Below are 54,121 nucleotides of genomic sequence, written 5' to 3' on the forward strand. Positions count from 1 at the left end.
AGAAAAAGAAGGGTGGTTAACCAGCGAAAAGCGCAGAAAAGGCAATCGTAACGCAAGCAATATTTACCAGCTGAATGTAGAAAAACTATACCAATCAGCAAAGAAAGCGCTTTCTCAACCAACAAAATCTGACGTGTCAAAACCTGATGCATCAGGAGTTGACCCATCAAAATTTGTTGCATCAAATTCTGTTCCCTCAAAATTGAGCAAAAATAGGGATTTTGACCCGCCAGCTCCTGAGGGCGATCCATCAGTAACTTCAAAATATGATCCATCAATAAATTATTCTTCGTCGCAGAATTTTGACGCATTCAGCGACCAGCCCAAAAATGATTTTTTAACTCGTTATCCTGAAGCTGTGATTTACAGCGCCAATTTTCAAAAATGGGGCTCCGCTGACGATTTGAAGTGCGCTAAATGGCTATTCAGTCGTAAATGCGAAGTGTTTCAAGAGATGGGATTAAAAATGCCTAAAGAGCCAAATTTCACTGATTGGGCTAATGATATTCGCTTAATGACAACGATTGATGGGCATACTCACAAAGAAATTTGCCAGTTCTATAAACGAATTACGCAAGATGATTTTTGGAAAAAGAATGTTCAGTGTCCTCGTACACTCAGGGCTCAATGGGATGATTTAACCTTACGTTTGGCGGGTAAGAAAAAAATCACAATCGATTCCGTAGAGCGTGATGAAACATTCCGGCTCATCTGGGGTACGGGTTGGAAACCTAAAAATAAAATCCAAGAATTAGCGGCTATTCAGGCAAAGAAAAATGGTCTAGGTCGAATGAATGAGGTTGCAGGTTTAGCTGCGTGGCGAGGTATTTGGCAACAAGTCGCGGAACAAGTTGCTCAGGAAGTTTTGCTATAAGCGAGAATGGAGAAAAATAACATGAATGGACTAATTGTTATTGATGGTGTTCAAATTCGTCGAGATATCGCGGGGCGCTATTGTTTAAATGACCTTCATCGAGTCTCAGGTGGTGAAAAACGGCATCAACCATCGAATTGGAGTGCTTTGACTCAAACTAAAGAGTTGATTGATGAAATTTCAACCGCTCCTGAGATCACAGGAGCGGTTCCCATTGTGACCATTGTTGGTGGGCTTAACCAAGGAACGTATGTTTGCAAAGAATTAGTGTATGCCTATGCAATGTGGATAAGCCCATCATTTCATTTAAAAGTGATCCGTACTTTTGATGCATTGATAACACAGCAACACGGCGAAAAGTTAGCCGATAAAGTTCAAGCAGGGGTTATATTGCTTGAATCGATGGCAAAGAGCCTAAATTTCTCAAACTCTTCGAAATTAGGGGCGTATCAAAAATTACAAGCCATGGCAGGCTTACCCGAATTAGCCCCTGTGTATGCGATTGATGCACCAAGCGGATCAATGGATGGTTCAAGTCGTCCAACAGTAGCTTTATCAACACTGATTAGAAAACATCAATTACCTATTTCAGCCCAGCAAGCTTATAAACGGTTGGCTGATCTCGGCATTGTTGAACGTTTATCTCGCCCAAGTACGAAAACCGCAAACAAAATGAAAGAGTTTTGGTCTGTGACTGCGCGGGGCTACCAGTTTGGGAAGAACATGACCAGCCCTAATAATCCTCGTGAAACCCAACCCCATTTCTTTGAAAGTAAAACGGATGAATTGATCCGTATGGTGATGCTGAATAAACAGGTGAGTGCATGAAATTATTATTAACACCCTATATTCAGCCCGATCTTGGAGTTGTTTTATTGAAGCCTGAAGCGGAGTTGCTTGAGCAACTTAAACAACATTCTCGCGTGATTATTAGTGATGTACCAAAGAGTTTAGATAAATGGCCTTCTGGTGCATTAACAGGGAATGAACAGCCATTATTGAATAACAAGGACATTATTAGCTTTTTGAATAATGAAAAAGTGATCCAAGCTATGGGCGGGTTGGCATCGATGAATATGTGGATAGGCAGGAATATCCATTGCTGCCAGATTAACGATAAGCATGACAGTTATCATCATCAGGAATTAACAACCACATGGCATAAAGACGGTGTTATACGAACCTGTTGGTATCATGATAATCATATTCGTAATTCATCAGCTGAGTGGGTTGCTGAGTTGGCTCATAAAAATCGTATTGCTTGGATGGTAGACACTATTCGTAGTCATTTGAGATTAGATGATAGCCATTCGCTGACGATACCTGATTTTTTTGCTTTTGCCGTGATGCATAAACTGGTTAATGAATTACCTGATGCCATATTGCGCCGTATCCTAAATTGGCCTGATAAACCTAAAGAGCGCAGGGTGCATGGCGGTTTTCCTGAAGCTGATATTGTTCCCAATGAAGTAACAGCGCTATCAGCAATGAATGCGCGTTTAGATGCTATAAAACCCGTTATTAATATGACTGTCGATCCTGAACCTCCAGCTTCATTTCTTCTTAAACCTAAAATGCGTCGTTGGGAGAATTCCCAATGGCTTCAATGGGTAAAAACACAGCCTTGTTGTGTTTGCGGACAACAAGCTGATGATCCACATCATATTATCGGCCATGGTATGGGAGGCATGGGAACGAAAGCTCATGATTTATTCACTATTCCATTATGTCGGCAACATCATGATGAGTTGCATCGTGATCCGAAATTGTGGGAAGCCAATTATGGTAACCAAATCGAATTGTTATTTTCTTTTTTAAACCGTTCATTAGGAATGGGGGCATTGGTTTAACGTGTATACGGCACGGGGAGTATTAGTATGAGAGATATGCAGGAAGTTTTATCGCGTTGGGGTGCGTGGTCAGCTAATGAGGGAAATAGTATCGATTACTCATCAATTGCCGCCGGTTTTAAAGGATTAATTCCAAGCTCAAGACGAAGCCGAGAGCAATGCTCAGATGATGATGGCTTAAAAATCAATAAAGCGGTATTACATTTAAAGGTAAATAATAGTTACTTGTTTCAGTTGGTTATTATGTACTATGTGAAGAATTATCCTTTGCGTTCAATGGCTTCAAAACTCGGTATTTCTCATAATGAAGTGGCTAAGCGATTGCAGACAGCGGAGGGATTTATTGAAGGGTGTTTATCGGTTGATAACGTAAAATTAGATATGGATAAAATAATTAGAAAACACCGCATTTACAGTCTTGCGTAATTACAAAACACAATATATTGTGTTAATGATGGTTTTGATGTTACACCTCTTATCAATTAAAAACCTCGTGAGTATAGCGGGGTTGTATTTTTTATAGGTCTACTTAAGCTGATTTATAGTTAAAAAATAAAGTTTGCTATCTGAATTTTTCTATGGCTTAATAGCGTCACTGGTTTGGAAGTACAGACCTATTTATGTTAGTAAGTTTAAAGTTGTTCCCGTTTAGCGTTATCCTCGATACCTCTTCATTGTGAATTCCTTCTAATTAATTCCCATAAGTAAAAATACAAAACAAACCGCCTATGCCTTATGGCAAATTAAATAAATTAAAGGAAATTCTATGTCTAATACAATGACTGGTACAGTAAAATGGTTCGATGAAGGTAAAGGTTTTGGTTTTATTACTCCAGCTGATGGCAGCAAAGATGTCTTCGTACATTTCTCTGCAATCCAAAGTGATAGTTTCAAAACATTAGCGGAAGGCCAACAAGTTTCATTCACCATGGAAAATGGTATGAAAGGCCCAGCAGCAGGCAACGTGGTGGCTCTCTAAAGGCGCTATTACTATTCGCCTCTATTTTAAATGCCCTTGTTGTAGCAGTTCACAATATAGAACATCACAATTTGATGTCACAGTGAACAATCCACACGGCGCAAAATGTATCTTTTGCAAAAGTGTGATGACAGCTCAAATGAGTTGAGCATTAAATAGTTGAATATACAAAACCTCGCTTCGGCGGGGTTTTTTGCTATCTACAATCCCATGTTGGTTAAAGATAAAAAATTTAGATTTTAGGGCTTGAAAAATACTTGCTCGTTCATATTTATATTTTGGGTAAATAAGAGACCGCCCATAATTCACTAAATACTGAAGGAGGAGTTATATGCCTAACATTAAACCTTTTTCATTATTCCCAACATTATCTGATAACTTACTTTCAAACCGTTTTGATCAGATAGATCGCCTGTTTAGTCAGTTAACAGGCAGTAAGCCTATTGCATCACCTGTACAGACTTATAACCTGAAACAGATTGATGATAACCATTATGAACTGACGGTGAGTGTGCCAGGATATCAAGAAAATGACTTATCGGTTTCATTAAATGGTAGTCGTTTATTGATTGAAGGGAAAAAAGAAGAAAAATCAGAAGAAGACAATGATAAATGGATCCACCGAGGCATATCTCAAGGGCAATTTACGTTGCAGTTTGACCTCGGTAAGAATGTTAAAATAGAAAAAGCGGATTTATCAAGTGGGCTTCTGACCATTGCTATTGAGTATGAGTTACCGGAAGAAGAAAAACGGCAAACAATAGCGATAGAAAATAAAGATAAAAAATAATTGGGTTAGGTAACGTGAATAAGATTAAGGCTACGCATAATGTGTAGCCTTAATTGTTTTTGTGAGGGGTTTAAATTTCACTAATTCAAAGTTGAGTTCACAAGGTTTGTAAGTCGAACATAATTAGAGTGGACAGTCTGGTTTGAGCGAAAAGCGGAAGTTAAATGGTTAGACGTTAGCATCGACTTACAGAGGTCTAACCCAATGCGGCAGCTTTATATTTGTAAGATGCTCTTCCTCAACGACAAACGCCAGGCTGTAACGAGCCCGGGTAATGGCCACGTACAGCTTGTTTCTAGATTCCTCCGTTTTATCTCTATCGAACACGCCAAGGTCGCCCCCCAGATACTTGAGATGTTTCTCCGGTGAAATAATTAGTATGCGGTCAAAACCGAGACCTTTACAGGAGCCGAAGGTGTGACAGGTGAGACTTGGTGGCAAATAGCCTTTTCCCATGAGCGATGACCATCGCAAAACTTGAGGTTTGAATATATCGAGATAATCGTTCACCTGAGATGGTTTTATGAGAAAACAGCCGTAGTGATGGGCCATTTCTGCAGGAACTTCTCCCACCTCTGATTGCGTTTGTTCATAAATACCGGGATGAATGGTATCCGCGAGATCGCAGATTTCCTGAATACATCTGCGATTCTTCGCCAGCGAGAACAGACTAAAATTGAGGTCTTTGAAGTATTGAATCTTTTGCTCAGGTGTTTCCGGTGCCTTGTGGCCGAACGTGGTCGTGTAAATAGTTTGACGAAAATCGCCTACACAGCAAATAGAGTTATGCATTGCCTTACTGAGTGCTTTGATAACGTCAAAATCCCATCCAACCAAATCCTGAACCTCATCAAAAAAGATCCTCTGATAAATCTCTTTCAATCTGCTAGCGGGGGCATTCTTTGTTGAAGCGGAGATTCTTGTTGCCAGCTTCGCCAGCAGTCCTGTGTAAGCTTTGGTTTTGCACGGCGTCAGATAATGAAGAGGATTCAGCACCCCATTAATTTTTTCCCCTCTTTTGGGATGCCATTTCCTCGTACCAGGTATCAGGTGAGGGTTATGCTCGGTGAACATTGTAGAAGTGATTCGATCTGGAAACATGGCCGTTTGATAAGGTCTCACTAAGTCTTCTAGGTAAAATGAAAACAGGCCTTTCACAACAAAATCATCGCTGTGTTTGCCGTACAATTCCACAAAGCGAGAACGGAGCTCTGCCTGGTTGTTCATGGTGTAGGTGACGACCAATACGCGTCCGCCCGCCTTTATGACTTCAATGGCATCCTCAATGACTTTTTGGGTTTTTCCTGATCCTGCACCGGCAATCCAGAATTCATTAGGCAAAGTCGAACACCTCATCGAGGAAAGGTGGATACCTGAAATTCAGAGTGCAATCGAACAGCTTGATAGCTGAATCGACCTTGCGAGCGCCCTTACCGTTTCCCTGGACGCTTCGAAACCAGTCGATCAGAAAGTCGCGTCGCTTATCTAAGTCGACTACTTTATCGTAGAGGTTAAACGTCTGTGTCGATAACACCACTTTGGCGAAAGCGTCCAGCGTAACCAAGTCGGTTGCATTGGCATATATCATCGCGGGTTCAAGCGAAAACTCCTCATTTTTGGCAGAGGAGATAAGTTTGATATTGGGATAGGCTGCATAATCGGTACGCACTTTCACGACGTTTTCTTCATAGTCGCCATCGTTATCTCTGAGGACGTTTATCCGGGTACCAATTTCCATACCTACGGAGATGAACGTATCAAACCCGACTCCGCGCACGACGATGATATCAATACCATCCTGCTCGGGCAGGCGGTTGTGCTTGCGGTGGTAAATCTTCTTGAGTACTAACTCGTCTGACGGTCCCTCGACAAGGATGACTTTGTGCGACAGTGCCACGCGCAATGTGTCATAGCCCGGTAAGCGCTTTAAGGTTTTGACCACTGCAGGGGCAAGCTTATGCAGACGTTTGTATCCCGACTGAACCAGGCAGATTTTATCAATGCTCAGCTTGTTGAGCACATACGAGCTGTGAGTGGTAAGGAAGAGTTGTTTGTCACCCCGCTGATTTTCAATGTAGTGAATCAGCTTATTGAGGTTAGTGTGAGAAAGGTGATTTTCTGGCTCCTCCATCATCACCAAATCGATATCCTTCGATTTGTTCTGAATCGCGAGCTTAATCTGCACATTACTCTGCTCACCCTTGCCAATGAACTGGAAAGGGACATCATCTACTTCAAGTTGAAGGCTGGTCTGAATAGATCCCGCTGGTAAAGTGCTTGCGGCAATGGACAGCTTTTTTTCTGTGATCAAGTGGTCCGTATCCAAACCGGTGTTGACTGTCCTGACCTCACCTGAGTTGTTAAAAACCTGCTGATTCTCACGATAATTGAGGGTCAGCTTAACCAGCTCCTCTTTCTTTAAAGCGGTATTAAGTATGGTAGAGATATACTGATTCTTACCTAGAGTGGGGTGGATACGAGTTGGGTCGATGTATAACGCCCTGAATTTCTTCGCTACGGCTTTAACAGGATTCCACCCGAAATCCAGCCATTCCAGCTTGTAGAATTCGATCGGGATACTCGTAATGTGCGGGTTTGTCAGTAAGTGTTCGGCGTAAACATCCTTTAGCGTGTCATCAAAACGCACCAGCACAGTGATACCTTGAGCATCGGCTTTAAGGAAATTATTTGTACCCCGGTATTCAGGCACTCCCTCAATGAATGCCTCTATTGCCAAGACAGGCAAGTGCATGGCCGATTTATCAGAAGCCAAAAAAAGCTGCACTGCATCCTTATTAAAAATGTCTGGCGTAAACTCGCTGTTGAAGGGACGGCCCCGATAGCTGTAATTCAGTACGATTTCTAGGGCTTCCAGAATAGTACTTTTACCGGCGTTGTTATCACCTACAAAGATATTTACGTCATCGTTGAATTCAAAATGTTCATCTTTGAATTTCTTGAAATTGGTAAGCTTAATCGATTTAACCCGCACTCTAAGTCCCTCAAGATACTGTCAAATGATACCTCTTAAAGATATTAACTCACCGATATACCTGTGTCCACATGCAGGCTCGTTGTCCCCTTAAATCCTGCAGGCACTGAAGTGGTGGTCGACATAAATAGGCCAAGATATGAGAGCTGTTCTTGGACAACTTAAAGTCTGCTTTTGGCACTGTGCGGACTATCTGATTAGATTTAGCCTCAAATCATAGTAATATTAGATCGAATCTGATCATATACATCTAAATTATAGGTATGAAAGAATTTCTCAACACAAAATAAAAAAATGCCGATACGCTAGGAGTCATATCGGCATATAAAATAAACGCAAGAAGCAATGTAAGTCATGTCGTACTAATTCGTATCAAACCTGTCAATTTGATACATATGTAATGATAATTATTCTCATTATTATATTCAACCCTAAATTAAATAAGGTTACTTTGTAGCCTTTTCGTTTACGCCGACCACAGAATCAATACCCACTTATAGCGTTCACACAAGAGCTGTGAGTCGGCACCTTTTAATAGGGTTTCATTCTTGATAGCACACACAAGTGCTTTTATTGCAAAAATAAAGTTTGCTATCTGAATTTTTCTATGGCTTAATAACGTCACTGGTTTGGAAGTACAGGCCTATTTATGTTAGTCAGTTTAAAGTTGTTCACCGTTTAGCGTTATCCTCGATACCACTTCATTGCGAATTCCTTCTAATTAATTCCCATAAGTAAAAATAAAAAACAAACCCTCATATGCCTTATGGCAAATTAAATAAATTAAAGGAAATTCTATGTCTAATACAATGACTGGTTCAGTAAAATGGTTTAACGATGATAAAGGTTTTGGTTTCATCACTCCTAAAGATGGAAGTAAAGATGTATTTGTACATTACTCTGCAATTCAGAGTGATGACTTCAAATCTCTGATGGAAGGCCAAGAAGTTTCATTTACCATTGAAAATGGTATGAAAGGCCCAGCAGCAGGCAACGTGGTGGCTCTCTAAAGGCGCTATTACTATTCGCCTCTATTTTAAATGCCCTTGTTGTAGCGGTTCACAATATAGAACATCACAATTTGATGTTACAGTGAACAATCCACACGGCGCAAAATGTATTTTTTGTAAGACTGTGATGGCTGCTCAAATGAGTTAAGCGTTAAATAGTTGAATATATAGAACCTCGCTTTGGCGAGGTTTTTTTGTTGCTTAAATTTAAATATGATCCCTTTATATTTTAAAACGTACATATTCATTAGTGTGTGGTAAACTTAGGAAAGTAAACATACCTCATTGCTATCAACAGCAAACCTTGCATTTGCAAGTTTTTATCGAAAATAGATGCGGTATCTAAAGGAATGACTTCCTAAGGAGATGCCTATGAATTGGTCTGCGCTATTACACCGAATCCCCGCTTTTTTACGGAATGTAATTATCATTGCTTTATTGCTCTTAGTTGCATTTGTGATAGTTCGTTGGTTCAGGTAAATTCATTCCGCCATTAGCTTAACTGGGAGAGTATTTAGTTTTATTTAAACTAAAAGTCGAGGTTCGATACCTTGATGGGGCCTAATTAAATATAAAGCTTCTCATCTATTTTTTATTTTAATCTATAGAAAACTTGATATTAGGAGCATAAACTCTTAGGAGTTATTATGACAGGACTAAATCAAACAAAAGTAATTAGTCGAGTTTTACAATGGATTAGTAGTGTTGGCCTGATATTGCTTGCAATTATTTTAATAATTTTTTTAGTTAAAGAAACTATTATCCTTGCTAATTTATTGTTTACAGTTAGTGATCCAGTTTCAATTTATTTATTAGTTGATGGACTTATCATTTACTTTCTTTATTTTGAATTTATTGCATTAATTATTAAATATTTTCAGTCGAATTATCACTTTCCATTGCAATATTTTATTTATATTGCAATAACTGCGGTAATTAGGTTAATTGTTGTTGAACATAAAAATCCTCAGTTACTTATTGTTTACTCAGGAACGATACTGCTACTTGTTATTGCATTATATATTTCTAGTGCTGAAAGATTGAAACCTAATTAAAATTATAAAAGTAGTAAAAAAAGCATAATCTTACTAATATGAATACAGTTATGATTTACTATAATCAGATTATATGAAAGTTTCATATGAGGTAGTAAGAATGTTTAACTCTGTTACAGATATTCACAAAAATAATTTTGTTGGTAAAAAAATTATTGTAGGGATTAGCACTTGTTTATTAGGGAATAATGTTAGGTTTGATGGTGGTCATAAGCGCTTTCATCTTGCCGTAGATGAACTATCTGATTATTTTGAATATCAATCGGCTTGTCCTGAGATGGCTATTGGTTTACCTACACCAAGACCCGCACTAAGATTAGTTAAATCAAATTCAGGAGAAATTGCATTAAAATTTAGTAACGGGAGTGAAGGTGATTTAACTGAAAAGATGAATCGGTATTCTGTTGAGTATTTAGAGAAATTTAATCAGTTTAGTGGGTATATTGTTTGTGCAAAATCACCAAGTTGTGGATTAGAGCGTGTTCGTGTATATGATCCTATTGGTAATGGTAATCGGAAAGCAGGGACGGGTATTTTTACAGAAAATCTGAAAAAAATGATGCCTTGGTTACCAATAGAGGAAGATGGACGATTGAATGATCCTCATATAAGAGAAAATTTTGTTATACGTGTATTTGCACTGGATGAGTTGAATGAATTGAGAATGAACGCATTTACTCGTCAGTCTTTAATCGATTTCCATACAAGATATAAACTGCTCTTATTGGCTCATTCACAACCTCTTTATAGAGAGTTAGGTCGCTTTGTTGCTAATAATAAAGAATGGCATTCATTGGAAGCTTTTTTTGATGAATATCGAAATAGATTTATGACATTATTACAGCACCAAGCAACACGACGTAATCATACCAATGTTCTTATGCATATACAGGGGTATTTTAAGCGCTATTTAACACCAAATCAGCGACAAGCATTAAGTCAATTGATTTTAGAATACCGTCAAGGAATACAGCCTTTATTAGCACCTTTAACATTAATTAATCATTATCTATCCGAGTATCCTGATAATTATTTGAGCAAACAGAGATATTTTCATCCTTATCCTCAATCCTTAAGATTACGTTATGGATTATAATAAACTTATTGATAGGAGAAAAATATGATACGTTCTTTTGTCACTTTTTTAAGTTCATTTATTCTTACTGGATGCAATGTTATTCCTCCGAGTGACATTAAGCCTGTTAATAATTTTGATCTATCACGTTATCTTGGGCAGTGGTATGAGGTAGCTAGAATAGATAATCGTTTTGAAAAAGGCTTAACGAAAGTTACCGCAAATTATTCATTACGAGATGATGGTGGTGTTAAGGTTATTAATCGAGGTTGGAGTCAAAATAAACATCGCTGGAAAGAAAGTATCGGTAAGGCTTATTTTGTTGATTCATCTAATAAAGGTGCATTAAAAGTATCATTTTTTGGTCCATTCTATGGTGGATATAATATCATCAAATTGGATAAGAATTATCAATATTCTTTGGTTGTAGGGCCAGATAAAGATTATTTATGGATATTATCACGTACACCGACCATGCCATCAAATTTGTTGAATGAATATATTAATTTTGCAACATCATATGGATTTGATAGTAACAGGATCATAATATTTTAACAAAAGGTATATAGTTGAATTTAAATACTATCTAATTTGATGGTATTTAATTTAATTATGATTTGAAAATGCCTATTCATATTATCCATTATAATAACACTGGTAATGATTATTTACACCTAAGAGCATGGGGATTTATGAGTTAGTGTTATCCAGGCTAGTCGTTTTGTTTTTATTGGTGAATAAAATGTGCACTTTTCTGATTTTTTATTTATATCGTTCTCGATTTGAGTTTTTTGTTTAACTAACTGATTTTTATCATTATTAGTTATTATAATGAAAGTAATTATAAAAAATAAAGAAATAAGAAATAAAATAATATATCGCACTTGATTACTCCGTTTCATAAATATTATTTATTATTTTATGAATAAATTTATAAATATGTACAGTAATAAATAAGAATTACTATATTTTTATAAATCATCTCGAAAATCTCTTAATAATTTCTCTTTATATTAATCATTAATGGGCACTCCGTAGGGGTGTATATGTGTATGGAAAAATTAATCAATGTTACTTATGGAACAGCGGGCTTAACGGCATTTTTTGCCAGCCTCTCATTATATGAATGGGGATTTGTTATCGGGATGGCGTTTAGCATGCTTCTTGGTTTAGCTACTTATTTTATGACTCGTCGAGAGCAACGAAAACGCACTCAATTATTTGAAGAGCTTGTTCGTCATGTTGACCCACAAAACCCAACCGAAACGTTAAAAAGGCTTGCTGAATTAATGGTGAAAGCGCCAAAGGATATTTAATGTCTCTCAAACAGAAAATAGCGGCGCTAACAACTGCGGGAGCAACAGCAATCGCGTTAGTTGTCATTGCCCATTTTGAAGGTGTGCGTTATGAACCTTATCGTGATGTGGCGGGTGTTCTAACAGTTTGTTATGGGCATACAGGCAAAGACATTATTCAGGGTAAGAGATACACACAACAAGAATGTGATGCGTTATTACAAAACGATTTTATTAAGACACAACAGCAAATCGATGCATTAATCAAAGTACCACTCGATGACTACACCAAAGCCGCTTTATATTCCTTTGCTTTTAATGTGGGAACAACCGCATTTGCTCGCTCAACATTACTCAAGAAATTAAATGCGGGTGATAGAGCGGGTGCCTGTGAAGAAATGAAACGTTGGGTTTATGCAGGAGGAAAGGTTTGGCGAGGGCTTGTCAGTCGTCGAGAGGCGGAGTCAGCACTATGTCATGGAAACCTTTAATCATCATTATCAGCTTTATCCTTGCATTACTCATTACAGTCGCTGGTGGCATTTATCTCTTGATTGATAACTCATGTACTAAAGACCAAGTGAGTTTAGAAAAACGCTGTCAGATTGCACTCTCATATCATCGGTACTAATCATGAAATACGGGAAACTCTATGCCATCATTGCGTTGGTAGGCATTATTGTGGGTAGTTATTGGGTGATTAACTGGCAAGCTAATAGGATTAATTCACTGACAGATATCAACAAAAAACTGGCCGTGGCTCTCGAAGAACAGAAGTCTATTAATACTGACTATCAAGCACGCATAATGCGATTAAATCAGTTGGATATTCAATATACGCAGGAGCTAGCGAATGCTAAGAATGAAATTAGTCGCTTGCGTGATATTAGCGAGCGTCATCCTGAGCGGGTGTACATCAAAGCCGAGTGTCCCAAAGTCAAAACCACTCCCGCCACCAGCTTGGCTTATGCAACCACCGCCCGACCTACTGACACCGCTATCCGAAATTATTGGTTACTCCGAGAACGAATTGCAGAGTCAGAGCTGATGATTAAAGGGTTGCAGGATTACATTAGAGTGGAGTGTGTGAACTAAAAAAAGCCCAGCATGGGTGCATGGGCAAACTAACTAAACACCAATCAGTAAGAGTATAGCGAGGTTGATTTTAGTTAGTATAGCCTAAGTAAGTATATATACCAGATTGATAATTCTGATTAACTTATTTCTTACCTAAATAAAAACGCAAGATAAAAATAACCCTGTGAGTTTGGGCTCCCACAGGGCTTTCACTAGTATGAGTGAAAACAATAGATTACCAATATCGACTAAACCAATCTGTTAATAATCAACGCTATTTTTTAGAAAATAATCCTCTTGTAATGATGTTTTAATGCGTTGCGTTGTCGCTGTTCTCATACATTAACGATGACATGTTCTCCTCACATTGAGTGTGTAAGAGAAATCAAAAACAACGAATACCACCGTTTTGTTATTTTTTGGTCATTATCAGCAACGTCAGCTGTAGGTAGAAGAAAAGGCGTGACGATGGAGAGACATCAATATATTTAATTCTACAAACGTCATTTATTTAGTGGTGTATATGGATAGCCATCAGTTAATCGCTGGTGGCTTTTTTATACGCATTTCATCGCTCATTCACAGAGCAATTCAAAAACGTCGAATCCGATCACTTTGATATGAGCCTTCGAGGAAGTCAGTTATAGCTGGCGAGCTTCGACGGGCTGATTTTCTATGTGAACGAGGGTTCATTTCAAATGAAGGTAATACGTTATGCAATATCCAAGAGTAAGTATTAATGGTGTGTCTGTCCGTGTTGATAGTGAAGGTAGATATAATTTAAATGATCTTCATGCGGCCGCTGTTGCGGATGGTAAAGCAACGGAATCACAAAGGCCTGGTGCATTTTTGAAAAGTCGTCAAATAAGGCGATTTGTTCAAGCTTTAAGCGATGCAACAAAAAGTGCATCGGTTAAAGTGATTAAAGGTGGACTCAATCAGGGAACTTGGGCTTTAGAGTTAGTCGTTATTAGATATGCAGCTTGGTTAAAGCCAGAATTTGAAATCCTTGTCTACAACACGTTTAAAGAGGCTACGAGGAAGGGATTAGATGTTATGTCTAAGTTGAACAAGCTAGATCATGTCATTAATACCGAAACTAAAAATATAAGTAACTGTGCAAGGACGATGGCTAACTGGGGAGTTGGTGGTAGAAAGCAGTTACTACTAACAGCAAGGGAACGAATTCTTAAAGAAGCTCAAATCTATATTCCTGGTATTGAATAGCGATCCTTAAAATTGAGGATGTTGATTTAATTAATATCTAACGATGAATAGGCCCTAATGGCTTTTTATTGGAGTTTATTATGTCAAACAAACAGATTAATTATGAGGCAATAGGTCATTGTGTTTACTTGCAAAAAGAAATATCGCAGCTAATTGAAGAGAGAAGCAATCTATATAAAGAATTCATAGCAATTTGTCATTCAGGGCAATTTCCTTATACAGATCCAAGAAACATAAAAATCATCGATTTAAATAGTATTGATAAGCCAGCTAAATTGCTAAAAAAAATACATGAGATAAATCAAACTATCATCACACTAGCAACCACTCATAATCAATGGGCAGATAAGGCTGATTATGAACATTATGTTATTAGTAGTGATAATTCTTTAGGTTTTAGTACGTCTAGTGACGCTATATTCAAAGGAATTATTACCTGCAATAAGCAATCATCAATAGAAGCTGATGTTGTCAGAAATAAACCATGAAAAAACGCAATGTCTATGGTGGTCGCTGGGCAAAGGTACGATTAGCGTTTCTTAATGAACATCCACTCTGTGTTATGTGCCAAGAGCAAGGACGTATTACTGCTGCCACAGTAGTTGACCACATTACTCCGCATCGTCTTAAAGAAGCACTTAAATCAGGCAATAAAGAACGTATCGCAAAAGCCCAAGCCTTATTCTGGGACATAAAGAACTTCCAAAGCTTATGCGAACTGCATCATAACTCAACCAAACAACGTATCGAAAAGAGTGGCAAAGTCATTGGCTGTAATGCGGATGGCATTCCACTCGATCCCAATTCTCATTGGCATCAATAACACCATGAATACAGGGTGGGGCGGGGTAAAAGTTCAAACACTTTCGCCCTGATTACCTAGCGCCCTCATTTGTGTGCACAACCGCGAAATGAAAAGTTTTTTTCTGGGAGGTTCCGATGGCAGGAAGACGCCCGAAACCGACCCACTTGAAGGTGGTCACCGGTAATCCGGGAAAACGAAAACTCAACGATAAAGAACCCCAGCCTAAACGTGAAATTCCAAGCCCACCCGAACATTTAACGGATTGGGGGAAAATGGCGTGGGCAAAATTAACCTTACTACTCGATGGAATGGGCGTTTTAACCGTGGCTGACACGCTGGCGTTAGAACGACTGTGTGATATCTACGCTGATATTCTTCAATTGCGAGACACCATTGCCATCGAAGGTCGGACATACACCACAAAAACGCAATCAGGGGATTTTTTAATTAAAGCGAATCCTGCCGTTGCTATGTTAGCTGATGCAGATCGCCGTTTTAAAAGTTATTTAGTCGAGTTTGGTTTAACCCCCGCTGCTCGTTCGAAGGTGAAGATGGATGGTGGAGAAGAAGAGGAAGATCCGCTCAACCAATATTTCGGTTGATCCCGCAACACAATATGCGCAATACGTGCATCAAGGCAAAATTTTAGCGGGGCCTGATATTCGCCATGCATGTGCACGTCATCTCAAAGACTTAAACGAAGCCGAGCAACGAGGATTAGTCTGGGATGTCGAGGCCGTCAAAAGGGTGATCGACTTTTTTGCGAAAGTCTTAAAGCTCAATGGCGGGGAACATGAAGGCAAACCGTTTATTTTATTGCCTTGGCAATGCTTTGTGATTGGCTCCATTTTTGGCTGGAAAATGACTGATGGTACACGCCGGTTTCGCATGGTGTATGTTGAATCAGGCAAAGGTTCAGGAAAATCCCCGATGGCAGGTGGCGTTGGGTTGTATTGTTTAGTCGCCGACAGTGAACCGCGTGCCGAAGTGTATGCGGCAGCCACGAAAAAAGACCAAGCCATGATTTTGTTTCGTGATGCGGTGGCGATGGTTGATCAATCTCCCGCATTAAGTCAGCGGATCACCAAATCAGGCGGAACAGGTAAAGAGTGGAACTTGGCTTATTTGAAAACAAGTTCATTCTTTCGCCCGATTAGCTCAGATGATGGGCAATCAGGGCCTCGTCCCCATTGTGCGTTGATTGATGAAATTCATGAGCACAAAAATAATACCGCCGTCGAGATGATGCGAGCGGGCACAAAAGGCCGGCGACAAGCCTTGATATTTATGATCACCAATAGTGGGCATGATAAAACCAGCGTGTGTTATGACTATCATGAATACGGACGAAAAGTCGCCGAAGGTACTATCGAAGACGACAGTTTTTTTTCCTATATTTGCTCGCTGGATGAAGGCGATGATCCCTTTAAGGATGAATCTTGCTGGGGGAAAGCCAATCCGTCACTGGGTTACACCTTTTCTGATCGCTATTTACGCGAGCAAGTGACACAAGCCCGAGGTATGCCCGCAAAAGAAAGCATTGTGCGTCGGCTTAATTTTTGTCAGTGGGTGGATGCCGATAATCCATGGATTAACAGTGAAACATGGATGCAGTGTGAAAATACATTCACATTCGATGATCTTCAAGGTGAAGAGTGTTATGGCGGATTGGATTTATCAGGAACCAAAGATTTAACCGCATTAGCCTTGTATTTTCCTCGTCTCAAACGTCTTTATGTTGAATTTTGGACACCCAAAGACACCTTATTGGATAGAGCGAAAACCGACCGAGTGCCTTACGACTTATGGGTAAGGCAAGGTTTTATGCATACCACTCCAGGGAATGCGGTGAGGTATGAATTTGTGGCGGAACGCATTGCTGAGATGGCGATGCACGTCAACATGAGAGCCATTGCCTTTGATCCTTATCGCATTAAATACCTTGTACCCAAATTGGATGAGGTGGGGGTGACGGTTCCCTTAATCCAACATGGACAAGGATATTACAAAGCTAAAGATTCAGGGCTATGGATGCCACACTCTATCGAATTGTTTGAACAGCTCATTGATGACAAGAAGATTGAGATCCACACCAATCCTTGTTTGAGATGGAATGCCGCATCCGCTGTGCTTGAGGCTGACCAAAAAGATAACCGCGTCTTTGCCAAGAAAAAAAGTACCGGTCGAATTGATGGTGTGGTGGCATCAGCAATGGCGATTGGTGCTGCGGAAGGTGAGGTTGATGATGGCAACCTTGATGATTTTTTCTCTAACCCATTGAGTATGTGATGACAGATAAACAATATTCAATCGATTTGCGCACTAATCATGGTTGGTTTGCGCGTCTGGCTTCCTTCTTTGTTGGGGGAAGACTCGTGACACCTGAACAAGGTTCACAATCAGGCGTTATCTCAGCGCAAGGCTCGCTTGGTGATTCTTCTGTAAATGATGAGCGAATACTCCAAATATCCACGGTTTGGCGTTGTGTTAGCTTAATTTCGACGTTAACGGCTTGTTTGCCACTGGATGTGTTCGAAACGGATAAACAGGGAAATAGAACCAAAGTTGATTTAAGTCACCCATTGGCTCGATTACTGCGGTATTCGCCCAATCAGTACATGACCGCTCAAGAATTCCGAGAGGCAATGACTATGCAACTTTGCTTTTATGGTAATGCTTTCGCGTTGATTGAGCGAAATAAAGTGGGTGATGTGATCAGCTTGCTTCCTCTGTTGTCTGCCAATATGGATGTGCGCATGGAGGGGAAGAATATTATCTATAAATATCAGCGTGATCATGAATTTGCGAAATTTAAACAACACGAAATTTTTCATTTAAAAGGGTTTGGTTTTAATGGATTAGTCGGATTGTCGCCTATTGCTTATGCGTGTAAGACAGCAAGCACGGCCGTTGCGATGGAAGATCAACAACGTGAGTTTTACGCTAATGGGGCTAAGTCTCCTAAAATTCTGACAACGGGCGATAAGGTATTGAATAAAGAGCAACGTAGCCAACTTGAAGAGAATTTCAAAGAAATTGCGGGTGGTCCCGTTAAAAAACGATTGTGGATCTTAGAAGGGGGATTTCAAGCACAAGATATTGGTGTTAGTCCTCAAGATGCAGAAACAATGTCTTCCCGCAAATTTCAAGTCAGTGAATTAGCCCGTTTCTTTGGTGTTCCCCCGCATTTAGTCGGCGATGTTGAAAAATCAACAAGTTGGGGAACAGGTATTGAGCAACAAAACTTAGGTTTTCTTCAATATACCTTACAACCCTATATCTCCCGATGGGAAAACTGCATTGCGCGTTGGCTTCTAAAACCCCCCGAAGTGGGAAAATACCATGCTGAACATAACCTTGATGGATTATTGCGAGGCGATTCTACTTCACGCGCCGCGTTTATGAAAGCGATGGGAGAATCGGGGCTAAGAACTATTAATGAAATGCGACGGCTCGATAATTATCCTCCTCTTGAAGGTGGAGATGTCGCTTACCGGCAAGCACAATATTTACCGATTAACCAACTCAATAAAGAGCCTCACGAAAGTGGGGCTTAATTATTTATGGGGGTTCAATGCCTGATATTAGAAAAACACTGAATTTTGATGAAGCGGAAATCAAATTTACGGGTGATGGCACACAAGGCGTTTTCGAAGGTTATGCCTCTGTATTTAGTCATCAAGATTCCGATGGTGACATTATTTTACCCGGTGCGTTTAAGCATGTTTTAGATAAGCAAAAACAAAAAGTCGCTATGTTTTATAACCATCGAGTCTGGGAGCTTCCTGTGGGGAAATGGGAGTACATGGAGGAAGATCAAAAAGGATTACGTGTAAGAGGACAACTGACACCCGGTCATAGTGCGGCTCAAGATCTAAAAGCGGCAATGAAGCATGGCACGGTTGACGGGCTTTCTATCGGATTCGGTTGTCTGCGTAATGATTTTGAGCGGACACCTTCAGGCCGTATTTTTAAAAATATCTCCCTGTTACGTGAAATCAGTATTTGTACATTTCCCGCTAATGACCAAGCACAGGTTTCATCACTCAAGAGCATCGATGGGTTATTAACGATCCGAGATATTGAGGATTGGCTGAGAGAGTCAGCCGGTTTATCAAAATCAGAAGCAGTCGGTTTTATTTCCCGCTTCAAATCCGCTATTCGGAGTGAGTCCGATGACACTCAACAATCCCTAGTCGCATCCATTGTTAACCAAATTAATGCATTTAATCTGAAAGGATAGAATATGTCTGACTTAGCTATTATCCAAGAAGCCATCGAAGGATCACAAAAAAAGGTGCAAGAGCTCTTCGATGCACAGAAGAAAGAAATTGAAGCTACTGGCGCAGTTTCAAAGCAATTACAAACAGATTTAGCCTTAGTTCAAGAGGAATTAAAAAAAGCCGGTGAGCGTCTGTTTGATTTAGAACAGAAAGGGGCAACGAGTGCTGATGATCCTAATGCGAAAAAAGATTTTTCTGAGCGAGCAGCAGAAGCGCTGACAAAATCATGGAATGGGAGTCAGGCTTCTTATGAAGTGAAAACCTTTAATAAATCATTAGGCAGTGATGCGAGTTCAGCCGGTGTTCTCATTCAGCCTATGCAAGTACCAGGTATTATTATGCCGGGGATGCGTCGTTTAGTTATCCGCGATTTATTAGCACAAGGTCGTATTTCCAGTAACTCACTGGAATATGTACGTGAAAAATTGTTTACCAATAGCGCGGCACCCGTGAAAGAAAAGGCACAAAAACCAGAATCTAATCTGACGTTTGAAAAACAAACGGCAAATGTGATCACTATTGCTCATTGGATCCAAGCGTCTCGCCAAGTGATGGATGATGCTGTGCAGTTACAGTCTTACGTTAATAACCGCTTATTGTATGGCTTAGCGTTAGTGGAAGAGGAGCAATTACTCAATGGTGACGGTACTGCGGATAATTTGACGGGGATTAATCATGTTGCCACGGCCTATGATACCACGTTGAGTGCTACGGGTGACACACATGCTGACCTGATTGCTCATGCCATTTATCAGGTAACAGAATCTGAATTTAGTGCTTCCGGTATTATTTTAAATCCTCGTGATTGGCATGCCATTGCGTTAATGAAAGATAAAGAAGGGCGTTATATTTTTGGTGGCCCACAAGCGTTTACTTCAAATGTAATGTGGGGATTACCTGTTGTTCCCACAAAAGCACAAAAACAAGGTGAGTTTACTGTTGGTGCATTTGATTTGGCGTCTCAAGTATGGGATCGAATGAATGCAGTTATCGAAGTGAGTCGAGAAGATCGTGATAACTTTGTGAAGAATATGCTGACCATTTTGTGTGAAGAACGTTTAGCATTAGCCCATTATCGCCCTCAAGCCTTAATTAAAGGGACTTTCCCAACGTCTGGAAGAAGTGCTTAAGTAATAGGTCGGGGTAGGTAACTATCCCGTATTACATCATGAATATCTTAGATGTCATTCCTCTTTCTTTATTAAAACAGCATCTCGAATACAGCGGTGATGATCGTGATGAGCAGATTATATTTTATGCACAAAGCGCATTAAATTATTGTTTGAGATGGTGTGATGAACCGGCATGGAAATCACCTGATGATATCCCTTATGAAGTGAAATCGGCAATGCTCTTAGTGCTGGGGGACATGTTTGAACATCGAACCAGCCAAAGTGAAATTCCGTTATATGAAAATAAAGCAGTAGAACGATTGTTACTGCTTTGTCGAAATTGGCGAGGTAGTTAATGGATCCGGGACGATTACGCCACACTATTCATATTCAAAAAGCAGTATTAGCGCCTGATGCCATCAGTGGCAGTGATGTGATTTGGACGGATCATGCGACAAAAGTACGTGCAGCGATCATGCCTTATCAAGGGCGGGAATATTTTCAAGCCCAACAAGTACAAAGTGAGGCCACAACACGAATTATTATTCGTTATATCGCTGATATTGATACTTCGATGCGTATTGTATGGGGTAAGCGAATATTTAATATTATTTCGATTATTGACCCTTATGAGCGTCATCGTGAGCTTCAATTGATGTGCAAAGAGGGCGTGAATGATGGGTGAGATTAAAATCAGTGGATTGTCTGAACTCGCTCAACGAATGCAAGACATTGCCCGTAAAACCAGAAATCAAAGTGCGCGTAAGGCGATGAATGCAGGCGCTTCGGCGTTAAAGCAGGAAATCAAACATCGAGTGCCGATCCTTAAGGAAACGGTGCCTCATCGACGCAAAGGCACCATCAAGCGCAATATTCGTTCTAAAACGAAAGTGCAGCGTAATGGACAAGTCAAAACGCGCATTTGGGTGAAATCATTATCGGGTAAAAAGGTGTCTGCCTTTAAACAGGCAACGGGAAAAAGTGCGGCATTGAACCCAAATGATCCGTTTTATTGGTGGTTTGTTGAGTTTGGCACCGCCAAGATGCCCGCACAACCGTTTATGCGCCCCAGCTTTGAAGCGAAAAAGGAAGCGACGGCTAAAGTGATTGTTCAAACACTCAAAGAGGATATTGAAAAAGCAAGGTAGAGACCATGATACAGCAATTAAAAGAGACCCTTTCACCGCTTGTCGATGGAAGGGTTTTTTTTCAGGTATTACCCGAAGGCAAAGGGCATTATCCCGCCATTGTGATCCAGTTTGCCAGCATCACGCCTAACAGTGCGCTAGAGGATACGGATTTAGACAACTATCGTGTGCAACTTGATGTGTATGCGCTCCAGCCACAGCCCCTTATGGTCTTGCGTAAAAAAATTGAGACTCAGATTGTTGAAGCGATCCCATTTGCACAACGGGTGAATGCGGTCTTTGGGTATGAAGCGGATGTCAAATTGCATCGGCTTGTTCTTGAATTAATGATTTCATCAGATAAATAAGGAATGGATATGGCAAAGTCAAAAAACCATAAAGCGACGCCTTTCCTCGGCACGAAGATCTTTGTGCAAACAGGCTTAGGAGAGGCGATGACCGTGACAGAAGCCACGTTATCACCGGCAACTATTACCATCGCCAATAATAAACTGAAAGCGGATGACATGATTATGTTATCGGGACTCGGGGAGTTAGATGGGCGTTTCCCCATTGCACAGGTTGATGGCAACAAAGTGACCCTGTGTGAGGAAGTGGATTGGAGTGATAAAACGTTACCCACAGATTTTGCAAACGCCAAAGCACAACGCATTCAATGGTCTAATAATTTCTGTGCGGTAAAAAGTTTCAGCAAAGACGGTTCGACAACCGAACAAATTGATGTCACCACTATTTGCAGTGATGGCAAAGAATATGAATCCGGTGATACGGAATACGGCTCAATTAAATTGACCTTCTTCTTACGTTATAGCTCCAGTGATGTGCAGCGACTCTTGCGTAAATATGAAAACAGCAAAGAAAAATTTGCGGTGAAAATGGTCTTAACGCGAGATGAAGGCTCCATGTTTTATTACGGCTCTGTCGAGACAGGCATGAACATTGATGGCAGTGTAGGGCAAATGATGGATTCGGGGATCTCGATTAAATTGTCTGGCCGTGATTATTTGAATACGAAGAAATAACCCGTAACTCATCCACCTCATTATTTCTCATCTCCCTTCTCGATAAAAAAACTTAGGAGTGATTATGTCTAACGCTTTATTGCGTGAATTAGTGTTAAACCAAGCACTGAAAGTGACGCCTTTTACCTATTTAGACAACACCTTTTATGTCAAAGAGCTGGATGTTGGCACCATGAATTACATTCAGCGCAAACTTCGCCAAATTAAAATCAAGCTAGCCGAAGCGCAGGATATTTACTTAGACGAAGACGATCCCGAACAATTTAATGAGGCGATAAATCGTGTTTACGATGAATATGATGTCGCCAGAATGTTGGCCTTTAAGTTGTGTGATGAAAAAGGAGAACTGCTTTTTGATGCTGAAAATGAAGAAGATTTAAAAGGTCTTAATCGTCTAGGGCAAGGGTTCTCTAATGCAGTGTTTACAGCCGAAGCGGGGAACAGCGAAAAAAACTCGGAGAACGGCGACAATTTCAATTGATATTGTCGCTGGCATTGGGAAAAACCCTCGCGGAAATCGAGCAAATGCCCGAAAGCCACTTGTGTGAATATGAAGCTTTTTATCGCAAACAACCCTTTGGTTTATGGCGAGAGGATTATCGGATGGCACAAGTGGCGCATCTTATTGCGATGATAAATCGTGATCCGAAAACGTTTCCGCCTGAATTGATGGATTTTATGCCGATGTGGAAGAAGAAAATCACGGAAGAAGAGCTGTGGGATAACGTTACTGAGAGTGTATTAGCTAATCGATAGCCCCACATCAGTGGGGCTTAATCGTTAACCACCGCGAGACATTTTCTCAATTTTTTTATCCGTATTGTATTGAGAAAGCGCATAAACCGACCAGATAGCCGCAGGGATCCAGCCAATTAATGTGATTTGTAGGATAAGGCAGAAGATGCCAGCAAATGGGCGACCAATCGTGAAAAATTGTAACCAAGGTAGTAATAACGCCAGAATAAGTCTCATAAAACCCCCTCTATTATTCGAAATTTCAGTTTATCAATAATTAAATCAATAGCAAATAACAAGGAATATTGCATTTATTCAGGGTGAAAGTTTGCTTTTGTAGTGTTCATACCAAGGATTGAATTTATGGCGGGAGCATTAGGTAGATTAAATATTGATTTGACGCTGAATATGGCAAATTTCACAAATGCGATCAACCGTAGCCAGCGCCAAACAGAACAATTTGGGCAAAGTATTCGCGTCAGTCTTCAAGCTATCACCGTACAACAAGAGCGAATGGTATCACAAACCGCAAAATCCTCGGCGCTTTTTGCCCGTTTTGCGAGTGTCACCGCAAGTGCATTATCCATTCATCAAGTCATTAATTATGCTGATAGTTGGACGGAATTACAGAACCGTTTAAAACTGGTGACAGAAAGTTCTGTCGAGTTAAATAAAGCCACACAAGCAGTCTATGGCATTGCCCAAAAAACCTATCAATCATTGGATGCCACAGCACAAGTTTATCAACGTTTTGCGGATAATGCCGATCGCTTAGGATTAAGTCAGCAAAAAGTCGCTGAACTCACGGAAACTGTCTCAAAAGCCGTGGCGATTTCAGGAGCGAGTGCCACCGCAGCCCAAGCGGCATTAACTCAATTTGGTCAAGCATTAGCCTCGGGGCAGTTACGTGGGGAAGAGCTGAATTCGGTGATGGAGCAAACGCCTGCGTTAGCGAAAGCCATCGCTGACGGCATGGGTGTCAGTGTGGGCGAATTAAGGAAGAAAGCCCAAGACGGTGAAATGACGATTGAGAAAGTCATTCAAGCTTTAGAGCGTGCAGCCGACAGTGTGGATAAAAAATTTGCTACCAGTGTGACAACGGTTAGCCAAGGTTTCACCAATCTTCAATCGGCGATGACAAAATTTATTGGTGAAGCGAATCAAGGTACTGGTGCGACTCAGCTTTTAACCACAGGGATGACCACTCTTGCCGATAATCTATCGTTAGTGGCTAAAGTGGTTGAAGGAATTGCTGTCACGGCATTGGTAGCAAAACTCTCTCAATGGACGAAAGCTACTTATCTGAAAAATCAGGCAACATTGAATGAGGCCAAAGCTACATTACAGAGTGCAGAGGCAAACAGTGTGGCAGCAACCAGTGCCGTGAGGAAGGCATGGGCGGATAAAGAAGCTGCTACATCGGCACTCAATAGAGCCAAAATGGAATATCAAGTTGCTAGAGGCACTAATGCTGAAAAAATCGCACTCGATAACCTTATCGCCACAAAATCACTCGCAAGAACAGCCTCTCTAAATTATACACAAGCATTAACCGCCGAAAACGTCGCTCAACGTGCATTAACGACCGCTCGGCGTCAATCAACAGTGGCAGGGCGAGCGCTCAACAGTGTTATGGGATTAGCGGGTGGCCCTATTGGATTGGTGCTGACCGGTGTGGTGGCATTGGGTATGGGATTGTATGAATACAGCGAAAATGTCAAACAAGCCAAGTTAGAATCGATTGAATTTGCCAATTCCCTTGATACATCAACAGATGCGTTAAACAAAATGAGCAATGCCACGCTAGTGGCGAATTTAAGTAAAGTTTCATCGGGCATTAACGAGCAATTGGAGAAAATCGAGGAACTTAAACAACAGGTTATTTCCTTACAAGGTCTATCAAAATACAGCGTTGAGAGTGAAAAGGCGTTTACTGAACAAGGTGTGGGGGATTTATACCTTAAACGAGTATCTGAAAAGCAAAAAGAGCTTGATGCTGCGATGGGGACATATGCAGAGCAAGTTAATAACTTAGAGCGTCAGCGAGCCAATATGCAAAATATGTTGGCGACACTCAAAGAAAAAGTGGGCGATCAAGCTCCGGAATATAAACGCTATGCCACTGAGTTACAAAATGTTGATGCCGTTATCAATTCACTTAAGGCGAGTTTAAAGAGTTTAGGCATTGAATATGAATCACTCATTGATATCACGCTTCAGGCGACAAATAGCCAAGTGAATGCTGCCACGGCGATTGCTAAACAGATTGATGAATCGATTGAAAAATCGCAACGTTCAGTGGCAAAAGCGCAAGCCACAGGGAAGGCATTAGCGAAATTAAATGCAGAAGATGTATTGGCTTCACGCAAAATTACGCCAGATATGCAAGGCTACGATAAGGCCTTACAAGCTGAAATTGAGGCTCAACTGGTACAGCAAGCCAAACGGACGTATAAGCCCAGCCACAAATCAACCATTGATTATGCCAAGCAATACACCAAAATCTTGACGGAATTGGAGGAAAAACAAGCCTCATTGATTGCGGATGGGCAAAGCATTCAGCTGTATGGCACTACTTCTTCCTTTAATGAATACACATCCGCATTAGCTGATATCAAACAAAATAAAGATAAGTTTGATGCCATCTTAAAAATCGATCCCAAAGCGATTGAGACGATAAAAGAAAAAGCGAAAGCCATTGATGATCTGGCGCGTGCCAACTCGGTTGCGCAATTTGCTTATGATCGCAGTAAAGAAATTGAGCAGATGCAATTTGAAACTACCTTGATAGGAAAATCGCGCGCAGAGCAAGAAAAGCTCAATGCCCTTCGTCAGATTGATGTGCTGTATCAGCAAGCCAGTGTGGATTTAGGCGAAAAAGAGTTGGCGAACTTACAACGCAATGTTGAACTCACTAAACAGCAGATTGAGGAAGAGCTGAGGAAGCGAGAGGCCATGAAAGGCGATCCGATGGCGGGATTAAAACAAGGCTTATCGGATTTCAGTGAGTCGGCTATGGATGTAATGGAAAACGTTAGAAACGTCACCACCAATGCCCTGAATAATATGTCTGATGCATTAGCCGATTTTGCCTTAACGGGTAAAGGAAGCTTTAAAGATTTTGCCAATGCGGTGATCTCCGATATCACTCGAATGGTGATGAAAATGCTGGTTTTCAAAGCCATTGAAGCAGGCGGACAAGCAATGGGCTTTGATATGGGATGGATGAGCAAAGGGCATGCTTACGGTGGCTATACGGGGCATGGAGGTAAATTTGAACCTAAAGGGATTGTGCATGGTGGTGAGTTTGTTTTTACCAAAGAAGCGACGGCTAAATTGGGTGTCGGCAATCTCTATCGCTTAATGCATGCGGCGCAAGGTTATGCTTCGGGGGGCTTTGTGGGAGCGGTCGCAGGGCGAATACCCGTTACACCACAACCAACGTTAGCCCGTGCGGGTGGTGTACAAATGACCGTCGTTAATCATATTACGGTGACAGGAAATGGTGACGCTGTACTTGCGCAGGCAATGAAAGAAGCCGCACAACAAGGGACAGAAGCCGGTGCACAGAAAGCCCACGCGATGATGTTACAAGACTTTCAAAGTAATGGTGCAGCACGCAGAACATTAGGAGTCTAAATGTCTATTCTTGAATGGCCAAAAGAGGTGATCCCCACACAGGAAAACTGGCAATTATTGAGTAACAGCAAAACCTTTACCTCGCCGTTTAATGGAAGTAGTCAGACGGTACGCTTTCCAGGAAGTCGTTGGCGTTGTGAGCTGACATTTAATAATTTAAATGAAGAGAAATCGCGCCAGTTAGAAGCGCTGGTGGCTTCATTGGATGGCATGTCAGGACGGGTCAAAATAGCCAGTTGGATAAGAAAAGGGCGTTATGGGTATGGTTCGCCTCGTATTGCAATACCGAGCCAATTAGGTAATCGGCTAGAAACAAAGGACTGGAAGCGCAATATGCGGGTGTTACAGCAAGGGGATCGTTTAACTGTGGGTAATGAACTCAAAATGGTGGTGGCGGATGTGGTCAGTGATAATCAAGGCCGTGCCATTATTCTTATTTCGCCGATGTTAAGAACATCACCTACCGTCAATGAAATGCTCGAAGTTGAGCGTCCTTTTGGGGTTTTTCGTCTCGTTGATAATGAACAGGGTAAATTTCAGCATCGTCGCTTGGGGTATACCCATATCACGTTATCTTTTGAGGAGGTGTTGTACTAATGCAATATCATCCATTTTCTGATGCCATGGTCAACGCGATTAATGAGGGGGCTTATATTGTTTTAGCCGCCAGACTCGATTTGAAATCAGGCGTCACCTGTGCGCATACCGGCGTTGGGCAACTGATTATTGCGGGGGAAATTTATTTGGGCGTGGGCAGTTTAGGTGAAATCAGTCAGCTAAAAGAAAATAAGACAACCAGTCCCCCACAATTACAGCTTAAATTAGCCGGTTTTGATAAATCGCTGGTGGGAATGGTGATGAATGAGCAAAGTCGAGGACGCGAAGTCCGGTTGATGATGGTCGCCATCGGTGAAGAGGGAAAACCGCTTCTTGCTGAAGTCTTATTTGTCGGACAAATCACATCTATCAATGTGGTGTCTGGCGAAGAAAATGCCGTATGTGTTAATGTTTCTAATCGATTCGAGCGATGGTCAATCGGGTTACCCAATAGATTCACCGATGAGTCGTGGTCATCTCGAAGACAAGGTGATCGTATCTTTCGTTATGTTGCTCAAATGGCTGAACGGGCTATTTATTGGGGCAGCAAGAAAGATGCACCTGCATTTATTTATAAATAATCCTATTGCTTTGTTAAACCCACTTTTGTGGGTTTTTTGCTATTTAAGGTCAGTACATGAAACAACCCAACTGGACACTTAAATTACCCGAAACCATAAGGGCGGCAATGAGTCGCCCTTTTTCATGGGGTGAATTTGATTGTTGTATTTTTGCCTCTGAATGTATTTACGCACAATGCGGTTTCTCTCCGATAAAGCCTTATCTCAATCACTATAAAACCAAAGCCGAAGCCTTCAACCTGCTCAAATCTAAATTTGGCTCCTTAGAGAAAGCCGTATCACGCTATTTCAAATCCATTGAGATTGAGCGCGTTCAGCGTGGCGACCTCGTACTGTTTAAAGGTGAGGACGGTGACAGTTTAGCTGTGGTTTGGGCGGGGCATTATTGGGGCGTAACCCCACAAGGCGTGAAGCCAGTGCAGATTAACCCAATCAAAGCGTGGAGAGTGGAATAATGGGTGGGAGTGGTGGATTAATTTCAAAAGTCGTGGGCGCAGGCTTAATGATTGCAGGGCTATTTACCGGAGGCGTTACCTCGGCGATGGGGATGGCACTGATGGCAGCAGGCGTCGCAGTCCAAGTCGCGGGTTCGCTTATCTTTAAGCCTAAACTGCCTTCCATGAATTATCGAGATACGGGTGAACGCAAACAGATGTTACGTTCATCGTCTGCGCCTGAAACCGTGATCGTCGGAAAAACAGTGATATCGGGTTTGCTTTTCTTTGCCGAAGAAGAGGCGGGTGAACAAGATGAAAACGAAAAAATCACACTGACATTGGCTCTGGCAGGGCACCCCATAGAGAAAATCGGGAAGATTTGGTTGGGTGATGATCTCATTGAGACGTTTGGTGATAAAGCGTCATGGGAATTACATAACGATAGGGAAGATGTCGATCCCTTTATGCTTAAAAATTGCCCGTCATGGAAAGAGGATATGATTGGGCGAGGTCTGGCGTGGTTACGTGTGACACTCACATTTGACCAAGAAAAATTCCCCTATGGATTACCCAATGTGAAATGTGAAGTTTGGGGAAAACATCTGTTTGATCCTCGCACTGGGCAAACTGCATGGAGTAATAATGGGGCTTTAGTGATTTTGGATTATTACCGCCATTATTTAAAAGTGCCTGATACGGATATTGATTTTGACAGCTTTAAACAGGCAGCCGATTTATGTGATGAAAAAGTGGGTCTGCCAGAAGGTGGATTTGAGTCGCGATATACCCTTAATGGTGCTTATGATTTAAATGAGAGTCCATCCAGTGTTTTGGAAGCGATGCACAAATGTATTAACGCTGAACCGACATTTACAGCAGGAAAACACGGTATTCAAATCGGCGCATATTATGGGCCGGCAATAAAAACTATCACCGAATCACAATTGATTGGTACCGTCACTTGTACCCCTGAAACAGGTTTAAAAGACGCGACCAATGCGGTGTATGGCACGTTTATTGATGCCGAACAGTTGTATACAAAAACGGATTTCACGCCTGTAATTGTGGACGAATGGGTGAAAGACGATGGCTTAGAAATTCGGGAGAATATCGACTATCGTTTTGTCACCAGCCCTTATCAAGCCCAACGATTAGCCCGCCAATATCTTCGCAAAAAGAAAGCAGGAAGACGGGTTCAACTCACTATGAACTTAGACGGCTATGCTTATCGTCCGGGGGAAGTTGTGCTTTTAGAATTACCGGCTTTGGGGATTAGTGGACTGGAATTTCGTATTGCCGAATGGTCTTTTCATGCTTTAGAGGGTGTGGCTTTAACGTTGGAAGAGGATGGTGCCTATTTATATGAAGATGTGATTGGTAAACCGTTTGAGCGTCCACCATTTGTGAGTTTACCCACTGGCGGTGTTGCTTCACCTATTAATCTTACCTTTGTTCCACTTGCAGTCAGTGACATCGTGCAAGGTACGCTTTCTTGGCAGAATGTGGCGTCTGATGTGCGCTATAACACCGTCACTATTCTTCAAGAAGGCAACGTTATTCAATCTATTCAGGTACCGGCCGAGCGTGTCGATATTAACGGATTAGCGCGAGGAACTTATCGTGTTGAAGTTAGAGCAACAAATGTGGCCGGTGCGATGTCGGCACCCGCTATCAGTGATTTTGCCATTCAAGCACCACCGCCTCCTGAGCATATTGATGTCACCTCTGGCTTATTTAATTTGACCGTTGCACCGAAACAAGGCGATAGTGCTGTCTTTGGTTATACCTTTGAATTTTGGTTTAGTGAGGAAAAACTCGCTAATCTTTCTGAAAATGAAGTGATCACCAAAACAAATAAAGTTGGCCAAGGGAATTTCTGGACGCAAGAGAATTTACAAGCAGGGCATACGTATTATTTTTATGTTCGAACAATCAACAGCTATGGCAAATCACCTTTTGTGGAAGCTTCGGGTACTTGCTCTTCTCAAACCGATTTAATTCTTGAGGAATTAGCGGGGCAAATTAGTCGAGATCAACTCGCACAAGACCTATTGGGTGAAATTAACGGCAAAGCTAACCAAATCGATATTACTGAATTACATGAGTTAATGAGGCTAAATCATGACAAGCTTTTAGAAGAGTCAATGAGGCAAGGCGTGGCGATTGAAGAAAGTGAAAAAAAACGGGAGGGATCAGAAAAATTACTGGCTGAGCGGATAAATCAAGTTTCAACGGCAACAGAAGCACAGGCCGCCGCAATTAAACAAGAGCAACAAGCACGTATTGAGGGTGATCAAACCGAAGCACAACAACGGCAATCCTTAGCCACTCAACTTCGTGGTGATTATACCGGCAATGATTTATCGAAAGTCACCGCAGGACTTATCTCCGCAGAGAAGCAAGCGCGTGTTACAGGCGACCAAGCGGAAGCTAAAGCCAGACAGTCATTGGAAACACGGATGAATGGGAATGTTTCAGCGATTAATAAATCATTAGAAACCCTCACCTTGAAACAGCAAGCCCAAACGCAAGAGATTTCAACGCTCAATTCAAATCTTAAGGGGAAAGCTGATAGTAGTGCGGTTAATGCATTAAATACGCGAGTGTCGAATATTGATGGCAAAGTGACGTCCGCAACTTCTCAGGTACAAACGTTATCCAGCAAATTAGATAAAGTGAAAGCCGATTTAACGGAGTCTGTGGTGGTGGATTTAGATTTATCGAAACTTAATGAAAACACCTATTATCCAGTGATTTTGCCTTTAGTGACCTCTCGACGTTATGCCTTTAAGGTTTTTAGAACCTTAGGGCAATATTCAGATAATAAACCCAGCTATGCGACGCACAGCACCAAAGGCTTTGCCATGATTGTGGAATGGCAAGTCAGTGGTTCTGGATGGGGAACACAGTCTGAAAATCGCATCATTGATAATTTTGATTGGCGATGGACAAATCAATCTCCTGTGATGGGGCCCGCTCAATTAATAAATGGTTCCGTGGAATATATTTATTTGCGGGGAGGGGCAAAATATCAGTTAACTAAACACAAGAGTGTTAACCATCAAATCATCACCAGCACTTATACCAACAACAAACAATCTGTGGCACCGAAAGGATTTGTGGCGAATGATGTACCTAAGTCCAGCGAACAGAAAGCCAATGCAACGGCGAATGCGGTAAGCCAACTTGAAACTAAAGTGACTGAGATTTCAGGTAAAGTGACCTCGACCGCTCAGCAAGTCACTCGCCTAGAAAGCCAAGTGGGTACAAGTTCAGCCAAAATCGAACAAACTTCGAAAGTGGTCACAGACATAAATGGCAAAATTTCGGCATCATGGACAATGAAAGTCCAGCAAGATAGCAAAGGGAATAAAGTCATTACGGGCATTGGTTTAGGGTTTAATGCACAAGGAAATAGTCAATTTCTGGTCAATGCCCAAAACTTTGCAGTGATATCGTCATTAAACGGTAAAGTGGTGACACCTTTTGTGATCCAAAATGGACAAGCCTTTTTCAATGATGCGTTATTTAGCAAGGCAACCATTGATAAATTATCAGTAGGTAAAAAGATAACCTCCACTAATTATTTAGCGGGTAAGAAAGGATTTAATATTGATGCCACAACAGGGAATGTGGAATTAAATGATGCAGTATTTCGTGGACGGTTAGATATAAACTCAGGAGGAACAAAAGGGCGGTTAGTGATCACGAATAATACTATTTATGTTTACGATGAAAACAATCAGTTAGCGGCAAAAATAGGTTATTTAGGGTAGCGTATGAAGTTTATTGTTTTAATTACAGCATTATTATTGTCAGGGTGTACCTCTGGATATAAGAAAGTCGATTGCCAAGGTGTTTACCAAATAAAAACTTTTCATTATCAACAACCTGTATTGGTAAAGTTTGATAAAAAGAGAGAAACCATTAAAGGGCCTCTTTATCATGCTGTACCTCAATTAGGATTTAAATTCTTGGGTGGATGGGTATCTTCTGATGCCGTAGAGGATTTTTCATGTCGTGGGGAATAGAGATATATGAAAAAGGAAAGCCAATAAAAATCACAGGGCGTTCGTTTATTTTTGACCAAATAGCGGTCACTCAGAATGGCAGTAAAACTTATAATAATATTCCTAAAGGGCGGTCATTGGCCGCCTATATTGTAGCTAGAAACCGAGGATCTTATTTCACTGTTAAAGTCGAGAATAATAAAATTTCGTGGAATTCTCTACGCGGTAGTCAATCGATTAATGGAATTATTATGGTACTAATTAAATGAGTAAATATGGTGCATTATTTTTTAATCAGGGCATTACCGAAGAATTAACACCTTATGAATCAGCCGTATTTTTAAAAAAGATAAAAACTAAGCCGGGGCTAATTAAAATTATCGAAGGTAATAATAACGCAGTGCCACTTATTTTTATTCGAGTTCTTAATTCTTCTAATCCATCATTAGGTGGATTATCTGAAGTAATTTATGAGAATAATGCGTGGTGTGTGAATTTAATCGATACTATTCAAGGCAATTCAGCAGAATATGAGCTCTATGTATTTGTGAAGTCTTCTTATCATATTTCACTTCATCCTCAAAAATGGGGAATTCAAATTTATCATAAAGGTGTTATTACACATGCTTCAAGCCAAAGACCGCTTAATTTATTAGAGGGAAATAACTTTGTGCTCACAGGAAATAATTGGAGTGGCGTGGATGTCGGTTTCCCCTGTGCGGTATTAATCACAACAATTGGACATATTGGGATGATGGATTCTATGGGAGGAAAAACGATTAGAGTAACCCTATGTGGACGAGGTAACCGTATTATTCCTCATTCCATGATTGTAGCCGGACAAATGTCAACAACCTCGCTAGGAAAGCAGTATTTTTATATTGATGTAAGGGAGTATGGTGGGGGCTAGGAAAGAGTTTAGTTAGTTTAATTGATGGGAAAAAGGTCACTAAAGAAATATATTCGTTGGTGGTCTGCTTTGTGCCAATAGCGGACGTCACTACAGTGGCTTGCGATATTAGGGGGCAGGGTTAGTCAAAACATTACTGACATCACCGCGTATTGATCAACCGAGAGCAAAGTCAATGGTGGCTTATTAGGTCTACAGAAGTGGGCTTGATGATGTATTTAGGCTGTCTGAAGGCTGTTCTGGATTGATTACGCAAGACTACCTAATAAGGGTTTATAACACTTATCATGCTAACAACACATTGCTGTACATTCACGGTATGTATGATATACATCCAGCCAGCGTGATAGATGGGCTTTAACACAGTTACTGATTGAGGCATACAAGGAGCCAGATAATGTACTTACCATCAAAAAGTCTTTGTGACATTTTAGCATCAGAACAAGTTGGAGTTTTTTGTGAGTCCAATTCTTCAGGCGATAAAGCGTTAGTAGCAAAATTACCTACATCAGTCATCAAGTCCATTTTACTTGGTGTTAAGATAGAATTTTATCTATTTGTTAAAATAAATCCCCCACATAATATCGCATTGGCCTTAAAAGTATTTGATAATAAATCATCACCTTTCCATGGGATACTTGCTCAACGTTGGAGTAATCGCAATAATATTTTTGATGATTCATTCTTAGACTCAGATATCCACCTATCTTTATTCGACGAGACTGACGCGAGCGTTGCATATGGAACAATAAATATAAAAACTAACTTTAGAAACAAAAGAGCTTATAACATAATTGCAAACTTTGAATTTTCTTCAGCAAATAATCATCTAGATAACATTAAATTCACTGATTCGGTATGTGCCTCATTAGGATCTGATGATGTGAAACATGCGGGATTCAATGTGTTAAAATTTCACTTCCCCATTAAGGTTAAAGAACTTGAGACTATCCTTACGCATCATGTAAATCATCAAGGTTCATCAAGTTATGAAGTGGCTACAGAGATTGATGGCGCGCGGCAGGAACGTCAGATTTATCAGGCGATTTGCCTGATGGATAACTCCTCAACGACCTTGTCTCCATTAGTAACGATTGGGAAAAAGGAAAGAGAACTAACAGATGTATTAACTTGCTCGCTAAACAATAAAGTTATTGCGATTGAGTCTAAATGCCTACAAGTAAACGTATCGACTCTAGATAAATCTCGTGAACGAGCTTCATCGAGCATGATTAAACACTGCAGGAAAGCAATTAATCAACTGGAAGGGGTCTATAAAGCAATAAATAGAGGTGAGAAAATATATAACTCTGCTGGAATAACACTCTTGCATGGTGGCGATTATGATTTCTATGGCATAGTCCTAATAGATGAATATAGAGAGTCAAAAGAGTGGCCTGAAATAATTGGGTTAATTGAAGATATTAGCAGGCGACACAAAATTTGCATAAATGTTATCAGTGTGTCAGAAATTATTTACAATATGAAATTAAGTTCATCAAATACTGACACGTTCATTAGCATGCTTCAAAAGCGGCATGAGCTATGCTTAAAAAAGAATTGTATTAATATTAAGTTCATTAACTCATCATTACCAACTATGCCTGACTGACAGTTATACTACTGATTAGCCCCGACCTGTAAAAAAGCTACTTTAGATCGGGGAATTAATCTAAGGATAGTAGGAGTCATGCACAACTAATAGAAACCTAGACCTACTCCCATTGATTAGTTGAAGGTAATGTATGTAACGCATCGATAGATATAAATAATGAATTTCGGCTTCTTACTCGTAGCTGGCTTTACGTCTCTTTAGCTGGGCGGTACGGTGCCAAAAGCGGAAGTTTGTAGTCCAAAATTCTGCAAACAAAACGGAGATTCTTAAAGTTACATAACTAGTGAATCCAGAGTCACTAAATGGGTAAGGGATATACATTTTTGCTTTGCAACAAAATCTGTTTCCTCCGCCTCTTGTGGAAGCATGTATAAAATATCTAGTGGCAATTCCGCTCCTGCAAGCTTTAGCTCTGCTTTTAGTTGGATTAATGCTTCTCCTGAAGGACCTATAACCAAAATATCATAATCCGTGCCTACTCTAAAAAGCGACGAGCCAAACATAAAGCATTCAAAAAACTTCAATGCTTGGCACGTTTTTAAAAGGTGGCGTGCCACGTCGCTTACCGACATCAATGGCGAAGAATTAATTTCTTGAACTCTGACCATTTCATGACTCCGCAACCAAGTTCACGCCCTGCTGCAAGGGCATTTTTAGTAGGATCTCCGTTAGGATTAATGTTCCACATGACATCAACTGGACCAAACTTATCCCAAAATGATCGCACGGCATCAGCTGTGGGCTCATACTCAAGTAGCATACCCACCCTCAGCTTGCGACCATTGGCTAAATCAATATTGAATACGCGATCAAACTCCCGCTCTATACTTCTTACAACGCTCATTTGAGTTATAAGCCGATACGAGAAAAAATAATCTTTGTGAGAAGCAATATTAACATTATTGTCTAAAAGGGCAGAATATAAGGTGCCTGCATTGCCCCATCCTATTCTTGCATCACTTAAGTAGTTGATAGCTTCACCTGTCCACACACACTCTTTTCTGTAACCACAGATAAAATCTAAATCAGGAAATTTTTCATGATACTGCTTAGCAATCTCAATAGTGATCTCATATGATGCGGAAATAATAGCTAATGTGTCAGGTCTGTCTTGGATAAAAATTCTGATTGCATCTTCAGCGACATGTTCTGCTGAAGCTGTTCTTTTGAGGTCGTTATTTATATTTTCAAGTGCATATTTAACTTGCCAGTTCATGCAAATATTCCATCCATATCTTGAGGGTAACGAATGGCTCTTCCAGAAACACCACAAATATGGCGCTCAGAAAGTCCACGAACATGCTCTTTGTATTGTGCGAAGGTTTCCCGTTCTTCAGCTGTCAGATGACATAAGTTCATACTTATGATTGCCTGAATGCGGAAGTGATTAGGTAAAATGACACTTTTCATCCTTTTCGACCAAATTTGAGCTGTTTCAGACTCAGGATCGAACTCAGATCTAGTCCCGTCAACAGGAGCGAACTCTTTCCATATAGCCTTACTTTCATCCATAGCTGCTATGATGGCCTCTCTTGCTTGTCTTCTATCTTCATAACAAATAATACCTTGCTTATGTGCTAAGGCTGAAAGATGGTTGCTCTTCCAATCTAAAATCATGCTTCTTGGGAATGAGTCAGGCTCTTTATCAATAATAGTGTGGCAAGTTGGACATAGTAGTATGAGATTTTCAAATAAGTCAGCTTCAAACTCCTCAGCAGGCCTCTCTTCGTGGCGAGGCCCAGCCTTACCATGAGGAATCACATGTGCCATTTCAGCTATATGCTTATCACCGCCTATCTCTGCTGGGAATAGTGGCTTAAGGCAATCTGGTTTCTGACAATGACCTGCCGATGCCGAAAATAACCGCAATTTGGTTTCGTTTGGGATACTTTTCCGAATAGCCATTTTAGATTCCAATGGATTGATTGTAAAATAAAAAAAATTCTGTGCTACACCTGAAATAGCATAAAGTTGATCACCTCATATTGCACTACATTTCCATCAAGTTCTATACCATGTTGATAACAATTTCGAATTTCTGCTCCTCGCTCAAAGCTGATAATCAAGTTCGAATGGTTGAATAATAAATTGTTATTTTCATTTTAAATAAGATACTCTAAATTATTACTAGCTTTAATTATTATAACTAAACCTATTATTTAATATAAATAATAGGTTTGAGTGTTTGGCGGCAAGTTTAATAAGCTCTCAATCATTTAAAAAACTTCCCCAAAACCACTCCAACCCAAACTAAAAATCAATCAGTTACATACAAACCAAGATCACATAAAAATAAATAATCACCTCCAATAATTATAATTTATTTAATAAGTTACGAAATTATTATGGGTATAATGCTACGCCACATGGGTTGGACTGAAGCGGCTGACTTAATCATTAAAGGTATGGAAGGCGCGATTGCTGCTAAGACTGTAACTTATGATTTCGAACGTCAGTTAGAAGGCGCTAAACTGCTGAAATGTAGCGAGTTTGGTGACGCGATTATCAAACATATGTAATTGTTGATTTGATAAATAGTTAACGGGAGCTTATTAGTTCCCGTTTTTTATTGTCAATTTTGAAATGGTTATCAAAAAATTATCAAAATGAATTATCAAAACCACCTGAAATTTAGGCAATTAAATCACGATTTTTATCCAATCTTTTCCTCGATCATCATGGTATTTATCTGTTTGAATTTGGTTCTTATGACCGAGTAAATCTTTAGTGTTTATACCTTGTGCTCTATATAACCTTTCAGATAAAGATCGTTGTTCATGAAATGTTGCAGGTGTTCCTTCTCCCCAATCAATATCCGTTTTATTTCTCGCTTTTTTAAAGTTAGTCGTTAGCGTATTTGCAGTAACTTGATCACCACGTTTAGATTGTGAAGTAGTATGAAAGTAATGAATAAGATAAGGGCTAATAACGCGATCACGGCAACGGGCAACAACATCACGTAATGACATATTTAATTGTTCAGAACGTAGTGATAATGGAATAGCTAATTTAGTACCCGTTTTCTCTTGAGTAATATGCAAATGATCATCCCAAATATCACTAAACTTCATTGCGGAAATATCACCTAATCGTTGGCCAGTAATTAACGCAAGCAACATGGCATTTCCCACATAACGATGTTGTTTATCAGCAATCTCAAATATCTTTTTCCATTCATCAAAATTAAGGCGTTGGCGAGTTACTTTTCGTTTTGGCTGTTTAGTAGCGAGGGCAGGGTTATAACCGGGAGGAACTTCACCTGCATGTTGCGCTTCTTTAAATACATCAATTAAAACAGAGCGAATAACTTGTGCCATTCTGTGCTGACCATTAGATTTATATTCATCCAGAATTTCAGCAATATCTCTGGCATCAACAGCGGGTAATGGTTTCATGGATAAGGCTTGCCTCATTAAATCTACCGGCTTCCTTTTTTGTTTATAAGTATTCGGTTTTATATCACCTTCCTTTAAACGCTCTTCTTGAATAACCCAGTATTTATCCAACCAAGTATTAACCGTGATTTCTTTACCTTTTATTTTTGCCACCCGATCACCAATAGCCATAACTTGTCGGCTACGTTGTTCCGCTAACCTTGTGTTAGCTTCAATGGCTATTGCTTTCGCCTCGGCTTCATTGTCACCGAGGGCATGATATTTACCTGTTACAGGATGGCGGTAACGCCAATAAACCTTGTTAGCTTTACGACTAAATAAAGGGTAAAGATTTGGAATATTGACGTTATTTTTACGAGGTCTGGCAGCCATCTTTGAGGATCCTTTGTAAAATAGGGTTATCGTTATTATTGATAACCGGTGATGTCAAATTACCGACAAGGTCGGCATCTTCTCTCACGCGCCAAATGCCACCTTCTTTCCTTGCTGGTGGGTAGAACAGGCCACCACGAGCATATCGTTGTAGCGTTCCTAACTTTGGTGGGCGACTTTTATATCTTTCTTGCGCCCACTCCTCTAAAGTCAACATTTGCATATTTTTCTCTCCACACTGTCCGTACACAGTTTAAATAGATATTAGTTGATGCTAATAATTAGTAGCTATTTGTTGCTTACATATCTTAATAATTTAATTTAAGATGAATAATTCGCTTGATTAACTAAGATATTTAGACAAAATGTAAATTTAACTCTAATTGAAATTTATATATGTTTGGTAATGGAAAAGAAAACAAAGATTTAAATGATGATTTTGAGCTAGATAAAATAGAAAAAATATCTAGTACATTACTTGATTTAGTAGTTGGTATATCACTAGTTTTTATTGTAACCATCGTTGTCTTTGTTATCACTTTTACTTACTGTACTTAAAATGGAATATCATCAAAACCTACGGGTGGTTGTGATAGTGGTGTAGTCTGTGAAGTTGTCGATTTAATTGCACCACTTAGCATCTGCATCGAACCACCAACTTTTACAACAATTTCAGTTGTATAGCGTTTAACACCGTTATCATCCCATTCGCGCGTTTGTAGTTGGCCCTCAATATAAATTTGAGAGCCTTTGCACAAATAGCCACTGGCGATATCAGCGAGTTTTCCAAACAGAACGACACGGTGCCATTCTGTCTTTTCTCGGTTTTCACCCGTTTGTTTATCTCGCCACTTTTCTGATGTGGCCACAGCTAAATTAGCAACAGCACCACCAGAAGGCAGGTAGCGAATTTCAGGATCGCGCCCTAAATTGCCGATAAGAATTACTTTGTTTACTGATCCGTTAGCCATTTTCAGTTCCCTTATAAAGTTCATTAAAACGGCGGAGGAATAAGGCTTTTGCTTGTGGCGGTGTTAGTGGGTTAACAACAAAATCACTTGATGGAATACCTTCAAGCATTAACCAGTTACTACCTACATCAATTTCTAAATCACGCTTTTCTGTGGCTAACATCATTAAGTCAGCAAAATGCACTGCATCAGACATTGTTTCAGGTAGCCCAAACTTTTTGCGGATGGCTAAATCAATATTGTGCTCAATCATTTGATATTCAGTTAAGATAGCTTTTAAAGGACGTGGTAAATCTTTGATATATGCTTCACTAGCATCATGAAGCAGGGCTTCTAAAGCATATTCAGGTGCAACTAAATAGCTGACATATACAGAGTGCTGAGCCACAGAATAGAAATTATCAATCTGTCCATTAAAGCGACATTCATTAGCAAGGCCACTGGCAATATCTTGAATATCTATATCCTCGATCCGTACATCGAGATAATAGAAATGTTTATTTGTTGCTGTTGCAATATAAGACATATTCTCTCCACACAATTTTTAGGTAATAAGAATTCCTCTCGAATTAATCGAGATTAGATTTCCCTAGTGTTGCTAATAAAAAATAAAAATGGATTTACACTTCAAATATTGTGCCTGATTATTTTCCCACCTCAGGCGGTGGTGGTATTCTTGGAAGTTCCTACACAACCAAGAGAAAATAAAATGCTTAAATCAACGTTAATTGCAAAGTGTCTCTATCAGTGCAATATGATTTCAGATATAAAAGGTGGTGAATATTCAGTACAAAGTATTTTTAATGAATATTTTCCTAAGTATTCTTATGATAAATGGAACACCAATCTACCTGATAATGTGGTTGAGTATTTTTTAAAAGCATCTAAAGGCAGTACGACAATTAGAGTTGATTCTTTTATTAAAGACCTTTGGGATCTTTAATTGTCGAGAATGCTGAATGCTCATGATTAAGTGTTTTACCCTTAGTATTTGCTTCTAGTTCTAATGATGTTTTATCATTCATTAAAGTCTCAATTGTTTTATCAATAAATGACAAATAATCAATTGATATGGCGCTTGTCGTATTCAAATAACAGACCGTGGCGCCATTCACTTTAAGTTCAACTACGTTTCCATTACTCACGCCAATTTCCCTCCACACAATTGTTTCTCTTCACACATAAAAATTATTCACTTTGTATCTGAATAGCGCTTTTGATTCTGCACTCGTCTATTTCAGCATCCAGTTTTGCTAGTTTATCCACCAGCTCTTCACGTCTTGCGTTTAACTCACCGAGGACTTTGATAGACGATAGTTTCTCTTCCATCCAATCAACAACATCTTCATCAGTGAAATTAGCTGGAGGTATGATTACCGGTTCAGTTGTCATGGCGGCTCCTACAACGAAATACATTTATTTATCGTCAATTGACATCAGATAAAATCACTATATGTTTTTTGCGCAAATGCGTCAAGCGCATATTTTGTTTTTTACAAAAATATAAAAGGATGAATTTTATCCGTTTGATTTTCTATTTATGTCTTTTAAAAATATCAGATTGAAATACAGATCATTTCTTTGGTGGGAAAAGGATACAAAAAAGCCCTCACAAGGAGGGCCCGGTATTACTTCGAATTATGGACATCTATTAATTTATGAATTGCTAATCCATCATTTAAAAAAACATACATTGAGAATATAAATATAATTACTTGAGTTATACCAAAATATATATTGGGGAAAAATGTGATTATTGCGTATGTAAGCATTGAAACTACAATGAAAAATATTCTTTTAGAAACATAGAGTGAATACTGAGCGCTATCTATACTTCCTTGCATTATTGGTATCACTTTAGCCATTTTATGTGCACATTGCCCAAATATGACTGCAGACATTAATGACCAGTCAGAAGTTGTCAACAAATAATCAATGATTGATCCTAATGATGAATAATTCTTCGCTACTGATACAATAAACATTCCTAAAACAGGAATTAGAAAAAATATAGCCTCACCGTATACATCCGCTCTTCTGGCTCTATTTTTTCTATTCTCGTTTTTGGAATATGTCACCTTGATACCCCTTGGTTCGAACAACACTCATAACTTCAATTATTTTAACATCCTTTATTTTGCTTTTTTTATTTTTACTGCTATTTTCCATATAAACTTCCGTGTACTCTATAACCGCTTCCATAAGGTCATTTGGCCCAATAGGGTCTATGAGTCCACCCTGATATTGTTTTAGCCAGTCATTGTCTATTATTTTAGCAGAAAACGTATTTTTTGTTTCTATCTCTTCTAGTTTCCATGTTGTGTCTCCTTTATTCACAGGCACGTTAACATAAAATTTTGAGTTTCTTTTATGATGTCTTTTTTTTGTTGACAGAACCTCATCCACGTCACCAGTAAACGTGAAATTTTTGTTCATTTTTTTATAGTTAAAAAAATTGTTGCCGTTAATGTTTTCTAAACCAATATATGTACATTCATCATTTTTAAGTTTGGAATTTAATACTGATAAATCAGATAGCGATTTACCTAGTTTTTCTATGTCTATAACGGGTTCAAGCCTCATTTCATTAATATCGTTACCCATAATGGTATCAGACATATTATTAGCGATAATCTCAATATCATCTCTACTAGATATCTCGCTAGACTCGTACAGATCGCTGCATAATTTAGATGAAGATGCATCAAGTAGCTTATTAAATTTTTCTATTATGCAACTTATAATAGCTATAGCAGAACCTGTTTCTAAACCAATTAATTTAAATTGAGCGCTATCTTTTTCATTTATTGACGCTAAAGTTATTATTCCAATACTTTTATAAAATTTAACGTAACCAGTTAAAATATTTAAGATATCCTCTGGATCTTTTCTATCTTTACTGTAATCAAATTTTATAGCTATGTTGGTATTCATTGTTATCTCATTTTTGATTTGATAATTGGTTAATACAATCGCTTCAATCAGATCCCACTATTATATTATTTTTATCAACCACACCCTAAAACGTGTCGTCAGGTCATTAAAACAACGCTCTACCTGTTTTTTCACATACATCTATATATTTAATTGGCTTAACAATAGCTGACACATAGTGCATTGACTCGATCTGATCAGGAGGTAATGTTATTGGCTTGTGTGAGTTATTGATGCTAGTAAATTGATAATCACCATCACGAGTCTTGTTGAATATCTTAATCATGTTGTGACCTTCAACAGTGCGAACAAAAACCTCATCACCAGAACGGACAGCGGTGTTGGGCTCAACGACAACGTACTCACCAGATTGAATACGAGGCCACATACTATCGCCTTTAACCTTCAGTCCGTATGCATCAACGTCGTCGCTGTATATCTTCAGCCATCCATTGTGAGCCTCAATCATATCAACAGCACCATCAACACCTAAGAACGCCTCACCACGTACTTGAACCATTCCTGACGGCACTTTTCCTATAAATTTGATTTCATCTGGCTCTGGTACATTTTCAGTAAATAAATCTGCAACAGATACACCCAGTGCTTCTGCTATCTTTACTAAAGTGTTTTCTGTATAGCCTTGTATATTTCTTTCAAGGCGAGAAATATTGCCCACATCACTATTAATAGCGGTGGCCAACTGAAGGATTGTTAATCCTTTTTTCTTTCTCAACTCTCTAATTCTTGTTCCTATTTTCATACCTCAATTCAACTTTATTTATGCGTACAACACAAAGCGTATTGCGCATATTTATCTGTGTGATAATATGCGTGTAACGCATTTAAGGGGGCTGTATGCAAACACCATTAAGGAAAGTTCGGGTAGAACTAAATCTAACAATTTCAGAAGTGGCTAATGCCATTAATTGTGATGTAGGAAATCTTTCACGATTAGAAAGAGGTATTCAAACAGCTTCTTTGGAACTGGCTGAAAAATTAACAGCTTTTTATCGTGGGAAAATAACTGAGTTAGAGATCTTATACCCACATCGTTATCAACAACAAAATAACAAAACCGTTTAAAGCAGTTAACTACAAGAATTTATCAATGGTGGTAGGAAATGAGTAACCAATCAATAAAACAGGTAGTGAAAGAAATGTGTGATGCAACAGCTGGTGGACGCGAGGCAATGGCTGGAGCACTAGGTCTGTCTTTAACGTCATTCAACAACAAGCTTTATGAGAAAAACGGTTGTCGCTCATTTGATTTAAACGAGTTGTTAGCGATGCAAGATATTTCTAAGACCGTTTTATTTGCTGAATTTGTCGCTCGTGAATCAAATCGTTTACTCGTTGACAGAATTAGTCCTGCGGAACTGGACGAAACTGAGCTGTTTGTACTGCGTAGCGGTGTTGACGAAATGCAGGGGCGTTTAGCGTTATTGATGAAAGATAGCTTGGCTGATGGCGTTATTGATAACGAAGAAGAACAGAAAATAAAAATGATGTTGGATGGATTAATTTCACAGATCCGCACATTTATGAATGCGTTTGTTTCGTTGCATCAAAAGAGAAATTAAAGATGGCTATATCCAGAAAGGGTGAAGCCAAAGGTGTACGGCCTCTGGCTTCGGTTTGCAAATTTCAATTGTGTGAAGAGAAATTAGCATGAGTAGATTAGCGCATTTAATACCTAAAAAGCAATTCCGTTGTTTACCTGTCTCGGGTAGTCAGTCATTTCGCTATGTGGAAATCATAGCGTCTGACGAACAACCAGACAACTACAAGAAACCTGCATATTTGGTAGATAGACAGTCTCTTAAAAAAGCATGGGCTGATTTTTATTTTTCAAGTGGAGAGCGGGGCAATGAGCAATGAGAACCCAAACCAACTTGATCGCTACTACAAAAATCATAGGGGTATCGTTGTCCATGTTGTTCGTTATGACAGAGAAAAACAGCGTGTCATTTTTATGCTGGATGGTTGTGACGATCCGCAATGTGAACCCTTGCAACGATTTAAAGAGAAGTACACACGTATTAAGTAATGAGGTGGCAAGATGAGTTTATTATTACTAAAAAGTCGCCCTTTAGTCGTTATTCCTGAATTAGCGGTACGTCTTGGTTTAAATGAGGCGATGCTGCTACAGCAAATTCAATATTGGCTAACTGAAACTACTTCAGGTGTTGAATATGACGGCTCGCGCTGGATTTATAACACCGTCGAAGAGTGGAAGAATCAATTTCCTTTTTTCTCTGAATCAACGATTAAACGTGCTTTTACTAATTTGAAAAAGCAGGGCGTTTTACGCATCGAGCAAATCAATAAATCAAACCATGACCGTACTAATTATTATGCGATTAACTACGATCACCACTTGCTGACCGATGAGGTCAATATGACCCAATCGAACGGTGATAACTCATCTAATCGAACAGTTCAAAATGACCTTATCGATAAGCGCAAATTGAAACCTTCAAACGGTTCAAAATGCGCTGTTCTGAACGGGTCAAAATGGCCTGTTCTTACAGAGAATACAACAGAGATTACTTCAGAGAGTACAACAGAAACAGATCATTCGTCGCAGAATTCTGGCGAATCCAGCGACCAGCCGAAAAATGATTTTTTAACTCGTTATCCCGAAGCAGTGATTTACAGCGCCAATGGTCAGAAATGGGGTGATGAAGGTGATTTGAAAACGGCAAAATGGATGTTTGGTCGTGTTAAAAAACTGAATCCATCTGCGCTAGAGCCTACTTGGTATGACTGGGCGAACGATATTCGTTTGATGCGTCAAATCGATGGGCGTACTCATGAGCAAATTTGTGCTTTGTTCGATTGGGCTAACAAAGATTCATTCTGGCACCAAAACATTTTAAGCCCTCGTAAATTACGTAAACACTTTGATGAGCTGATCGTTCGTAGCCAAAAGCCAAAGGATGAGCCAAAGGTTCAAGTTGATACCGTTGAGCGTGACAGTGCTTTCTCTCGCTTGATTGGCTCTCGTTCTAAACCTCAAAACCGTATTGAAGAGATCGCACTTGAATTAGCGGGTAAGACAGGTATTCGTCGTATGAGTGAGTTTTCTGGTCGTCAAGCATGGAACAGCATTTGGAAACAAGCGACTGAAATGTCACAGGAGGCTCAGTAATGCTAACTAAATACATTTTGTTTGTTGGGTTCTGGTTTGTAGTGACATTACTGATTGGCTTATGGGGGACTTATGCCTGAACTCATGCTCACATTGCCATTTCCACCTAGTGTGAACACCTATTGGCGAAACACCAAAAGAGGGACCTTAGTCAGTGCAAAAGGGCGAGTCTTTAGAGCAAATGCGATTGCAGCAGTCTATGAACAATTAAAGCGTAGACCTAAGGCTATTGAGAGTGATGTGTTTGTTTCAGTGAAATTATACCCACCAACTAAACAAGCCAGAGATATTGATAATTTCTTAAAAGCACCTTTTGATGCGCTTACTCATGCGGGTGTATGGGGCGATGATAAACAGATTAAAAAAATGGATGTTGAATGGATGGACGTTATTAAAGGCGGGAAGCTTGAAATAACCATTCGTCAGCATAGTAAAAGCGTGATGTACGGTCACGAGTAAAACGTGGAGAGAAATAACATGAATGGATTAATTGTTATTGATGAAATTTCGACCGCTCCTGAGATCACAGGAGCGCCTATTGCTACTGCTAGAGGCTGTCCGTTTGGGAAGAACATGACCCGTCCTAATAATCCTCGTGAAATCCAACCCCATTTCTTTGAGAGTAAAACGGATGAGTTGATCCGTATGGTGATGTTGAATAAACAGGTGAGCGCATGAAGTTACTGTTAACGCCGTATATTCAAAAAGAATTGGGGGTTGTGTTATTTAAACCCGGTGCTGAGTTGCTTGAGCAATTTAGAAACCATCATCGTGTGATTATCAGTGATGTGCCAAAAAGCTTAGATGTGTTGCCCTCAGGTGCATTAACGGGTGATGAACAGCCGATTTTAAACAATAAGCACATCGTTCAATTTCTTAATAGCAAAAAAGTGATCCACACCATCGATAAAGTATCACCGATGGATACGTGGGTTATCCGTCATATTCAATGCTGCCAGATTGATAACGATGAAGATAATTACCATCACCATGAGTTAGTGACGACTTTTCACGAGGCTGGCGTGATCCGCACCTGTTGGCATCATGATAACCATATTAGAAATTCATCTGCTGGGTGGGTTGCTGAATTAGCTCATAAAAACCGTATCAATTGGATGTTGGATACTATTCGTAGTCGCTTGAGATTGGATAATGGACACCAGCTAGCTACTCCTGATTTTTTCTCATTTGCAGTTATGCATAACGTGGTTGATGAATTACCCGAAGCGATATTACGCCAGATTTTAAATTGGTCAGATAAACAAGAAGAACGCAGAGTTCACGGTGGTTTTCCTGAGGCAGATATTATTCCAAGCAACGTAACCGCATTATCTGTAATGAATGAGCGTCTAGAGGCGATAAAGCCGATTATTAAAGTTGCTGTTGATCCTGAGCCACCAGCGTCATTTCTTCTTAAACCTAAAATGCAACGTTGGGAAAATACCCAATGGTTGCAATGGGTGAAAACTCAACCGTGTTGCGTGTGTGGGCAACAGGCTGATGATCCGCACCATATTATCGGGCATGGCATGGGCGGTATGGGTACTAAGGCTCACGACTTATTCACTATTCCATTGTGTCGCATTCATCATGACGAGTTACATCGTGACCCCAAACAATGGGAAGTCTCTCACGGCAATCAACTCGAATTGTTATTTCATTTTTTAAACCGTTCATTAGGTATCGGTGCATTTATTTAACGTGTGTACGGCACGAGGGGTATTAGATGATTTATCCATTGACAGTAGGTAAAGGTGAAGAACATTTAAAATTACGTACACTGGAAAGTGTGTGGATCCGTGGGCGTTTGAAAATGTGGGGAAGATGGGCTGCTTTTAGTAAGGCTCCTAGCGCTACAAGTATGTTTAATCAATTATTGGAAGAACCAACAATTACAAAAAAAGCCTTAAGGGATGCAATAAATAGAATGCATACATCGGGATTATCTAAAGAAACTTTATTGATGTTTCTAGAAGAGTTTAAGGATAAAAAAACACTTAGCAGTATGTGGTTTTGCTCTGATACTGAAGGTGGTGAAATGGATAAGGTTATTTGTGAAGTAATGAATGCAGATGCTGGGTTGCTGAATATTCTTAAGCAGCACTATGTTTATAAAAAATCAAAACATGAGATAGCATTAGAGCTTTGTGAGAAAGATGGTCGTTATTGCTTGCGTACATATCAGGACAGAGTTAAAGCATGGCTAAATGTGGCTGAATTTATGCTCTATCGCCCAATGTGCGATAGATTTGATAGAGAGTATCATTATTCTGAATAAAGCTTGACTATTTTGCCGATAAAGTTATAGTTTTCATATATGCTGTGCGAAGTTATAAACGCAACACAGTAAATGAATTTAAAGCCTCGCTGTCGCGGGGCTTTTTTATGCAAAATGTACATATTTTAACCATAGTGCAATTATAATTGTGATTTAAGGAAGACTATTGATGGTTATATTATTATTTTAGTTTACAGATTGTTATATTTTGGTAGGGTTTCAATAGGTTCTTTTACTATAAGAAAATTAATATAATGGAAACTGTAAAATCAATTGGACCACGAGATTATAGACCTAAAGATATACGGCGATTAGATACACTGTCTGGTAATAAGTGTGCAGCCCCGCATTGTAATAAGAATTTAGTTTCTATAGATGGTAGTTCTATTGTAAGTAAAATATGCCACATTGAAGCAGCTAGTCCAAAAGGGCCTCGCTATAACTCATCTATGACTAATGACCAACGCAGAGGTTACGATAATCTGATTTTGTTATGTGATGAATGTCATATAATGATAGATAATATGGATAACATTAAAAAATATCCAGTTAGCTTACTTCATGAATGGAAAAAAAATCATGAAGAAATTGGTATGCAAAAAAAAGCTACAAAAAAATCAATGCTAATGAGTGCAATTAATGCTATTGCTAATGTAGATTTTGATGATTCTGATTCGACATACCAACTTGGAACAACAACTATTTTTAATATAGAAGAAAAAATAAGCCACAATAATATAGTGAGAAAAAAACATTTAATTGATGCATACAAAGTTCATTATACAAAACTTGCTGTATTATATAATGAGTTAGAAAATACAGGATCCTTTAAAATAGCGAAGTTACTTAGAAATATAAATCTTATTTATATAAATGTCGTTTCCACATATATTAATTCTTCTGTCAATTATATTGATGTAATTAGATTGCATGCTGATGATATAATAAATGATATTGAAGATGAGTTAATGTCAGCTTGTCAAAAAAATAGTGATGTTGATGATGGTGACTTAATGTATGGAATTTCAGTTATTATGGTTGATGCATTCATGAGATGTAAAATCTTGGAGGAACCACCTAAATGATAATTGGAAATGACATTAATCCTAAAAGGAAAATTTATTATTATGGTGCTCTGATTATAGAAATATTAAAAGAATTCTCTCAGAATACTGTTTCTTTTGATGATGTCTACCACTTAACGCATTCTAGGCATGGTATATCAATTGAGTTATTTATGTTATCACTAGACTGGCTTTTTATTATAAGTGTAGTGGATGGTAAAGACGGAATGGTGATTAAATGTTTTTAAAAACACTATTAATAGAGAATAACGGTTCAATTATTAGAAAAATTCGATTTAATAAAGGGGTTAATCTAATAGTTGATGAAACATCACAAGAGGAAAAAAAAACCTCAGGAAACAATGTAGGTAAAACAACCGCGTTAAGATTGATAGATTATTGTCTCGGAAGTGATGGGAAAAATATTTATACAGATCCTGAATTTAAAAAGAAAACTAATCAGGTTGTTGAAAATTTCCTAAAAGAAAATAATATTATAATAACTCTAACGTTATCAACAGACCTAAATAATGAGGATGAGCGTGAGATTGTAATTCGTAGAAATTTTTTTATGGATAAAAAAAATACCATATTGGAAGTTAATGGTGAAAAAATAGCAAAAAAAGATTTACAATCACATTTAAAAAAAATATTTTTCAATAGTAGTGCAGTCAAGCCAACTTTTAGACAAATTATTTCTAAAAATATTAGAGATGATAAGGCAAGGCTTACAAATACGATTAAAGTTCTTCACCCAACGACCAAATCTGAAGAATATGAAGCACTATACTTTTTTTGGTTTGGTATAGATTTAGATTCAGCAGAAGAAAAACAAAAATTACTTGCACAGAAGACAATAGAAGAAAATTTACAGAAAAGGTTAAAAAAGGATAGTTCAATATCACAAGTCATTCAGTCACTTATAGTAATTAATGATAATATAAAAAATCTAGAGGAATCAAAAGCTAATTTTAATATCAATGAAAATTATGAGTATGAAATTAATAGGCTAAATGAAGTTAAATTGAATATAAATAGAAGCAATACTGAATTAAGCCGTTTGACTTTAAGAAAAGATTTAATAGAAGAGAGTGTCTCTGAGCTAAATGAAGAGTTTGCTAATATAGATGTTGAAAAAATAGATAAATTATATAAAGAAGCAAAGGCATTAATGCCTTTTTTACAAAAAACCTTTGAAGAAACGCTTAAATTCCATAATGGTATGCTTGAGGAAAAGAAAAAGTTTATTTCAAGTGATCTACCAGAGCTTAATCTAAAAATAGAAACTATTAATGCTCAAATAGATAAATTGCTAAAAGAAGAGTCATTGCTCACTAGTTCATTGATAAAATCAGGAAAATTGGAAGATTTACAAGATATTATATATTCTCTTAATAATGCCTATGAACAAAAAGGTGCTCTTGAAGAGCAAAAAAGGCTATGGGAAAAAAGCAATGATACTTTAGAGAAGATTGTAAATAAACTAGATGAGATCGATAATGACATTCACTCTCTTAATGATAAATTACAAGAAAAAATTGCTATTTTTAATAAATATTTTTCAAAGATGTCTGAGAGATTGTATGGTGAAAAATTTGTATTAAGTGCTGATATTGGTGAAAAAGGCTATGAGCTAAACATAACTAGTCTCTTTAATAATCCTGGCACAGGCAGAAAAAAAGGTGAGATGGCAGCTTTTGATTTAGCTTATATTCAATTTGCAGATGCTGTAGATATAGATTGTTTACATTTTGTTCTTCAGGATCAAATTGAAAATACACATGACAATCAAATTACAAGTTTATTTACTGACATCGTAAAATCTGTAAACTGTCAGTATATTTTATCTGTATTAAAAGATAAATTGCCTTCTGATATAAATATAGATGAATTAGAAGTATTAAAATTATCTCAGCATGATAAACTTTTTAGGATATAAGGTGAATTTATCGGGGAAGTAATTGAATAATTCTCCGATATCAAATCAAGGTCGCTAAGGCGGCCTTTTTTATTGGAGAAAATATGAAAAATTTATTTATTAATCTATGTATAAAGCTATCTGGTAAGACTAAAGAGCAATTAAATTTAGCTTGGTCATTTCATTATTTCGTTACCCAATCTAAATATAAAGCTTATTGGCGAGCTGTATTTCATTAATTATCGAAAACCTCATGCAGAGATATCGATAATCGCACACTAGGTGGAGTCGTGCCCACCATCTATTTACACATTGCAGACCACAGTATCAATTACACACTAATCACTTCACACAATAACTGTGTGCCTGTATTCCTTCAACTAAACTCGGACACTCCGTAGGGGGTGACTATGCGCATGGAAAAATTAACCAATGCTACCTACGGAACAGCTGGCTTAACTGCCTTTTTTGCAAGTCTCTCACTTTATGAATGGGGATTTGTAATAGGGATGGGATTCAGCATGCTCCTTGGATTAGCAACTTATTTTATGACACAGCGAGAACAGCGGAAACGAACAGCGTTATTTGCTGAATTAGTTCATCGAAATTGTTCTAGCGATCCGCAAGACATAGAAAAGATAGTTGGCGAGATGCTGACTAAAGCTAAAAAGGACATTTAATGAATCTAAAACAGAAGGTAGCAGCAGTTGCGAGTGCCGGTGCGGTAAGTATTGCGATAACAGTAATTGGTTACTTTGAAGGTGTGCGTTATGAACCTTATCGTGATGTGGCAGGTGTTTTGACAGTTTGTTATGGGCATACAGGCAAAGACATCATTCAAGGTAAGACATATACACAACAAGAGTGTGACGAATTACTGCAGAAAGACTTTATCAGAACACAACAACAAGTTGATGTCCTGGTTAAAGTGCAGGTCGATGATAAAACAAAAGCGTCTCTATATTCCTTCGCTTTCAATGTCGGCACCACAGCTTTTGCACGTTCTACATTGCTAAAGAAATTAAATGCAGGTGATCAGTATGGTGCCTGTGAAGAAATGAAACGCTGGGTTTATGCGGGTGGCAAGGTATGGCGAGGGTTAGTCAGTCGTAGAGATGCGGAGTCAGCACTATGTCATGGAAACCTTTAATCATCATTGTTGGTTTTATCCTCGCATTACTCATCACGGTCGCTGGTGGCATTTATATCTCAATTGATAATTCATGTGTTAACGATAAAGCCAGTTTAGACAAGCGCTGTCAGATAGCTCTCTCACATCATCGGTACTAATTATGAAGCACTGGAAACTTTACATAGTCATTGTGATGGTGGGTATTGTTGCTGGCGGTGGTGTGCTGATTAATGCACAAGCTAAAAGAATTAACACGCTAACAGAAAACAACAAAGAACTTACAGCCATACTCGAAGAGCAAAAGGCTATCAATACTGACTATCAAGTACGTATAGAGCGACTAAATCAACTTGATACAAGGCACACACAGGAGCTTGTTAATGCAAAGAATGAAATTAGTCGCTTGCGTGATATTAGTGAGCGTAATCCTGAGCGGGTGTACATCAAAGCCAACTGTCCAAAAAACGAAACCACTCCCGCCACCAGCATGGATGATGCAACCACCGCCCGACCTACTGACACCGCTATCCGAAATTATTGGTTACTCAGAGAGCGAATTGTCCAGTCAGAGCAAATGATTAAAGGGTTGCAGGATTACATTAGAACGGAGTGTTCTCAATAATGATAATACTCAAGTAAGTGATAAAAACAAATCGAGATTATTATTCATTATTAGTGATGATTACAATGAGTACAGAGCGGCACTGACAAAATATTATGTAAGCGAGGGCAACTTTAGTTGCCACTCATTAAACATAAATCTAGACTTTAAATACAATTGCTTTTTTGATGCCGTGAACTAATATGGCACAATCAATTTCTATACTCGTATCTTTAATATCGTACTCATCCATTAGTTTTTTAAATACCCGACGTATAATTTTTATAATGTTGGTTTTTTTATCAATTTCAATACTGCCAGTAACTGTAATCATACCTGTAATTGTAGTTTCAACATTCTTGAGTTTATTTACATCATCAAAGTCAACATCATTTGAAAGGTATGACTCGATATAATATCTTACAGTATTTGCATCTGTATCAGATGTTTTTTTTCCCATATCTTTTACTGAATATGTTAATAAAAATTCATTTTTCATCGTATGACTCCTAATAAAAATAAAACTCACTGTGTAATGTTCACGGTGAATATTCTATCGATAAGATATCGATATCATTAATATGGAAATGAATTTTTCGTATTCAACAAAAAACATAAATTTAATTTATGATTGTGATGAGGGCTATGTTTTATATTTTAAGTTTTAATCAATAGGAGGTAGTAATGCCACCTCGCATACCTCGCGCATGTCGTAAACAGGGATGCGCCAAGACAACAACAGAACGTAACGGTTACTGTGAAGATCATCAGAACCTAGGATGGGAAACCCACCAGCGCGGTAAGTCTCGTCATCAACGTGGTTACGGTACCCAATGGGATAAGTTACGAGCACGTATACTCAAGCGTGATAAGTATCTATGTCAGGAGTGCCTAAAAGCTGGGCGAGCAACCGAAGCCAAAACAGTTGACCATATCATTGCTAAAGCACATGGGGGTACCGATGCAGAAGATAACCTACAAAGCCTGTGTTGGTCCTGTCATAGAGCTAAGACAGCAAAGGAGAGAGCACTATGACTCAAGATGAGCAAACCTTACTTATGTTTAAGGGAGTCGTTGCTGAACTACCTGAACAAAGCAGAGCTAAAGTTAAACATTGTATTGCTGAAATAAACAAGTTGCTTGCTGAATATCCTGATGGTGAAGCATTGCTTGCTGTGGGCTAT

75 protein-coding genes and 2 pseudogenes (1 of these 77 cut by a window edge) are annotated in these 54,121 nt (G+C 39.2%); 61 read left to right on the forward strand and 16 right to left on the reverse strand.

Annotated features, from left to right (window positions below; genetic code table 11):
- The 7 genes from CBE70_RS18535 to CBE70_RS13985 form a co-directional block, all read left to right on the forward strand.
- The coding region (locus CBE70_RS18535; RefSeq protein WP_232797400.1) for a hypothetical protein at positions 1-874 on the forward strand (874 nt) is incomplete at its 5' end.
- 21 nt (positions 875-895) lie between these two features.
- Positions 896-1,702 carry a KilA-N domain-containing protein gene (locus tag CBE70_RS13965; RefSeq protein WP_100159805.1) on the forward strand — a complete coding sequence of 269 codons (807 nt, stop codon included), beginning with the start codon at positions 896-898 and terminating at the stop codon, positions 1,700-1,702.
- Complete coding sequence (locus CBE70_RS13970; RefSeq protein ID WP_087803544.1) at positions 1,699-2,724, forward strand: DUF968 domain-containing protein; 1,026 nt, start codon at positions 1,699-1,701, stop codon at positions 2,722-2,724. Before CBE70_RS13965 ends, CBE70_RS13970 begins: the two co-directional genes overlap by 4 nt.
- Positions 2,725-2,751: 27 nt before the next feature.
- Positions 2,752-3,150 (forward strand): antiterminator Q family protein, encoded by a 399-nt coding sequence (locus CBE70_RS13975; RefSeq protein ID WP_004244725.1) that lies wholly within the window; start codon positions 2,752-2,754, stop codon positions 3,148-3,150.
- 340 nt (positions 3,151-3,490) lie between these two features.
- Positions 3,491-3,703, forward strand: a complete 213-nt coding sequence (cspE, locus tag CBE70_RS13980; RefSeq protein ID WP_004244726.1) for a transcription antiterminator/RNA stability regulator CspE — start codon at positions 3,491-3,493, stop codon at positions 3,701-3,703.
- 7 nt (positions 3,704-3,710) lie between these two features.
- A complete protein-coding gene (gene ymcF / locus CBE70_RS18775; protein WP_419894627.1) occupies positions 3,711-3,851 on the forward strand; it encodes a cold shock small protein YmcF in 141 nt (46 codons plus the stop codon).
- A 183-nt stretch (positions 3,852-4,034) separates the two neighbouring features.
- Entirely contained in the window at positions 4,035-4,493 is a 459-nt protein-coding gene (locus CBE70_RS13985) for an Hsp20 family protein (RefSeq protein WP_100159806.1), read from the forward strand.
- Positions 4,494-4,679: 186 nt separating this feature from the next.
- Here CBE70_RS13985 and CBE70_RS13990 read toward each other — a convergent pair whose 3' ends face one another.
- Both CBE70_RS13990 and CBE70_RS13995 read right to left on the reverse strand, forming a co-directional pair.
- Positions 4,680-5,834 (reverse strand): UvrD-helicase domain-containing protein, encoded by a 1,155-nt coding sequence (locus CBE70_RS13990; protein ID WP_100159807.1) that lies wholly within the window; start codon positions 5,832-5,834, stop codon positions 4,680-4,682.
- Positions 5,827-7,485 carry an ATP-dependent nuclease gene (locus CBE70_RS13995; protein WP_100159808.1) on the reverse strand — a complete coding sequence of 553 codons (1,659 nt, stop codon included), beginning with the start codon at positions 7,483-7,485 and terminating at the stop codon, positions 5,827-5,829. Before CBE70_RS13995 ends, CBE70_RS13990 begins: the two co-directional genes overlap by 8 nt.
- A 797-nt stretch (positions 7,486-8,282) precedes the next feature.
- On the opposite strand from CBE70_RS13995, the gene cspE (CBE70_RS14000) reads away from it, so the two are divergent.
- From cspE (CBE70_RS14000) to CBE70_RS14110, 24 genes are all read left to right on the forward strand, one after another.
- On the forward strand, positions 8,283-8,495 hold the full coding sequence (gene cspE, locus CBE70_RS14000) for a transcription antiterminator/RNA stability regulator CspE (RefSeq protein WP_041701226.1): 213 nt from the start codon (positions 8,283-8,285) through the stop codon (positions 8,493-8,495).
- 7 nt (positions 8,496-8,502) lie between these two features.
- Positions 8,503-8,643 carry a cold shock small protein YmcF gene (gene ymcF / locus CBE70_RS18780; RefSeq protein ID WP_419775829.1) on the forward strand — a complete coding sequence of 47 codons (141 nt, stop codon included), beginning with the start codon at positions 8,503-8,505 and terminating at the stop codon, positions 8,641-8,643.
- 499 nt (positions 8,644-9,142) lie between these two features.
- Positions 9,143-9,550 (forward strand): phosphate-starvation-inducible protein PsiE, encoded by a 408-nt coding sequence (gene psiE / locus CBE70_RS14005; protein ID WP_098943670.1) that lies wholly within the window; start codon positions 9,143-9,145, stop codon positions 9,548-9,550.
- A 100-nt stretch (positions 9,551-9,650) separates the two neighbouring features.
- Positions 9,651-10,646, forward strand: a complete 996-nt coding sequence (locus CBE70_RS14010; protein WP_099073714.1) for a YbgA family protein — start codon at positions 9,651-9,653, stop codon at positions 10,644-10,646.
- Positions 10,647-10,670: 24 nt separating this feature from the next.
- Positions 10,671-11,180, forward strand: a complete 510-nt coding sequence (locus tag CBE70_RS14015; RefSeq protein WP_100159809.1) for a lipocalin family protein — start codon at positions 10,671-10,673, stop codon at positions 11,178-11,180.
- 497 nt (positions 11,181-11,677) lie between these two features.
- Positions 11,678-11,941 carry a phage holin family protein gene (locus CBE70_RS14025; RefSeq protein WP_408634019.1) on the forward strand — a complete coding sequence of 88 codons (264 nt, stop codon included), beginning with the start codon at positions 11,678-11,680 and terminating at the stop codon, positions 11,939-11,941.
- Complete coding sequence (locus CBE70_RS14030) at positions 11,941-12,411, forward strand: lysozyme (RefSeq protein ID WP_100159812.1); 471 nt, start codon at positions 11,941-11,943, stop codon at positions 12,409-12,411. The genes CBE70_RS14025 and CBE70_RS14030 overlap by 1 nt, the downstream gene beginning before the upstream one ends.
- On the forward strand, positions 12,393-12,551 hold the full coding sequence (locus tag CBE70_RS18390) for a hypothetical protein (RefSeq protein ID WP_162837602.1): 159 nt from the start codon (positions 12,393-12,395) through the stop codon (positions 12,549-12,551). The genes CBE70_RS14030 and CBE70_RS18390 overlap by 19 nt, the downstream gene beginning before the upstream one ends.
- Positions 12,552-12,553: 2 nt before the next feature.
- Positions 12,554-13,015 (forward strand): lysis protein, encoded by a 462-nt coding sequence (locus CBE70_RS14035; RefSeq protein WP_100159813.1) that lies wholly within the window; start codon positions 12,554-12,556, stop codon positions 13,013-13,015.
- A 696-nt stretch (positions 13,016-13,711) separates the two neighbouring features.
- The gene (locus tag CBE70_RS14040) at positions 13,712-14,224 is read left to right on the forward strand and encodes a KilA-N domain-containing protein (protein ID WP_041701224.1); all 513 of its coding nucleotides are present in this window, start codon (positions 13,712-13,714) and stop codon (positions 14,222-14,224) included.
- 80 nt (positions 14,225-14,304) lie between these two features.
- The gene (locus CBE70_RS14045; RefSeq protein WP_100159814.1) at positions 14,305-14,712 is read left to right on the forward strand and encodes a hypothetical protein; all 408 of its coding nucleotides are present in this window, start codon (positions 14,305-14,307) and stop codon (positions 14,710-14,712) included.
- The gene (locus tag CBE70_RS14050) at positions 14,709-15,047 is read left to right on the forward strand and encodes an HNH endonuclease signature motif containing protein (protein ID WP_100159815.1); all 339 of its coding nucleotides are present in this window, start codon (positions 14,709-14,711) and stop codon (positions 15,045-15,047) included. Before CBE70_RS14045 ends, CBE70_RS14050 begins: the two co-directional genes overlap by 4 nt.
- Before the next feature lie 116 nt (positions 15,048-15,163).
- Positions 15,164-15,631, forward strand: a complete 468-nt coding sequence (locus CBE70_RS14055) for a phage terminase small subunit P27 family (RefSeq protein ID WP_063693331.1) — start codon at positions 15,164-15,166, stop codon at positions 15,629-15,631.
- Positions 15,585-17,318, forward strand: a complete 1,734-nt coding sequence (locus CBE70_RS14060) for a terminase large subunit (RefSeq protein WP_100159816.1) — start codon at positions 15,585-15,587, stop codon at positions 17,316-17,318. Before CBE70_RS14055 ends, CBE70_RS14060 begins: the two co-directional genes overlap by 47 nt.
- The gene (locus CBE70_RS14065; protein ID WP_012367784.1) at positions 17,318-18,586 is read left to right on the forward strand and encodes a phage portal protein; all 1,269 of its coding nucleotides are present in this window, start codon (positions 17,318-17,320) and stop codon (positions 18,584-18,586) included. Before CBE70_RS14060 ends, CBE70_RS14065 begins: the two co-directional genes overlap by 1 nt.
- A 17-nt stretch (positions 18,587-18,603) precedes the next feature.
- The gene (locus CBE70_RS14070; protein ID WP_004242476.1) at positions 18,604-19,272 is read left to right on the forward strand and encodes an HK97 family phage prohead protease; all 669 of its coding nucleotides are present in this window, start codon (positions 18,604-18,606) and stop codon (positions 19,270-19,272) included.
- A 3-nt stretch (positions 19,273-19,275) separates the two neighbouring features.
- A complete protein-coding gene (locus CBE70_RS14075; protein ID WP_036976747.1) occupies positions 19,276-20,442 on the forward strand; it encodes a phage major capsid protein in 1,167 nt (388 codons plus the stop codon).
- Positions 20,443-20,480: 38 nt separating this feature from the next.
- Positions 20,481-20,780: a head-tail connector protein gene (locus CBE70_RS14080; RefSeq protein WP_012367786.1), complete on the forward strand. Its 300-nt coding sequence runs from the start codon at positions 20,481-20,483 to the stop codon at positions 20,778-20,780.
- On the forward strand, positions 20,780-21,109 hold the full coding sequence (locus CBE70_RS14085) for a phage head closure protein (RefSeq protein WP_100159817.1): 330 nt from the start codon (positions 20,780-20,782) through the stop codon (positions 21,107-21,109). The genes CBE70_RS14080 and CBE70_RS14085 overlap by 1 nt, the downstream gene beginning before the upstream one ends.
- A complete protein-coding gene (locus CBE70_RS14090; protein WP_036976749.1) occupies positions 21,099-21,572 on the forward strand; it encodes an HK97-gp10 family putative phage morphogenesis protein in 474 nt (157 codons plus the stop codon). Before CBE70_RS14085 ends, CBE70_RS14090 begins: the two co-directional genes overlap by 11 nt.
- Positions 21,573-21,577: 5 nt before the next feature.
- Complete coding sequence (gene gp17, locus CBE70_RS14095; RefSeq protein WP_100159818.1) at positions 21,578-21,919, forward strand: tail completion protein gp17; 342 nt, start codon at positions 21,578-21,580, stop codon at positions 21,917-21,919.
- A 9-nt stretch (positions 21,920-21,928) separates the two neighbouring features.
- The gene (locus CBE70_RS14100; RefSeq protein WP_100159819.1) at positions 21,929-22,594 is read left to right on the forward strand and encodes a hypothetical protein; all 666 of its coding nucleotides are present in this window, start codon (positions 21,929-21,931) and stop codon (positions 22,592-22,594) included.
- 64 nt (positions 22,595-22,658) lie between these two features.
- Positions 22,659-23,075, forward strand: coding sequence for a hypothetical protein (locus CBE70_RS14105; protein ID WP_100159820.1), 417 nt, complete (start codon positions 22,659-22,661; stop codon positions 23,073-23,075).
- A gap of 44 nt (positions 23,076-23,119) precedes the next feature.
- Positions 23,120-23,350, forward strand: a complete 231-nt coding sequence (locus CBE70_RS14110; RefSeq protein ID WP_232797401.1) for a phage tail assembly protein T — start codon at positions 23,120-23,122, stop codon at positions 23,348-23,350.
- 24 nt (positions 23,351-23,374) lie between these two features.
- Here the strand turns inward: CBE70_RS14110 and CBE70_RS14115 are convergent, their stop codons facing one another.
- On the reverse strand, positions 23,375-23,566 hold the full coding sequence (locus CBE70_RS14115; protein WP_004242485.1) for a YqaE/Pmp3 family membrane protein: 192 nt from the start codon (positions 23,564-23,566) through the stop codon (positions 23,375-23,377).
- Between the two features lie 126 nt (positions 23,567-23,692).
- Here CBE70_RS14115 and CBE70_RS14120 point away from each other — a divergent pair, with 126 nt between their 5' ends.
- The 9 genes from CBE70_RS14120 to CBE70_RS14160 all read left to right on the forward strand — a co-directional run bounded on the left by CBE70_RS14120 (position 23,693) and on the right by CBE70_RS14160 (position 35,115).
- Positions 23,693-26,968 carry a phage tail tape measure protein gene (locus CBE70_RS14120; RefSeq protein ID WP_100159822.1) on the forward strand — a complete coding sequence of 1,092 codons (3,276 nt, stop codon included), beginning with the start codon at positions 23,693-23,695 and terminating at the stop codon, positions 26,966-26,968.
- The gene (locus CBE70_RS14125; RefSeq protein ID WP_049217140.1) at positions 26,969-27,565 is read left to right on the forward strand and encodes a hypothetical protein; all 597 of its coding nucleotides are present in this window, start codon (positions 26,969-26,971) and stop codon (positions 27,563-27,565) included.
- Positions 27,565-28,146, forward strand: coding sequence for a hypothetical protein (locus CBE70_RS14130; protein ID WP_100159823.1), 582 nt, complete (start codon positions 27,565-27,567; stop codon positions 28,144-28,146). The genes CBE70_RS14125 and CBE70_RS14130 overlap by 1 nt, the downstream gene beginning before the upstream one ends.
- A 56-nt stretch (positions 28,147-28,202) precedes the next feature.
- Complete coding sequence (locus tag CBE70_RS14135) at positions 28,203-28,601, forward strand: DUF6950 family protein (RefSeq protein ID WP_100159824.1); 399 nt, start codon at positions 28,203-28,205, stop codon at positions 28,599-28,601.
- Entirely contained in the window at positions 28,601-32,359 is a 3,759-nt protein-coding gene (locus tag CBE70_RS14140; RefSeq protein WP_100159825.1) for a phage tail protein, read from the forward strand. The genes CBE70_RS14135 and CBE70_RS14140 overlap by 1 nt, the downstream gene beginning before the upstream one ends.
- A gap of 3 nt (positions 32,360-32,362) precedes the next feature.
- On the forward strand, positions 32,363-32,614 hold the full coding sequence (locus CBE70_RS14145; RefSeq protein WP_100159826.1) for a hypothetical protein: 252 nt from the start codon (positions 32,363-32,365) through the stop codon (positions 32,612-32,614).
- On the forward strand, positions 32,599-32,862 hold the full coding sequence (locus tag CBE70_RS14150; RefSeq protein ID WP_100159827.1) for a hypothetical protein: 264 nt from the start codon (positions 32,599-32,601) through the stop codon (positions 32,860-32,862). The genes CBE70_RS14145 and CBE70_RS14150 overlap by 16 nt, the downstream gene beginning before the upstream one ends.
- Positions 32,859-33,503: a hypothetical protein gene (locus CBE70_RS14155; protein WP_100159828.1), complete on the forward strand. Its 645-nt coding sequence runs from the start codon at positions 32,859-32,861 to the stop codon at positions 33,501-33,503. Before CBE70_RS14150 ends, CBE70_RS14155 begins: the two co-directional genes overlap by 4 nt.
- A 397-nt stretch (positions 33,504-33,900) precedes the next feature.
- Positions 33,901-35,115 (forward strand): hypothetical protein, encoded by a 1,215-nt coding sequence (locus CBE70_RS14160; protein WP_100159829.1) that lies wholly within the window; start codon positions 33,901-33,903, stop codon positions 35,113-35,115.
- A gap of 275 nt (positions 35,116-35,390) precedes the next feature.
- Here the strand turns inward: CBE70_RS14160 and CBE70_RS18545 are convergent, their stop codons facing one another.
- From CBE70_RS18545 to CBE70_RS14175, 3 genes are read right to left on the reverse strand one after another with little or no spacing between them, the layout of a single operon-like run.
- A complete protein-coding gene (locus CBE70_RS18545) occupies positions 35,391-35,726 on the reverse strand; it encodes a hypothetical protein (RefSeq protein ID WP_232797402.1) in 336 nt (111 codons plus the stop codon).
- Complete coding sequence (locus tag CBE70_RS18550; protein ID WP_232797403.1) at positions 35,690-36,334, reverse strand: hypothetical protein; 645 nt, start codon at positions 36,332-36,334, stop codon at positions 35,690-35,692. The genes CBE70_RS18545 and CBE70_RS18550 overlap by 37 nt, the downstream gene beginning before the upstream one ends.
- On the reverse strand, positions 36,331-37,023 hold the full coding sequence (locus tag CBE70_RS14175) for an HNH endonuclease (protein ID WP_100159830.1): 693 nt from the start codon (positions 37,021-37,023) through the stop codon (positions 36,331-36,333). Before CBE70_RS14175 ends, CBE70_RS18550 begins: the two co-directional genes overlap by 4 nt.
- A gap of 446 nt (positions 37,024-37,469) precedes the next feature.
- Between CBE70_RS14175 and CBE70_RS14180 the strand changes: the two are divergent.
- Positions 37,470-37,637 (forward strand): annotated as a pseudogene (locus tag CBE70_RS14180) (isocitrate/isopropylmalate family dehydrogenase); the annotation flags it as partial.
- Between the two features lie 120 nt (positions 37,638-37,757).
- On the opposite strand, the gene CBE70_RS14185 reads toward CBE70_RS14180, so the two are convergent.
- Complete coding sequence (locus CBE70_RS14185) at positions 37,758-38,885, reverse strand: site-specific integrase (RefSeq protein WP_100159831.1); 1,128 nt, start codon at positions 38,883-38,885, stop codon at positions 37,758-37,760.
- A complete protein-coding gene (locus CBE70_RS14190; protein WP_036894694.1) occupies positions 38,866-39,108 on the reverse strand; it encodes an excisionase in 243 nt (80 codons plus the stop codon). Before CBE70_RS14190 ends, CBE70_RS14185 begins: the two co-directional genes overlap by 20 nt.
- A gap of 173 nt (positions 39,109-39,281) precedes the next feature.
- On the opposite strand from CBE70_RS14190, the gene CBE70_RS18305 reads away from it, so the two are divergent.
- Positions 39,282-39,443 (forward strand): hypothetical protein, encoded by a 162-nt coding sequence (locus tag CBE70_RS18305; RefSeq protein WP_157926013.1) that lies wholly within the window; start codon positions 39,282-39,284, stop codon positions 39,441-39,443.
- Here the strand turns inward: CBE70_RS18305 and ssb are convergent.
- The gene (gene ssb, locus CBE70_RS14195) at positions 39,440-39,856 is read right to left on the reverse strand and encodes a single-stranded DNA-binding protein (RefSeq protein ID WP_100159832.1); all 417 of its coding nucleotides are present in this window, start codon (positions 39,854-39,856) and stop codon (positions 39,440-39,442) included. The genes CBE70_RS18305 and ssb overlap by 4 nt on opposite strands.
- A complete protein-coding gene (locus CBE70_RS14200) occupies positions 39,849-40,382 on the reverse strand; it encodes a hypothetical protein (RefSeq protein WP_100159833.1) in 534 nt (177 codons plus the stop codon). The genes ssb and CBE70_RS14200 overlap by 8 nt, the downstream gene beginning before the upstream one ends.
- Before the next feature lie 150 nt (positions 40,383-40,532).
- On the opposite strand from CBE70_RS14200, the gene CBE70_RS14205 reads away from it, so the two are divergent.
- Complete coding sequence (locus CBE70_RS14205) at positions 40,533-40,799, forward strand: hypothetical protein (RefSeq protein WP_370992538.1); 267 nt, start codon at positions 40,533-40,535, stop codon at positions 40,797-40,799.
- On the opposite strand, the gene CBE70_RS14210 is transcribed toward CBE70_RS14205, so the two are convergent.
- From CBE70_RS14210 to CBE70_RS14230, 5 genes are all read right to left on the reverse strand, one after another.
- Positions 40,777-41,001, reverse strand: coding sequence for a hypothetical protein (locus CBE70_RS14210; RefSeq protein ID WP_100159834.1), 225 nt, complete (start codon positions 40,999-41,001; stop codon positions 40,777-40,779). The two genes, CBE70_RS14205 and CBE70_RS14210, sit on opposite strands and share 23 nt — an antisense overlap.
- Positions 41,002-41,044: 43 nt before the next feature.
- A complete protein-coding gene (locus CBE70_RS14215; protein ID WP_100159835.1) occupies positions 41,045-41,248 on the reverse strand; it encodes a hypothetical protein in 204 nt (67 codons plus the stop codon).
- 236 nt (positions 41,249-41,484) lie between these two features.
- Positions 41,485-41,934 carry a hypothetical protein gene (locus tag CBE70_RS14220; protein ID WP_100159836.1) on the reverse strand — a complete coding sequence of 150 codons (450 nt, stop codon included), beginning with the start codon at positions 41,932-41,934 and terminating at the stop codon, positions 41,485-41,487.
- Positions 41,909-42,790, reverse strand: coding sequence for a hypothetical protein (locus CBE70_RS14225; RefSeq protein WP_100159837.1), 882 nt, complete (start codon positions 42,788-42,790; stop codon positions 41,909-41,911). Before CBE70_RS14225 ends, CBE70_RS14220 begins: the two co-directional genes overlap by 26 nt.
- Before the next feature lie 106 nt (positions 42,791-42,896).
- Positions 42,897-43,553 (reverse strand): XRE family transcriptional regulator, encoded by a 657-nt coding sequence (locus CBE70_RS14230; protein ID WP_198585723.1) that lies wholly within the window; start codon positions 43,551-43,553, stop codon positions 42,897-42,899.
- A gap of 95 nt (positions 43,554-43,648) precedes the next feature.
- Here CBE70_RS14230 and CBE70_RS14235 point away from each other — a divergent pair, with 95 nt between their 5' ends.
- The 16 genes and pseudogenes from CBE70_RS14235 to CBE70_RS14305 all read left to right on the forward strand — a co-directional run bounded on the left by CBE70_RS14235 (position 43,649) and on the right by CBE70_RS14305 (position 52,958).
- Positions 43,649-43,876 (forward strand): helix-turn-helix domain-containing protein, encoded by a 228-nt coding sequence (locus CBE70_RS14235; RefSeq protein ID WP_023582536.1) that lies wholly within the window; start codon positions 43,649-43,651, stop codon positions 43,874-43,876.
- A 38-nt stretch (positions 43,877-43,914) separates the two neighbouring features.
- Entirely contained in the window at positions 43,915-44,373 is a 459-nt protein-coding gene (locus tag CBE70_RS14240; protein ID WP_100159838.1) for a YmfL family putative regulatory protein, read from the forward strand.
- A gap of 88 nt (positions 44,374-44,461) precedes the next feature.
- Positions 44,462-44,671: a hypothetical protein gene (locus CBE70_RS14245; RefSeq protein ID WP_098943307.1), complete on the forward strand. Its 210-nt coding sequence runs from the start codon at positions 44,462-44,464 to the stop codon at positions 44,669-44,671.
- Positions 44,661-44,840 (forward strand): DUF4222 domain-containing protein, encoded by a 180-nt coding sequence (locus CBE70_RS14250; protein ID WP_099659597.1) that lies wholly within the window; start codon positions 44,661-44,663, stop codon positions 44,838-44,840. Before CBE70_RS14245 ends, CBE70_RS14250 begins: the two co-directional genes overlap by 11 nt.
- A 12-nt stretch (positions 44,841-44,852) precedes the next feature.
- On the forward strand, positions 44,853-45,944 hold the full coding sequence (locus CBE70_RS14255; protein WP_100159839.1) for a replication protein: 1,092 nt from the start codon (positions 44,853-44,855) through the stop codon (positions 45,942-45,944).
- Between the two features lie 72 nt (positions 45,945-46,016).
- On the forward strand, positions 46,017-46,403 hold the full coding sequence (locus CBE70_RS14260) for a RusA family crossover junction endodeoxyribonuclease (RefSeq protein WP_100159840.1): 387 nt from the start codon (positions 46,017-46,019) through the stop codon (positions 46,401-46,403).
- An 84-nt stretch (positions 46,404-46,487) separates the two neighbouring features.
- Positions 46,488-46,622: pseudogene (locus CBE70_RS14265) on the forward strand (KilA-N domain-containing protein); the annotation flags it as partial.
- A complete protein-coding gene (locus tag CBE70_RS14270; RefSeq protein WP_100159841.1) occupies positions 46,619-47,644 on the forward strand; it encodes a DUF968 domain-containing protein in 1,026 nt (341 codons plus the stop codon). The pseudogene CBE70_RS14265 and the gene CBE70_RS14270, both read left to right, overlap by 4 nt.
- 26 nt (positions 47,645-47,670) lie before the next feature.
- A complete protein-coding gene (locus CBE70_RS14275; protein WP_100159842.1) occupies positions 47,671-48,222 on the forward strand; it encodes a DUF1133 family protein in 552 nt (183 codons plus the stop codon).
- 254 nt (positions 48,223-48,476) lie between these two features.
- Complete coding sequence (locus tag CBE70_RS14280; protein WP_100159843.1) at positions 48,477-49,307, forward strand: ABC-three component system protein; 831 nt, start codon at positions 48,477-48,479, stop codon at positions 49,305-49,307.
- On the forward strand, positions 49,304-49,534 hold the full coding sequence (locus CBE70_RS14285; protein ID WP_100159844.1) for an ABC-three component system middle component 6: 231 nt from the start codon (positions 49,304-49,306) through the stop codon (positions 49,532-49,534). Before CBE70_RS14280 ends, CBE70_RS14285 begins: the two co-directional genes overlap by 4 nt.
- A complete protein-coding gene (locus CBE70_RS14290) occupies positions 49,525-51,225 on the forward strand; it encodes a DUF2326 domain-containing protein (protein WP_100159845.1) in 1,701 nt (566 codons plus the stop codon). The genes CBE70_RS14285 and CBE70_RS14290 overlap by 10 nt, the downstream gene beginning before the upstream one ends.
- Before the next feature lie 389 nt (positions 51,226-51,614).
- A complete protein-coding gene (locus CBE70_RS14295; RefSeq protein WP_036904926.1) occupies positions 51,615-51,884 on the forward strand; it encodes a bacteriophage protein in 270 nt (89 codons plus the stop codon).
- Positions 51,884-52,354: a lysozyme gene (locus CBE70_RS14300; protein WP_100159846.1), complete on the forward strand. Its 471-nt coding sequence runs from the start codon at positions 51,884-51,886 to the stop codon at positions 52,352-52,354. The genes CBE70_RS14295 and CBE70_RS14300 overlap by 1 nt, the downstream gene beginning before the upstream one ends.
- The gene (locus CBE70_RS18395; RefSeq protein ID WP_198585724.1) at positions 52,336-52,494 is read left to right on the forward strand and encodes a hypothetical protein; all 159 of its coding nucleotides are present in this window, start codon (positions 52,336-52,338) and stop codon (positions 52,492-52,494) included. The genes CBE70_RS14300 and CBE70_RS18395 overlap by 19 nt, the downstream gene beginning before the upstream one ends.
- 2 nt (positions 52,495-52,496) lie before the next feature.
- Complete coding sequence (locus CBE70_RS14305) at positions 52,497-52,958, forward strand: lysis protein (protein ID WP_100159847.1); 462 nt, start codon at positions 52,497-52,499, stop codon at positions 52,956-52,958.
- Between the two features lie 139 nt (positions 52,959-53,097).
- Here CBE70_RS14305 and CBE70_RS14310 read toward each other — a convergent pair whose 3' ends face one another.
- Positions 53,098-53,436, reverse strand: a complete 339-nt coding sequence (locus CBE70_RS14310) for a hypothetical protein (RefSeq protein WP_100159848.1) — start codon at positions 53,434-53,436, stop codon at positions 53,098-53,100.
- A gap of 185 nt (positions 53,437-53,621) precedes the next feature.
- Between CBE70_RS14310 and CBE70_RS14315 the strand changes: the two genes are divergently transcribed.
- Both CBE70_RS14315 and CBE70_RS14320 read left to right on the forward strand, forming a co-directional pair.
- Positions 53,622-53,972, forward strand: coding sequence for an HNH endonuclease (locus CBE70_RS14315; RefSeq protein WP_100159849.1), 351 nt, complete (start codon positions 53,622-53,624; stop codon positions 53,970-53,972).
- Positions 53,969-54,121: the 5' portion of a hypothetical protein gene (locus CBE70_RS14320; protein WP_100159850.1), read on the forward strand. Its footprint extends 45 nt past the window's final position; the window shows 153 of its 198 coding nt (coding positions 1-153); it begins with the start codon at positions 53,969-53,971; its stop codon lies off the right edge, out of view. Before CBE70_RS14315 ends, CBE70_RS14320 begins: the two co-directional genes overlap by 4 nt.

Origin of the sequence: Proteus columbae (assembly GCF_002777965.1) — a bacterium.
Taxonomy (GTDB): domain Bacteria; phylum Pseudomonadota; class Gammaproteobacteria; order Enterobacterales; family Enterobacteriaceae; genus Proteus; species Proteus columbae.

What these genes read in the sequence shown, in the direction of transcription:
- CBE70_RS13965 (WP_100159805.1), top strand. Translation starts at nt 896, where the DNA reads ATGAATGGACTAATTGTTATTGATGGTGTTCAAATTCGTCGAGATATC.
- CBE70_RS13970 (WP_087803544.1), top strand. Translation starts at nt 1,699, where the DNA reads ATGAAATTATTATTAACACCCTATATTCAGCCCGATCTTGGAGTTGTT.
- CBE70_RS13975 (WP_004244725.1), top strand. Translation starts at nt 2,752, where the DNA reads ATGAGAGATATGCAGGAAGTTTTATCGCGTTGGGGTGCGTGGTCAGCT.
- cspE (WP_004244726.1), top strand. Translation starts at nt 3,491, where the DNA reads ATGTCTAATACAATGACTGGTACAGTAAAATGGTTCGATGAAGGTAAA.
- CBE70_RS13985 (WP_100159806.1), top strand. Translation starts at nt 4,035, where the DNA reads ATGCCTAACATTAAACCTTTTTCATTATTCCCAACATTATCTGATAAC.
- cspE (WP_041701226.1), top strand. Translation starts at nt 8,283, where the DNA reads ATGTCTAATACAATGACTGGTTCAGTAAAATGGTTTAACGATGATAAA.
- psiE (WP_098943670.1), top strand. Translation starts at nt 9,143, where the DNA reads ATGACAGGACTAAATCAAACAAAAGTAATTAGTCGAGTTTTACAATGG.
- CBE70_RS14010 (WP_099073714.1), top strand. Translation starts at nt 9,651, where the DNA reads ATGTTTAACTCTGTTACAGATATTCACAAAAATAATTTTGTTGGTAAA.
- CBE70_RS14015 (WP_100159809.1), top strand. Translation starts at nt 10,671, where the DNA reads ATGATACGTTCTTTTGTCACTTTTTTAAGTTCATTTATTCTTACTGGA.
- CBE70_RS14025 (WP_408634019.1), top strand. Translation starts at nt 11,678, where the DNA reads ATGGAAAAATTAATCAATGTTACTTATGGAACAGCGGGCTTAACGGCA.
- CBE70_RS14030 (WP_100159812.1), top strand. Translation starts at nt 11,941, where the DNA reads ATGTCTCTCAAACAGAAAATAGCGGCGCTAACAACTGCGGGAGCAACA.
- CBE70_RS18390 (WP_162837602.1), top strand. Translation starts at nt 12,393, where the DNA reads ATGTCATGGAAACCTTTAATCATCATTATCAGCTTTATCCTTGCATTA.
- CBE70_RS14035 (WP_100159813.1), top strand. Translation starts at nt 12,554, where the DNA reads ATGAAATACGGGAAACTCTATGCCATCATTGCGTTGGTAGGCATTATT.
- CBE70_RS14040 (WP_041701224.1), top strand. Translation starts at nt 13,712, where the DNA reads ATGCAATATCCAAGAGTAAGTATTAATGGTGTGTCTGTCCGTGTTGAT.
- CBE70_RS14045 (WP_100159814.1), top strand. Translation starts at nt 14,305, where the DNA reads ATGTCAAACAAACAGATTAATTATGAGGCAATAGGTCATTGTGTTTAC.
- CBE70_RS14050 (WP_100159815.1), top strand. Translation starts at nt 14,709, where the DNA reads ATGAAAAAACGCAATGTCTATGGTGGTCGCTGGGCAAAGGTACGATTA.
- CBE70_RS14055 (WP_063693331.1), top strand. Translation starts at nt 15,164, where the DNA reads ATGGCAGGAAGACGCCCGAAACCGACCCACTTGAAGGTGGTCACCGGT.
- CBE70_RS14060 (WP_100159816.1), top strand. Translation starts at nt 15,585, where the DNA reads ATGGTGGAGAAGAAGAGGAAGATCCGCTCAACCAATATTTCGGTTGAT.
- CBE70_RS14065 (WP_012367784.1), top strand. Translation starts at nt 17,318, where the DNA reads ATGACAGATAAACAATATTCAATCGATTTGCGCACTAATCATGGTTGG.
- CBE70_RS14070 (WP_004242476.1), top strand. Translation starts at nt 18,604, where the DNA reads ATGCCTGATATTAGAAAAACACTGAATTTTGATGAAGCGGAAATCAAA.
- CBE70_RS14075 (WP_036976747.1), top strand. Translation starts at nt 19,276, where the DNA reads ATGTCTGACTTAGCTATTATCCAAGAAGCCATCGAAGGATCACAAAAA.
- CBE70_RS14080 (WP_012367786.1), top strand. Translation starts at nt 20,481, where the DNA reads ATGAATATCTTAGATGTCATTCCTCTTTCTTTATTAAAACAGCATCTC.
- CBE70_RS14085 (WP_100159817.1), top strand. Translation starts at nt 20,780, where the DNA reads ATGGATCCGGGACGATTACGCCACACTATTCATATTCAAAAAGCAGTA.
- CBE70_RS14090 (WP_036976749.1), top strand. Translation starts at nt 21,099, where the DNA reads ATGATGGGTGAGATTAAAATCAGTGGATTGTCTGAACTCGCTCAACGA.
- gp17 (WP_100159818.1), top strand. Translation starts at nt 21,578, where the DNA reads ATGATACAGCAATTAAAAGAGACCCTTTCACCGCTTGTCGATGGAAGG.
- CBE70_RS14100 (WP_100159819.1), top strand. Translation starts at nt 21,929, where the DNA reads ATGGCAAAGTCAAAAAACCATAAAGCGACGCCTTTCCTCGGCACGAAG.
- CBE70_RS14105 (WP_100159820.1), top strand. Translation starts at nt 22,659, where the DNA reads ATGTCTAACGCTTTATTGCGTGAATTAGTGTTAAACCAAGCACTGAAA.
- CBE70_RS14110 (WP_232797401.1), top strand. Translation starts at nt 23,120, where the DNA reads ATGCCCGAAAGCCACTTGTGTGAATATGAAGCTTTTTATCGCAAACAA.
- CBE70_RS14115 (WP_004242485.1), bottom strand. Translation starts at nt 23,566, where the DNA reads ATGAGACTTATTCTGGCGTTATTACTACCTTGGTTACAATTTTTCACG.
- CBE70_RS14120 (WP_100159822.1), top strand. Translation starts at nt 23,693, where the DNA reads ATGGCGGGAGCATTAGGTAGATTAAATATTGATTTGACGCTGAATATG.
- CBE70_RS14125 (WP_049217140.1), top strand. Translation starts at nt 26,969, where the DNA reads ATGTCTATTCTTGAATGGCCAAAAGAGGTGATCCCCACACAGGAAAAC.
- CBE70_RS14130 (WP_100159823.1), top strand. Translation starts at nt 27,565, where the DNA reads ATGCAATATCATCCATTTTCTGATGCCATGGTCAACGCGATTAATGAG.
- CBE70_RS14135 (WP_100159824.1), top strand. Translation starts at nt 28,203, where the DNA reads ATGAAACAACCCAACTGGACACTTAAATTACCCGAAACCATAAGGGCG.
- CBE70_RS14140 (WP_100159825.1), top strand. Translation starts at nt 28,601, where the DNA reads ATGGGTGGGAGTGGTGGATTAATTTCAAAAGTCGTGGGCGCAGGCTTA.
- CBE70_RS14145 (WP_100159826.1), top strand. Translation starts at nt 32,363, where the DNA reads ATGAAGTTTATTGTTTTAATTACAGCATTATTATTGTCAGGGTGTACC.
- CBE70_RS14150 (WP_100159827.1), top strand. Translation starts at nt 32,599, where the DNA reads ATGTCGTGGGGAATAGAGATATATGAAAAAGGAAAGCCAATAAAAATC.
- CBE70_RS14155 (WP_100159828.1), top strand. Translation starts at nt 32,859, where the DNA reads ATGAGTAAATATGGTGCATTATTTTTTAATCAGGGCATTACCGAAGAA.
- CBE70_RS14160 (WP_100159829.1), top strand. Translation starts at nt 33,901, where the DNA reads ATGTACTTACCATCAAAAAGTCTTTGTGACATTTTAGCATCAGAACAA.
- CBE70_RS18545 (WP_232797402.1), bottom strand. Translation starts at nt 35,726, where the DNA reads ATGGTCAGAGTTCAAGAAATTAATTCTTCGCCATTGATGTCGGTAAGC.
- CBE70_RS18550 (WP_232797403.1), bottom strand. Translation starts at nt 36,334, where the DNA reads ATGAACTGGCAAGTTAAATATGCACTTGAAAATATAAATAACGACCTC.
- CBE70_RS14175 (WP_100159830.1), bottom strand. Translation starts at nt 37,023, where the DNA reads ATGGCTATTCGGAAAAGTATCCCAAACGAAACCAAATTGCGGTTATTT.
- CBE70_RS14185 (WP_100159831.1), bottom strand. Translation starts at nt 38,885, where the DNA reads ATGGCTGCCAGACCTCGTAAAAATAACGTCAATATTCCAAATCTTTAC.
- CBE70_RS14190 (WP_036894694.1), bottom strand. Translation starts at nt 39,108, where the DNA reads ATGCAAATGTTGACTTTAGAGGAGTGGGCGCAAGAAAGATATAAAAGT.
- CBE70_RS18305 (WP_157926013.1), top strand. Translation starts at nt 39,282, where the DNA reads ATGTTTGGTAATGGAAAAGAAAACAAAGATTTAAATGATGATTTTGAG.
- ssb (WP_100159832.1), bottom strand. Translation starts at nt 39,856, where the DNA reads ATGGCTAACGGATCAGTAAACAAAGTAATTCTTATCGGCAATTTAGGG.
- CBE70_RS14200 (WP_100159833.1), bottom strand. Translation starts at nt 40,382, where the DNA reads ATGTCTTATATTGCAACAGCAACAAATAAACATTTCTATTATCTCGAT.
- CBE70_RS14215 (WP_100159835.1), bottom strand. Translation starts at nt 41,248, where the DNA reads ATGACAACTGAACCGGTAATCATACCTCCAGCTAATTTCACTGATGAA.
- CBE70_RS14225 (WP_100159837.1), bottom strand. Translation starts at nt 42,790, where the DNA reads ATGAATACCAACATAGCTATAAAATTTGATTACAGTAAAGATAGAAAA.
- CBE70_RS14230 (WP_198585723.1), bottom strand. Translation starts at nt 43,553, where the DNA reads ATGAAAATAGGAACAAGAATTAGAGAGTTGAGAAAGAAAAAAGGATTA.
- CBE70_RS14235 (WP_023582536.1), top strand. Translation starts at nt 43,649, where the DNA reads ATGCAAACACCATTAAGGAAAGTTCGGGTAGAACTAAATCTAACAATT.
- CBE70_RS14240 (WP_100159838.1), top strand. Translation starts at nt 43,915, where the DNA reads ATGAGTAACCAATCAATAAAACAGGTAGTGAAAGAAATGTGTGATGCA.
- CBE70_RS14245 (WP_098943307.1), top strand. Translation starts at nt 44,462, where the DNA reads ATGAGTAGATTAGCGCATTTAATACCTAAAAAGCAATTCCGTTGTTTA.
- CBE70_RS14250 (WP_099659597.1), top strand. Translation starts at nt 44,661, where the DNA reads ATGAGCAATGAGAACCCAAACCAACTTGATCGCTACTACAAAAATCAT.
- CBE70_RS14255 (WP_100159839.1), top strand. Translation starts at nt 44,853, where the DNA reads ATGAGTTTATTATTACTAAAAAGTCGCCCTTTAGTCGTTATTCCTGAA.
- CBE70_RS14260 (WP_100159840.1), top strand. Translation starts at nt 46,017, where the DNA reads ATGCCTGAACTCATGCTCACATTGCCATTTCCACCTAGTGTGAACACC.
- CBE70_RS14270 (WP_100159841.1), top strand. Translation starts at nt 46,619, where the DNA reads ATGAAGTTACTGTTAACGCCGTATATTCAAAAAGAATTGGGGGTTGTG.
- CBE70_RS14275 (WP_100159842.1), top strand. Translation starts at nt 47,671, where the DNA reads ATGATTTATCCATTGACAGTAGGTAAAGGTGAAGAACATTTAAAATTA.
- CBE70_RS14280 (WP_100159843.1), top strand. Translation starts at nt 48,477, where the DNA reads ATGGAAACTGTAAAATCAATTGGACCACGAGATTATAGACCTAAAGAT.
- CBE70_RS14285 (WP_100159844.1), top strand. Translation starts at nt 49,304, where the DNA reads ATGATAATTGGAAATGACATTAATCCTAAAAGGAAAATTTATTATTAT.
- CBE70_RS14290 (WP_100159845.1), top strand. Translation starts at nt 49,525, where the DNA reads ATGTTTTTAAAAACACTATTAATAGAGAATAACGGTTCAATTATTAGA.
- CBE70_RS14295 (WP_036904926.1), top strand. Translation starts at nt 51,615, where the DNA reads ATGCGCATGGAAAAATTAACCAATGCTACCTACGGAACAGCTGGCTTA.
- CBE70_RS14300 (WP_100159846.1), top strand. Translation starts at nt 51,884, where the DNA reads ATGAATCTAAAACAGAAGGTAGCAGCAGTTGCGAGTGCCGGTGCGGTA.
- CBE70_RS18395 (WP_198585724.1), top strand. Translation starts at nt 52,336, where the DNA reads ATGTCATGGAAACCTTTAATCATCATTGTTGGTTTTATCCTCGCATTA.
- CBE70_RS14305 (WP_100159847.1), top strand. Translation starts at nt 52,497, where the DNA reads ATGAAGCACTGGAAACTTTACATAGTCATTGTGATGGTGGGTATTGTT.
- CBE70_RS14310 (WP_100159848.1), bottom strand. Translation starts at nt 53,436, where the DNA reads ATGAAAAATGAATTTTTATTAACATATTCAGTAAAAGATATGGGAAAA.
- CBE70_RS14315 (WP_100159849.1), top strand. Translation starts at nt 53,622, where the DNA reads ATGCCACCTCGCATACCTCGCGCATGTCGTAAACAGGGATGCGCCAAG.